The 57,671-nt window shown below is 43.2% G+C and carries 47 protein-coding genes (1 of these 47 running past the window's edge); 20 read left to right on the plus strand and 27 right to left on the minus strand.

Annotated elements, in window-relative coordinates:
* On the minus strand, positions 1–1,490 hold a 1,490-nt coding region (gene aspT / locus AB4167_RS09745), incomplete at its 3' end, for an aspartate-alanine antiporter (RefSeq protein WP_372130171.1).
* A 471-nt stretch (positions 1,491–1,961) separates the two neighbouring features.
* Between aspT and AB4167_RS09750 the strand changes: the two genes are divergently transcribed.
* The 6 genes from AB4167_RS09750 (at position 1,962) to AB4167_RS09775 (ending at position 10,340) form a co-directional block, all read left to right on the plus strand.
* On the plus strand, positions 1,962–2,174 hold the full coding sequence (locus tag AB4167_RS09750) for a DUF1656 domain-containing protein (RefSeq protein ID WP_017059802.1): 213 nt from the start codon (positions 1,962–1,964) through the stop codon (positions 2,172–2,174).
* 10 nt (positions 2,175–2,184) lie between these two features.
* The gene (locus AB4167_RS09755; RefSeq protein ID WP_017059803.1) at positions 2,185–3,051 is read left to right on the plus strand and encodes an HlyD family secretion protein; all 867 of its coding nucleotides are present in this window, start codon (positions 2,185–2,187) and stop codon (positions 3,049–3,051) included.
* Positions 3,052–3,060: 9 nt separating this feature from the next.
* Positions 3,061–4,416, plus strand: a complete 1,356-nt coding sequence (locus AB4167_RS09760; RefSeq protein WP_102319722.1) for an FUSC family protein — start codon at positions 3,061–3,063, stop codon at positions 4,414–4,416.
* A 326-nt stretch (positions 4,417–4,742) separates the two neighbouring features.
* A complete protein-coding gene (locus AB4167_RS09765; RefSeq protein WP_104216369.1) occupies positions 4,743–6,401 on the plus strand; it encodes a hypothetical protein in 1,659 nt (552 codons plus the stop codon).
* Positions 6,402–6,614: 213 nt separating this feature from the next.
* Positions 6,615–8,798, plus strand: coding sequence for a carboxylesterase family protein (locus AB4167_RS09770; protein ID WP_372136463.1), 2,184 nt, complete (start codon positions 6,615–6,617; stop codon positions 8,796–8,798).
* Between the two features lie 84 nt (positions 8,799–8,882).
* A complete protein-coding gene (locus AB4167_RS09775; protein ID WP_372136464.1) occupies positions 8,883–10,340 on the plus strand; it encodes a phospholipase D family protein in 1,458 nt (485 codons plus the stop codon).
* A 94-nt stretch (positions 10,341–10,434) separates the two neighbouring features.
* Here AB4167_RS09775 and AB4167_RS09780 read toward each other — a convergent pair whose 3' ends face one another.
* The 7 genes from AB4167_RS09780 to AB4167_RS09810 form a co-directional block, all read right to left on the minus strand.
* Positions 10,435–11,199 (minus strand): aspartate/glutamate racemase family protein, encoded by a 765-nt coding sequence (locus AB4167_RS09780; RefSeq protein ID WP_017070494.1) that lies wholly within the window; start codon positions 11,197–11,199, stop codon positions 10,435–10,437.
* Between the two features lie 228 nt (positions 11,200–11,427).
* Positions 11,428–13,146 (minus strand): autotransporter assembly complex family protein, encoded by a 1,719-nt coding sequence (locus tag AB4167_RS09785; RefSeq protein WP_029235239.1) that lies wholly within the window; start codon positions 13,144–13,146, stop codon positions 11,428–11,430.
* Positions 13,147–13,377: 231 nt separating this feature from the next.
* The gene (locus tag AB4167_RS09790) at positions 13,378–14,667 is read right to left on the minus strand and encodes a DEAD/DEAH box helicase (RefSeq protein WP_372136465.1); all 1,290 of its coding nucleotides are present in this window, start codon (positions 14,665–14,667) and stop codon (positions 13,378–13,380) included.
* Positions 14,668–14,867: 200 nt separating this feature from the next.
* Positions 14,868–15,608, minus strand: coding sequence for a DUF1223 domain-containing protein (locus AB4167_RS09795; protein ID WP_372136466.1), 741 nt, complete (start codon positions 15,606–15,608; stop codon positions 14,868–14,870).
* 175 nt (positions 15,609–15,783) lie between these two features.
* On the minus strand, positions 15,784–15,972 hold the full coding sequence (locus AB4167_RS09800; RefSeq protein ID WP_017059812.1) for a hypothetical protein: 189 nt from the start codon (positions 15,970–15,972) through the stop codon (positions 15,784–15,786).
* 312 nt (positions 15,973–16,284) lie between these two features.
* Positions 16,285–17,286: a TerC/Alx family metal homeostasis membrane protein gene (locus AB4167_RS09805; protein WP_017059813.1), complete on the minus strand. Its 1,002-nt coding sequence runs from the start codon at positions 17,284–17,286 to the stop codon at positions 16,285–16,287.
* 574 nt (positions 17,287–17,860) lie between these two features.
* Positions 17,861–19,600: a bifunctional UDP-sugar hydrolase/5'-nucleotidase gene (locus AB4167_RS09810; protein WP_017069928.1), complete on the minus strand. Its 1,740-nt coding sequence runs from the start codon at positions 19,598–19,600 to the stop codon at positions 17,861–17,863.
* A 238-nt stretch (positions 19,601–19,838) separates the two neighbouring features.
* Between AB4167_RS09810 and AB4167_RS09815 the strand changes: the two genes are divergently transcribed.
* Positions 19,839–21,602 (plus strand): ATP-dependent endonuclease, encoded by a 1,764-nt coding sequence (locus tag AB4167_RS09815; protein WP_372125097.1) that lies wholly within the window; start codon positions 19,839–19,841, stop codon positions 21,600–21,602.
* 171 nt (positions 21,603–21,773) lie between these two features.
* Here the strand turns inward: AB4167_RS09815 and AB4167_RS09820 are convergent, their stop codons facing one another.
* Entirely contained in the window at positions 21,774–22,268 is a 495-nt protein-coding gene (locus tag AB4167_RS09820; protein ID WP_017059817.1) for a DUF1097 domain-containing protein, read from the minus strand.
* Positions 22,269–22,473: 205 nt separating this feature from the next.
* Positions 22,474–23,379, minus strand: a complete 906-nt coding sequence (locus tag AB4167_RS09825; RefSeq protein ID WP_010429535.1) for a LysR substrate-binding domain-containing protein — start codon at positions 23,377–23,379, stop codon at positions 22,474–22,476.
* 273 nt (positions 23,380–23,652) lie between these two features.
* Here AB4167_RS09825 and focA point away from each other — a divergent pair, with 273 nt between their 5' ends.
* Positions 23,653–25,104: a formate transporter FocA gene (gene focA, locus AB4167_RS09830; RefSeq protein ID WP_050650436.1), complete on the plus strand. Its 1,452-nt coding sequence runs from the start codon at positions 23,653–23,655 to the stop codon at positions 25,102–25,104.
* Between the two features lie 274 nt (positions 25,105–25,378).
* Here the strand turns inward: focA and AB4167_RS09835 are convergent, their stop codons facing one another.
* From AB4167_RS09835 to AB4167_RS09845, 3 genes are all read right to left on the minus strand, one after another.
* On the minus strand, positions 25,379–25,948 hold the full coding sequence (locus AB4167_RS09835; RefSeq protein ID WP_081230019.1) for a YceI family protein: 570 nt from the start codon (positions 25,946–25,948) through the stop codon (positions 25,379–25,381).
* Positions 25,945–26,484 carry a cytochrome b gene (locus AB4167_RS09840; protein ID WP_372136467.1) on the minus strand — a complete coding sequence of 180 codons (540 nt, stop codon included), beginning with the start codon at positions 26,482–26,484 and terminating at the stop codon, positions 25,945–25,947. The genes AB4167_RS09835 and AB4167_RS09840 overlap by 4 nt, the downstream gene beginning before the upstream one ends.
* A gap of 153 nt (positions 26,485–26,637) precedes the next feature.
* Positions 26,638–26,883, minus strand: coding sequence for a DUF2164 domain-containing protein (locus tag AB4167_RS09845; protein WP_017059821.1), 246 nt, complete (start codon positions 26,881–26,883; stop codon positions 26,638–26,640).
* A gap of 252 nt (positions 26,884–27,135) precedes the next feature.
* Here AB4167_RS09845 and AB4167_RS09850 point away from each other — a divergent pair, with 252 nt between their 5' ends.
* Together AB4167_RS09850 and AB4167_RS09855 are read left to right on the plus strand one after the other, a co-directional pair.
* Complete coding sequence (locus AB4167_RS09850; protein ID WP_017067365.1) at positions 27,136–27,771, plus strand: hypothetical protein; 636 nt, start codon at positions 27,136–27,138, stop codon at positions 27,769–27,771.
* Between the two features lie 576 nt (positions 27,772–28,347).
* Positions 28,348–29,085, plus strand: coding sequence for an EAL domain-containing protein (locus AB4167_RS09855; RefSeq protein ID WP_136981862.1), 738 nt, complete (start codon positions 28,348–28,350; stop codon positions 29,083–29,085).
* A gap of 179 nt (positions 29,086–29,264) precedes the next feature.
* Here the strand turns inward: AB4167_RS09855 and AB4167_RS09860 are convergent, their stop codons facing one another.
* The 3 genes from AB4167_RS09860 to AB4167_RS09870 are packed head-to-tail and all read right to left on the minus strand — an operon-like array spanning position 29,265 to position 34,464.
* Entirely contained in the window at positions 29,265–32,324 is a 3,060-nt protein-coding gene (locus AB4167_RS09860) for an efflux RND transporter permease subunit (protein ID WP_372136468.1), read from the minus strand.
* Entirely contained in the window at positions 32,321–33,376 is a 1,056-nt protein-coding gene (locus AB4167_RS09865; RefSeq protein WP_372136469.1) for an efflux RND transporter periplasmic adaptor subunit, read from the minus strand. The genes AB4167_RS09860 and AB4167_RS09865 overlap by 4 nt, the downstream gene beginning before the upstream one ends.
* The gene (locus tag AB4167_RS09870; protein ID WP_017064636.1) at positions 33,376–34,464 is read right to left on the minus strand and encodes an efflux RND transporter periplasmic adaptor subunit; all 1,089 of its coding nucleotides are present in this window, start codon (positions 34,462–34,464) and stop codon (positions 33,376–33,378) included. The genes AB4167_RS09865 and AB4167_RS09870 overlap by 1 nt, the downstream gene beginning before the upstream one ends.
* A 150-nt stretch (positions 34,465–34,614) precedes the next feature.
* Between AB4167_RS09870 and AB4167_RS09875 the strand changes: the two genes are divergently transcribed.
* Entirely contained in the window at positions 34,615–35,358 is a 744-nt protein-coding gene (locus AB4167_RS09875; RefSeq protein WP_017064637.1) for a TetR/AcrR family transcriptional regulator, read from the plus strand.
* Between the two features lie 115 nt (positions 35,359–35,473).
* On the opposite strand, the gene AB4167_RS09880 is transcribed toward AB4167_RS09875, so the two are convergent.
* The 3 genes from AB4167_RS09880 to AB4167_RS09890 all read right to left on the minus strand — a co-directional run bounded on the left by AB4167_RS09880 (position 35,474) and on the right by AB4167_RS09890 (position 37,732).
* Positions 35,474–36,745 carry a DEAD/DEAH box helicase gene (locus tag AB4167_RS09880; RefSeq protein ID WP_017059829.1) on the minus strand — a complete coding sequence of 424 codons (1,272 nt, stop codon included), beginning with the start codon at positions 36,743–36,745 and terminating at the stop codon, positions 35,474–35,476.
* A 57-nt stretch (positions 36,746–36,802) separates the two neighbouring features.
* Complete coding sequence (locus tag AB4167_RS09885) at positions 36,803–37,414, minus strand: ACP phosphodiesterase (RefSeq protein WP_048612524.1); 612 nt, start codon at positions 37,412–37,414, stop codon at positions 36,803–36,805.
* 189 nt (positions 37,415–37,603) lie between these two features.
* Positions 37,604–37,732, minus strand: a complete 129-nt coding sequence (locus AB4167_RS09890) for a hypothetical protein (protein WP_017059831.1) — start codon at positions 37,730–37,732, stop codon at positions 37,604–37,606.
* Positions 37,733–38,178: 446 nt separating this feature from the next.
* On the opposite strand from AB4167_RS09890, the gene AB4167_RS09895 reads away from it, so the two are divergent.
* Both AB4167_RS09895 and AB4167_RS09900 read left to right on the plus strand, forming a co-directional pair.
* Positions 38,179–39,402, plus strand: a complete 1,224-nt coding sequence (locus AB4167_RS09895; protein ID WP_017059832.1) for an aromatic amino acid transport family protein — start codon at positions 38,179–38,181, stop codon at positions 39,400–39,402.
* 148 nt (positions 39,403–39,550) lie between these two features.
* The gene (locus tag AB4167_RS09900; RefSeq protein WP_017064641.1) at positions 39,551–40,975 is read left to right on the plus strand and encodes a methyl-accepting chemotaxis protein; all 1,425 of its coding nucleotides are present in this window, start codon (positions 39,551–39,553) and stop codon (positions 40,973–40,975) included.
* 408 nt (positions 40,976–41,383) lie between these two features.
* Here the strand turns inward: AB4167_RS09900 and AB4167_RS09905 are convergent, their stop codons facing one another.
* The 3 genes from AB4167_RS09905 to AB4167_RS09915 all read right to left on the minus strand — a co-directional run bounded on the left by AB4167_RS09905 (position 41,384) and on the right by AB4167_RS09915 (position 44,776).
* A complete protein-coding gene (locus AB4167_RS09905) occupies positions 41,384–42,109 on the minus strand; it encodes an HAD-IA family hydrolase (RefSeq protein WP_017059834.1) in 726 nt (241 codons plus the stop codon).
* 303 nt (positions 42,110–42,412) lie between these two features.
* Positions 42,413–44,221: an HD domain-containing phosphohydrolase gene (locus AB4167_RS09910; RefSeq protein WP_372136470.1), complete on the minus strand. Its 1,809-nt coding sequence runs from the start codon at positions 44,219–44,221 to the stop codon at positions 42,413–42,415.
* A 60-nt stretch (positions 44,222–44,281) separates the two neighbouring features.
* Positions 44,282–44,776 carry a hypothetical protein gene (locus tag AB4167_RS09915; protein ID WP_017064644.1) on the minus strand — a complete coding sequence of 165 codons (495 nt, stop codon included), beginning with the start codon at positions 44,774–44,776 and terminating at the stop codon, positions 44,282–44,284.
* Positions 44,777–45,024: 248 nt separating this feature from the next.
* Between AB4167_RS09915 and AB4167_RS09920 the strand changes: the two genes are divergently transcribed.
* From AB4167_RS09920 to AB4167_RS09935, 4 genes are all read left to right on the plus strand, one after another.
* Entirely contained in the window at positions 45,025–45,504 is a 480-nt protein-coding gene (locus AB4167_RS09920; protein ID WP_017064645.1) for a CreA family protein, read from the plus strand.
* Positions 45,505–45,633: 129 nt separating this feature from the next.
* Positions 45,634–46,938 carry an inosine/guanosine kinase gene (locus AB4167_RS09925; RefSeq protein ID WP_017064646.1) on the plus strand — a complete coding sequence of 435 codons (1,305 nt, stop codon included), beginning with the start codon at positions 45,634–45,636 and terminating at the stop codon, positions 46,936–46,938.
* A gap of 294 nt (positions 46,939–47,232) precedes the next feature.
* Positions 47,233–48,981, plus strand: coding sequence for a formate--tetrahydrofolate ligase (locus AB4167_RS09930; RefSeq protein ID WP_372136471.1), 1,749 nt, complete (start codon positions 47,233–47,235; stop codon positions 48,979–48,981).
* Positions 48,982–49,218: 237 nt separating this feature from the next.
* Positions 49,219–51,123, plus strand: a complete 1,905-nt coding sequence (locus AB4167_RS09935) for a diguanylate cyclase (RefSeq protein WP_065584255.1) — start codon at positions 49,219–49,221, stop codon at positions 51,121–51,123.
* Positions 51,124–51,186: 63 nt separating this feature from the next.
* Here AB4167_RS09935 and AB4167_RS09940 read toward each other — a convergent pair whose 3' ends face one another.
* On the minus strand, positions 51,187–51,792 hold the full coding sequence (locus tag AB4167_RS09940; RefSeq protein WP_017069882.1) for a beta-phosphoglucomutase family hydrolase: 606 nt from the start codon (positions 51,790–51,792) through the stop codon (positions 51,187–51,189).
* A gap of 87 nt (positions 51,793–51,879) precedes the next feature.
* Between AB4167_RS09940 and arfB the strand changes: the two genes are divergently transcribed.
* The gene (gene arfB / locus AB4167_RS09945) at positions 51,880–52,290 is read left to right on the plus strand and encodes an alternative ribosome rescue aminoacyl-tRNA hydrolase ArfB (protein ID WP_017059842.1); all 411 of its coding nucleotides are present in this window, start codon (positions 51,880–51,882) and stop codon (positions 52,288–52,290) included.
* Positions 52,291–52,383: 93 nt separating this feature from the next.
* Here arfB and AB4167_RS09950 read toward each other — a convergent pair whose 3' ends face one another.
* Entirely contained in the window at positions 52,384–52,701 is a 318-nt protein-coding gene (locus tag AB4167_RS09950) for a helix-turn-helix transcriptional regulator (RefSeq protein ID WP_102319706.1), read from the minus strand.
* Positions 52,702–52,901: 200 nt separating this feature from the next.
* On the opposite strand from AB4167_RS09950, the gene AB4167_RS09955 reads away from it, so the two are divergent.
* Positions 52,902–53,228, plus strand: a complete 327-nt coding sequence (locus AB4167_RS09955; RefSeq protein ID WP_029236416.1) for a hypothetical protein — start codon at positions 52,902–52,904, stop codon at positions 53,226–53,228.
* Positions 53,229–53,328: 100 nt separating this feature from the next.
* Here AB4167_RS09955 and AB4167_RS09960 read toward each other — a convergent pair whose 3' ends face one another.
* The 3 genes from AB4167_RS09960 to AB4167_RS09970 form a co-directional block, all read right to left on the minus strand.
* The gene (locus AB4167_RS09960) at positions 53,329–54,390 is read right to left on the minus strand and encodes a trypsin-like serine protease (protein ID WP_372136472.1); all 1,062 of its coding nucleotides are present in this window, start codon (positions 54,388–54,390) and stop codon (positions 53,329–53,331) included.
* Between the two features lie 279 nt (positions 54,391–54,669).
* Positions 54,670–55,803: a glycine cleavage system aminomethyltransferase GcvT gene (gene gcvT, locus AB4167_RS09965; protein WP_372136473.1), complete on the minus strand. Its 1,134-nt coding sequence runs from the start codon at positions 55,801–55,803 to the stop codon at positions 54,670–54,672.
* Between the two features lie 447 nt (positions 55,804–56,250).
* Positions 56,251–56,874, minus strand: a complete 624-nt coding sequence (locus AB4167_RS09970; protein WP_017059847.1) for a helix-turn-helix domain-containing protein — start codon at positions 56,872–56,874, stop codon at positions 56,251–56,253.
* Positions 56,875–57,314: 440 nt separating this feature from the next.
* On the opposite strand from AB4167_RS09970, the gene AB4167_RS09975 reads away from it, so the two are divergent.
* Positions 57,315–57,671, plus strand: partial view of a serine hydroxymethyltransferase gene (locus AB4167_RS09975; RefSeq protein ID WP_171732595.1) — the beginning only. The gene runs 936 nt beyond the window's last position; only the first 357 of its 1,293 coding nucleotides appear in the window; it begins with the start codon at positions 57,315–57,317; its stop codon lies off the right edge, out of view.

The raw sequence follows: 57,671 nt of genomic DNA on the forward strand, positions 1-57,671 counted from the left end.
GAAATAATCTGTGGAATGATGGTTACCGCAACACCCAAGAATAGTAGGCTCATACCGTGTTCTTTGATGGTGTCTACCGCTTGAGGGCCAGCCTCAAGACCAACGATACCCACGAATGCTGCTAGACCGAAGTCGCGAATAAAGCTTGCTGCTGATTCTGGGAATTGCGCCACATGTGGGTTACGGCTGCGTAACCAACCAACAATCAGACCTGACACTAGACAGCCTGCACCAGAGCCGATAGTGACCGGAATACCTGCAATTTTGAAGTTGATTAGGCCAATCAAAAGACCCAATACCATACCCATGCCTAGTACAATGAAGTCAGTCATTGTTGCTGAGTTCATTGGCTTACCGATTGTACCTTGAACACGATTAATATCGCTTGGTGAGCCAGTTAATTGAATAACATCATTTTTCTTAACAACAAGGTCAGCGTGAACTGGGATTGATACACCTTCGCGAAGGTAGTCAGTCACATAAACACCACGGTAAGTGCCTTTGTTCGCTTCTGATTTGATTTGACCTAGTGTACGGCCAATCAGTTGTTTGTTGTCTGCGATAAGCTGACGGTTCTCTTCAATGACTTCGTACTCTTCTGGAAGCACAACTTCAGAGCCAACAGAGTCACCTTTCAACTGACCAATGGCTTTACGAGTACCTGTGATAACCAGAACATCGCCTTGTTGAAACTTAGTAAATTTGTCTGCTTCAATCGCTTTGCCATCACGCTCGATAACTTCGATGCATGCGTCTATTGAATCTTGATTGATTTGGGCTAGTGTCAAACCATTCAGTTTGCTCTCTGCTTTGATTTCAAAAGCGCGAGTCTCAAGTTTTGTCATCGCATTGAATTCACCAGCACCAAGCTCTGCATTACCATCTGAGTTCGCTTCTGCCATTTTGATTGCTTCAGCGCGGATATCCCATTTCATTAGTGTTGGGAATACCCATGTCACCATTAGGATTGGACCTAATGAACCAAAGATGTATGTTACAGCGTAACCAACAGCAACGTTAGTTTGCATCAGATGTTTGGCTTCTTCAGACACACCACCCAAACGGGCGATCGCATCGCCTGCAGTACCAATGATCGCAGACTGAGTTAAACCACCGGCAGCTAGGCCCGCAGCAGTACCTCTATCTAAGTCAAACAACCACGCAGCGGCAAGTACACACAATAAGCCTGAAACCGTCATAACAACCGCAGACAACAGAATGTTGATGGTTCTAAAGTTAAGCGCTTTAAAGAATTGTGCGCCGCCTTGATAACCCACAGCATAAATAAAGAGCGCAAAGAAAATACTTTTTACGCCGGGATCAATCTGAACACCAAATTGCCCAATAATTACGCCCATTAATAATGTTCCGGCCACACCGCCTAAAACAAATCGGCCGATAGTAATTTTACCAACCATATAACCCAATGAGAGTGTAATAAATAGTGCGACAAATGGTGCCATGTCAAACAGATTAGAAATAATGTCCATGACAAATTTACTCTTGTTACTAAATATAAGGAGTAAATAATCTAACGAATAACTTAATAATGATATTTGTTGGATTATTCAAAATAAATAAAGCATCTCGTTGCTTCGAAGCGAATATTAAGAACAAAAGGTTTTATTATGTAATCCCATTTGATGGATCAAATCATCACTTTAACTGTTCGCATAGTTTTTGAAGTGCAATTTACACCTTAAGTGATTGGTTTAAATAGATTTATCTTAAACCGGCAAAAGTGGATGATTTTCGAAATCAATTTCAATTAAGTGTTTCCACTTCAAGAACGACAACCTACCTACCGTTGTTTTACTGGCTTACGGCTCTCAACAAAGAGGCAGTTGGCATAATCACCGAATAAAGTTGGATTTTGACGGGTACGATCCTCTATAAGCGATTATCACAATAAATCGAACTCCGTTATCGTTGCATTCATCAAACAAATAGAGAACAGAACCATGAATACCATGCCGCATGAGCTTGTGTGGGATGAAGTCTACTTCCCACCGCTGTTATTGGTTATCGCACTGGCTTACATACTGACAATGCTAACAGGGTCAATCGCGACACGGTTTGGCCTTCATAAGTACGTCGCCTTTCCTGCAATAGCAGAACTGAGCTTGATCGTGATTTTTACTGGCGCTATCGGCCATTTTATTACCATTTTTTGAGGCACTTACTGTGATCAAACGTTATCTCATCACACTTTTATTATTGGCTGCTGCGGGAACTGTGGTTTATAGCTATTACCAGTCGTACTCAAGTAACCCATGGACCAGAGACGGACAAGTCAGCGCTTATATCGTCTCGATTACACCTCGAGTCACGGGTCAAGTCATTGAAGTGCATGTCGAAGACAACTCGAAGGTAAAAAAAGGCGATCTTCTTTTTGAGATCGATCCGAGTATTTACAAGGCGACCTACAGAAAAGCACTTGCGACTCAAAAACAAGCATTTGCCCTACTCGCCAAAGCCAAAAACGAAGAGCAACGCGCGTTGAATTTAGAGAAAAGAACGCCCGGTGCCGTGCCCGTGCTGACACTAAACAACTTGAACAACGCGGTAGAAACCAGCGCCGCAAATGTCGAACTGGCAAAAGCGAACGTAGAAGAAGCACATCTCAACCTTGAGTACACCAAGGTATATGCGCCTACTAACGGCTATATCACCAATCTGAACCTACGTGTTGGCTCTCAAGTTGTCGCGAATTCACCTGTGGTTGCGCTAATTGATGAAGATAGCTTCTGGATTGAAGGTTATTTCAAAGAGACTGATTTAGTCGGTGTCGATGCTCAGGACACTGCTTATGTGACCTTAATGATGCACAACAATGTTCAGCTAGAAGGACATATCAAAAGTATTGGTTTTGGTATCGCGAAGCAAGACGGCAGCACAGGTAATGATTTATTGCCAAACGTGAATCCAAACTTCCAATGGATACGCCTAGCTCAACGCATCCCTATCAAAGTGAAGTTAGACAAAATACCAGAAGACGTACAACTGCGTGTTGGTATGACTGCCTCGATCAAAATAATCAAAAATAGCTAGGTGATTCTTATGTTCACTGCATCGACTAAAGACGCGATTAAAGTCGCACTCTCTATAGTTATCGCAATCTGCCTAGCGTTGTGGTTTGGTTGGGAAAAACCGTATTGGGCTGCGATAGCCGTCGCAGTGATGGCATTGAACGAGAGCTTCGCCCATTCAATAAACAAAGGCCATAACCGGTTAATGGGAACCTTGTTAGGGACCGGTTATGCCTTTTTCCTCATTGCGATGTTTTCACAAGATCGATTTTTGTTTCTAACATTTCTTACCGTGTTCTTGGGCACTTGTATTTTCATGTCTAGTGACGAGAAATACGGCTACATCTTTTCAATAGGATTTACCGTGTGTTCGATTGTTGCTTGTCTGGGCGGGTTTGATAACCAAACCACCTTTCACTTTGCTGTACTTAGACTTCAAGAAACACTATTAGGTGTTGTTGTGTTCTCTATTGTGTATCGCATCGTGTGGCCAGTGAATACTGAACTCAACTTTGTACAACGTTTCGAAACCAGTAAACAAGCGTTGTTAGTTGCGATGGAAAAAACAGACAACATCGACATTGCCGCACTTGAAAGCAACACCGCGAATATTGATAAGCTGTATCAACTTTTAGATCTGCCACTGACCGGAAGCTACCACCTTAAAGAGAACATCCAAACATGGCGCTTGCGTATCGATGAAATGGCACATATCCAAGATACATTACTCAAACAAAGTAACAGCGAATCAGACTTAGATATCCAATGGGCAGTTCTTACTCACAACTTGAAGACGTTCGATGTATTAACACCAGAACAATCTCTTGTTGAGGGTGAACTCAATGTCATAGGTGATCATAAAGACGTGTCTTGGCATCATGCACATCGCACGTTTGTTGAACATTTGAATGAAGATGGGCGCAAAGTGCTGCAAGGCGTGTCGATGTTTATCACATCGCTGTTGGTTTGGATTTATCTTCCAGTTCCAGGTGGTTTCATATTTCCTATGTTAGCCGGTGTATTCTCTTCTATGGTGCCGACCATGCCACCAAGCGTTATTAAGGACGCTTTTTATGGTGTGTTGGGTACAGGGTCGGTGGTTCTGTTGCAATACATCTTTGTGATGCCATTAATGACAGAACTATGGGAGCTGGGACTATTCTACTTCCTTAACATTATGGTGATATGGAAAGTGTTCGCGACACCTAAGCTCATGGTACACCGAATATTGGGTATTAACTTATTAGTTGTTCTCACATCTGGTGCGCTCAACCTCACACCTGTTTATGGAATTGAAACGCCACTTTTGATGCTCGTAAACATTTTGATTATTCTGATGATAGCGAAGTTGTTTACTGATCTATTTAGAGTGAGGGTAGCTGCTTAGAACTAAATGCGCTTAACAACTCACAACAAAACGGTCTGCCAAGTATTTTTACTTCACAGGCCGTTTTTTTATCTATTGAAAATCATTATAAATCAATTGATTAATGCTAATTATTACTAAGTGAGGATAGCGTCCATCAAAAGCGATTAACGCGATCTGCCACCTCCTATTAAAATCCTCTCATTGATTGACGCAATGCATTTTTAGTCGCGACATTCACACTAGCAATCCTAACGGATAAATACATAACAACTGAACACGACGTTCAGTATTACATCGACTGTTTGAGTCTCGAAGGTTTGAGGCCACTCAGCGTGGAAACCGTCATGAGTTTTTTTGAAATACGCACCAGCGCCTGTAAGACCCATACTCTTTCTGTGTTAGCGAGCGCCCTATTACTTACCACCCCCAATTTTGCGTCTGCGGCAGAAACCAATACTTACAGCGAAGTTATGGAAAAAGGTCGAGCACTATTTGACAAATATGGCATCAGTCATGATTTACCAAAGCTAGCAATCAGTTCGCTCGTACAGGGCGAACACCTAGTTGAACACGCACATCGAACCATACAAATTGGCGATGAGGTTCGTGACTCAAGCGTCTATCTGATAAAAAACACAGACAGCAAAGGCAACATCGACCTGCGCGTCAAATACAACCCGCAAGAGCTGGATGAAAACGAAAAACTGATCGATGAAATTGAAGAGTTTACGCGCACTGAGTATCGACTAAGAAATTATGCAGAAAGCTTCGATCCATCGTCAGTGAAAGTCAATGAAAAAGACAACGGCGACGTGACCATTAGCTTCAACTATTCGAAATACGGCTTACCACAAGACATCGCCTATTTCCGTTTCTTGAATGTTGATATTGAACTTGTAGGCGGCACACCAAAACGCATGGTAATCACCAACGACAAGCCATTTAATCTTGGTAAGTCAAAAGTCGATACCTATTACCAAGTGATTGATTTCCAAACGTTAGACTCTGGTAAAGTCGTTATTGAACGTAAGACAACTAACATCGAGGGTACGTCTAAAACGAAACCGATGACCATGAGCGCTGTAACTGAACCCGTCGCAATTTATGAAGACGACAACGGCGTTAATGTCCTGCATGAAGAGCGTCTAAAAGAAGTTTCAGATCCTCGTATGCAAGAAGCGAGTGTTAAGTTAGATCGAGTATTCCCTTTAATGGGTGACATGGTGCGTCGTCAAGGTATCGATTTGCCATTACCATTCGGTGTTTCAGTTGCTTATCGCAATCAAGACATGAACCTTCCTATGACCGATTACGTGATTGGCGGTGTGCGCTTGAATGACCTGTTCGACCCTGAAGATAGCGTTGCAACGGTTAAAGCAGAAAGTCTTTCAATACGTGGTGATGTGAATATTCTGCCGTTCTGGAATGTATTCGGATATGTAGGAAAGGTAAACGTTGACGCGAATGTTGATGCCTCTTACACCGGCGCTGCGGGAGAATATCTACAAGATAAACTCAATAACAAACTACCTGGTCTAGGTGACAAACTATGCGAGGGCGTATCAGCACTGTGTAACAGTGGGCGTTTAAATGTACCACTGCATCTCGAATATGACTTACGCGGTGCGGGTACAACACTATCTGTTGGTTACAAAGAGTTCTTTGCATCACTGACCGGCACCTATTCACAAACCCGTCTGAAAGGGATGGATGATTGGGGTGACGGCATTGTCACGATTCAGCCAATGTTGGGCTACCAATTAGTTGATTATCGCGCTCAATTCTTCGTTGGTGCTGAATACCAAGGTTTAGATTCACGTATGCAAGGTACTGTAAAGACAGACGATATTGAGTTTGATTACGACGTTGGTGTCGACATTAACCAGTGGGCATTTTTAACCGGAGTCAACAAACAGATTGGCAAGCATTACAACATGACCGTGTTGTACAACAAAGGTGAAACTCGTTCGGCTGTGACATTGAACCTTGGCTATCGATTCTAACGGTCAAACCATCGCTCTATTGTGAATATAGATTCGTTAGAGCGATATTTTCATACGAGCCTCTGAAGCTCAGTCGTCCAGCAAGATGACAACTCAAATATATGCCATGTCGATGCTCCATAGATGGAGCGCAATACCCAATGGAACTGCAGGATTGTCGATACAAGTGCGTTTGATCGTAACTATACCGAATATTATTGTGGAAAATTAAATATGAATATTGCATACCGCTCACTTATCGCATTGTCTATTGCTACTGCCCTTATAGGCTGTGGCGACGATAGCCAACCAACGGTTCCTTTCCCTGATAAACCTGAACCTTTAATTCCAGCACCTGCAGAAACCTTTACCACTCAAATCGGCGACGCAAGTATCAAAGCGACCAAAGAAGAGCTGGTTATTACGTCGAATACCGAAGACGACAAACTGGCTTCAGTTGAGTCTTTTAAAGGCATTAAATTTGCCGATGCAGAGCGTTTTGAGCACAGTGAAATGGTTGATCTTGGGAGTGACATTGATGCCACTTCGTTTGGTGATGCATGTCCTCAATTGAAGACCGTTTCACAGACACAATCTGAAGACTGTTTGAACCTGAACATTTGGCGCCCAGTAGGCGTAGATGCTGACGCAGAACTACCGGTTTATGTATTCATTCACGGTGGTGATTTCGAATACGGTTCTGGTGCAGAGCCGCTCATCCAAGGTGATACCGTGGTTGCTCAAGGAAGCGACGATGGTAAGCCTTTCATCTATGTAAGCTTTAACTACCGTCTTGGTCAGTTAGGTACTCAATGGGTTAAAGGCGCTTACAAAGATGGCAACTATGGCCTAGGTGACCAGAAGCGTGCCTTGGAGTGGGTACACAATAATATTACCGACTTCGGTGGTAACGCTCAAAACGTAACCGTTATGGGTCAAGGCTCTGGTGCTATGTCTATTGGTTTCTTACAGCAAGATCATGATATCGCAGGTCAATATTTCCAACGTGCAATCATGCAAAGCAACCCTTATGGGTTTGAGTATCCAAGCTATGAAGTTGCAAAAGATCGCAGTAAGGGTTTTACAGCAGACACTTCGCTTGACAAGATCATGGCGTCGCAAGAAACAGCTTTGGATGGTATTGAACAACTGAAAAACTGGTTACTTAGTTCTCTGTCACTCTCACTGAATTACAAACTCAAGTTTAATGATACAGACGAACAAGGAAATATAAAATTGGGTTCCAACTCTGATAAGACACCAATGTCTACCCTTATGCCATTTGCTCCCTATATTCTTTGTAAAGAGCTAGAGACAGACTCAGACGCTGATGAAATTTGTGTAAGTTCTATTGAAACACCTATAAAAAAAGATTTCGCTGTGTCTACAGTACTTGGAAATAACGCTAGTGAATCTAACAGCTTCGGCATGTTATTCAATGTGACCTTTTTAGTTCCTACCATAATTGAGTATATAAAGCCCGAGATCAACGAAGATACAAACTCAGAAGAACTTGCATTAAGTATGTTGGATTGGTTGAGTGATGAAGATAACGTAGCCATGCTTGAAACTAAAATTGGGGGGATGAGTACTGAAGAGTTGACCCAAAACATGACGCTTTCCCTTACGGCATATAAGTCTGTAACACAGCTATTTTTTGGTTTAGATACAGACATCAACATTGACGTAAATTTTTTAAATTCGATTGCATTTGGTATATGCCTAGCAAGTGCATCTAATGGTGAGGATAGTTACTTAAGTTGCTTATCAATTATTGGAGACATAGAACTTGCTAGTCATGATGAGGTAAAAGCTGCTCTAGATCTAACAGACTTCTACCCTAACTCAGAATCTAGCTTTGGTGGCGCTCTTGACAACATGAAGCAATTTAAAACCTTGCTAAATGACACCTTGTTCAATGGTCCAGCTCGTCACATGGCAGCAAACAGCGGAGTAGAAGCAACGCTATACCACTTTGAGCACAAACCAAGCTTTAACATGTGGAACTATAAAACAGGTCTAAATGAAGAAACGGGCGAATACGACCAACTGTCAATCATTGATCTATTCAAAACGATTGGTTGCATCAGCGGTGCATGTAACGGTTCAGAACTGCCATTTATGTTCAACAAAGCTGTACGTTTTGATGGAAGCGAAGTAAATCCATCAAGCAAAGATAAAGCCCTTATGAACGAAATGTCGCGTATTTGGTTTAGCGATGAATTGTTCCAGAGCTACCAGTACAGCGATGCTACCGACAATGTGCTTGTCATTGATGGTGCAGGATTCAGCGACAACAGCACTACCTTCGACTGGGACTATGTCACAAACCCAGGTGTTGATCCTAAGCTTCGTGAAGGTCGCTTAACGGGTCTAGCAGAGCAAGGTCTTATGCCTTGGGACTGGTACCTAAACTAAACATATTCAACACCCTTCCTACTTTAACGGCCAGCTCGCTGGCCGTTTCTATATCCAAATTTTATGTTTAAACGCAGGTTAGTTATGACACTTAGCAAACTAAAAACAGCATGCACAATAATGTTGATTGCTTTGGTCACAGGATGTGCCCAACCTTACCCCGATGTTGAACCTGACTTCGAAGCTAACTGGCAAAGCACAGAACATCAAGCCGAAGTCTATTTGATCCCGAGTGCGCCTGAAGCCTTTGCGCGCCGCATTGATCTGGTTCGCCAAGCAAAACACTCGATTGATATGACTTACTTCTCTTGGGGAAACGACACTCTAGGGCTGATGCTGTTAAACGAGCTGAAACACGCCGCTGACCGCGATGTGGCCGTGCGCCTCACACTGGATGACTTGTTGGTATTCAATGACAAATGGCTTGCGGAGTTGGACTCACACGCCAATATTGAGATTCGACTGTTCAACCCTTTTGAGTCACGTAAAGCTGGCTGGATTGGTCGTGCGCTCAACTTCTCTACTCATCAAAAACAGTTAGATAATCGACTGCATGAGAAATACTTTAACGTTGATCACCAATCGATGATCCTCGGTGGGCGCAACATCGGTGATGACTACTTTGGCTACAGCGAAAGTGCCAACTTCTTTGATATGGATGTGCTGTTTAAAGGCGACGTGATTGCTGCTTTCGACCGAAACTACCAAGCGTTGTGGAACAGTGAGCATGTAGTGCCAATTCAAGAACGCATTAAAATCAAAGAGAAAGAGCAATACCAAGCGTTCACCAAAGCGTTGAACAAAGGTGAAAAGAATCAAGCATTGATCACGTCTGAAGTCGAAAGGCAGATAAAGAGCTTAAACCAACCGAAGTTCATTTCAGCCTCTGTCACGCCGGTATTTGACTCACTGGAGAAACTCAATGACAACAAGCCCTACTTTCGCCAACGTATTGAACACTTGATGAAGCAAAAAGTACCGACACCTTCTAAGGTTATTATTTCTACGCCTTATATGGTGCCAAGCGATAACAAGTTTGTATTCGTCGATGCACTTAGAGAGAGCGAAGCCGAAGTCACCTTACTGACGAATTCATCGGCTTCTAATGATTCGGGCTTTGTGCCTGCGTATTACGAAAAACACCGTGAGACTCTACTCGACAAGGGCGTAAGTATCTATGAGTACAAAAGCCAAGCGATCAATGATGATCACTACTTTCATGTTGATACCTACTACCACAACAAGACAGTAATTTTAGATGAGCGTGTCACCTATATTGGCTCTTCTAACTTCGATCCAAGATCAGACTTTCTCAACGTTGAGTTTGGGGTGTTGGTTGACAGTGAAGAGTTTGCGAAGCAAGTGACACACTACTTAACACGTCAGAAAGAGGAGTTGTTCTGGGCTGTGTCGCGAGAACAATCAGGTGACACCATCTGGGCTTCAGAGGAACAAATCCATACTAAGAACCCGAACTACAGTTCATGGAACAAGGTACCTGATTGGTTATTTCGAAAAATGAATGGCGAGTTCGAGCTTTAAGTGTTCAGCTTCGAATCTTAATTTTCTCCAGTCCAAATGTAAAAAAGCCGCGTAATTCGCGGCTTTTTCATGTTTCAAATACACGTATCTGAGCTTATAGACGGTAGGTCATCGCTCTTTGGGCTACGTAGTTCACCATATCAAGCGTTGTGAAGATCGAATTAACATCATTAATGTTGTAATCCACATGTCCACGCTCCACATATTGCTCAGCGAGACGGTAAATATCAACGACACGCTCAGCTACCGCTTCCATAGGATCAATAAAAGTGACTGTTGGAAATGCCGTTTCAAGTTGCTTTCTAACCAAAGGAAGTTCCGTGCATCCCCAAATAACCGTATCAACGCCCTTCTCTACGATGGATTGAATCGCTACAGCAAGCAGTGCGGCATTACGCTCAAACTCGCCCGCTTTGATCCCGTTGGTTTCTCGGATTGCTTGTCCACACTCTGTCATCTCACCGGTTACTTCACCATAGATAGCACTATGCACGTTATGCTCTTGCTCAAAGGAATCTGGCTTAACGAACACCAGATTCGCGTCCGTTAGGTAACGATCATAGATTCCCGAATTGTATGTGCCGTTGGTACATAAAATACCAACAACAGATTCAGAGTTCTGCTCTTTGATTTGATCAACGGTGGTTTGAAGCATGTCGACGATATAAACGTTGGTGTGCTTTTGAACCTCAGGTCTAAAGTAATGAGCGGTGTTACAGGTCATTACGCCAAACTGAACATTGGCATGTTCTAAAATGCACGCTGACTCAATCAGTTCAGGCACAGGATCGGTACCGCCTTCGTTAATCACTTCAGATCGATCGGGGATATCTGAGTTTTTCACCACTATCATGGCCATGTGGTCTTAGTCTTTAAGTGCGCCGTGTTCAATTTCTTTCTTGGCGACGATATCTTGGAACAGAGCATCTGCTTCAGGGCCCATATTACCAAATACACCGAATCGTAGCTTTTTCATTGTTTTTACCTTTGTGTTTGCTAAAGCACAAAGGTTATTACGCTCTTTCGATTTACTTGAATCCTATTAGATGGTTCGCATCCTCACGAGTGCATAAACAGCGTACAAAAATCAGAATTGAGTACCAAAGGAAAAATGAATACGAAATTCGTCGCCTTCAGGCGCATCTAAGCCGTAAGCAAAATCGAGCTTAACTGGCATTAACTGTGAGTTCCAAATCAAACTCACGCCCGTCCCACGCTTCCAATCCGCTTGTTGATCAAATGCATCACCCACATCAAGAAATGCGCCCAACCAAATTGAACGATAGACTTGATGCTGATATTCGAGCCCAGCAGTTAACATATAACGTGCCCCCGTTAGTTCACCATTCTCGTCTCTAGGGGAGATAGATTCGTAACCATAACCTCGCAGGTTTCCATCGCCACCAGCAAAATACCGCAGCGACGACGGCACATCAGATAATGATTTGGCAATGTTGATGCCTACGTTGGAGCGGAAATGGAGCTTCTGCCTGTCACTAATATCCCATGAAAGGACACTGTTTCCTTCCAACCGCAACAGCCTTGAGTCAGAGAACAGACTAGGGTCAGAATACTCGACAGAATAGATGTGTCGATGATTGAGCTCCAACTGATCATTTTTACGATCAACCTGAGAAAAACTGATGCCAGGTAACAGTAATTGCGATTGCTCTTCCTCAGACGCCTGACGGTACTGTTCGTGCAAGTATTTGACATAAATGGTGCTTTGCCAATCACTGTCTAATTGCCAGTAACGTTCGAACTTAAGATCGTTTGTAAAGCTATTGGTGTCTCGATGATCAATTCGTTTCGATTCAAACTGAATACCAAAGTAATCCGTTGTGACTTTCTCTGTGGGGATTTTGTACCCCAACTGAAGTGATTGCTCCTGTTCAGACAAATATGTCTGTGTTTCAAAGCTGTGGCCTCTCCGGTTATACCAAGGCTTTGACCAACTGAGAGAGGCGCGTAAACCGAGATCTGTAGAATAGCCGCCACCGACCTGCACGATATTTCGAGAACTTGGCTCGGCAATGATTTCAATTGGAACTTCTAGGTTGTCATCAAGTTTGTCAAAGTCACCATGTACGATGACACTTCGAAACCATTGAGTGTCTGACAAATCAGATTGCAGTTCACCTAACTTGATGGTGTCAAAGTCATCACCTTTTTTAAAGGTGGGTATTTTCTCGATACGAGTAGGGTCAACCCCATCATCAGGAATACTTATAGAACCGAACTTGTAGCGTGGACCACTTGCAAAATACAAGTGTATATTCGCGATGTTCTCGCTAGGAATAACTTCAATCTTTGACTCGATAAACCTGCCGTCAAAATAACCTTTCCGCTTTGCTAAAGAGAAAATCGCACGCTTAGTTTGGTCATATTCTTGGTGAGACAAAGTTAAACCTGAGCCTAACTTGCTTTGATTGAGTATATTGATGAACTCCGCATCTAGGCTAGCTTCACCTGTTATTTTTACTATCGATTCTGCGATGCGCATGACAGGACCAGAATCGATGTTAATGATCACGTTATCAGAATCATTGAGGTCGATATCGAGCTGTGGGTGATAATAACCATAAGGGTTGAGTGCATCTTGAATACGTTTAGATAGCTTCGTTTTCGATAGCTGTGATGCAGGAACATCGGCTAAAGGTTCTAAATATAATTCTACATTTTCGGTGAGAGTTTTATTAACCCCTTTAACCTCAAATTCAGCAGCACTAGAAGAGTGTTGGGTAAACAGGAAAAATGAAGTGGCCAGCACTAATTGTTTAATCGAGGTCTTCACGCGGTTACCCAATTGCTCAAAACCCGAACAGGTTATGAGCAAAGCGTTAAATCGCCGAATCTCTTATGGAGGACGCTATCCTTCGAACGGCTTATCGGGTTGTTTAACACTGCAACAGTCGTTTATTAACGACTCAAATCCCAGCCCTACAGACACAAAAAAGGCGCAATTAAGCACCTTTTGAATGTCTATTACTTATTGATTTATATGGCTTGCTGATTTATATGGCTTGCTGACTCAAGATCAGTTGTTGTTCAGCCACACATCTTGGTTTTTTGGAGCTTTCTTCTTCTTTTTCTTCTTGCCAGTACCGGCCGGTGGCGCAACAGGTTTTAGTGCTGCGATCAGTTCAGCTGTCGCTTCTTCATCCACTTCAAAGCCTTCAATTTGCTCACGCTCAAGACGAATCTTGTTCTTCTTCTCGATGATTTTGAAGTGGTGGTAATCTTCGTGATCGATCAGAGATAACGCAAGACCAACTTCACCTGCACGACCACTTCGGCCGATACGGTGCATGTAGTCTGACGGGCTACGCGGTAAGTCAAAGTTGATTACCACTGGAAGCTTCTCAATATCCAGACCACGTGCCGCGATGTCTGTCGCGATCAGAACGTCAATCTCGCCAGATTTGAAATCTTCTAGGATACGAGTACGTGAACCTTGCCCTTTATCGCCGTGGAATACTTCTGCGATGATACCGCGCTTGTAAAGCTTGTCTGCTAGGTGCTCACAGCTGTTCTTCGCATTAACGAAGATCAGAGCTTGGCGCCATTCATGTTGTTGAATTAGGTGTGCGAGTAACGCTGTCTTGCAACCTTTTTCTACTTCGAATACACGTTGAACCAGTGTGCTCGCATTGGCACTTTGAAGTTGAACTTCAATTGGATCGCTTAGAAGTTCGTGAGTCAGCGTTTTAACTTGCTCTGGGAAAGTTGCAGAGAACAACAAGGTTTGTTTTTTGCTCGGCAAGAGCTTCAAGATTGCATCAAGTTCTTCGGTAAAACCTAGGCTTAGCATTCGGTCAGCTTCATCAAGCACTAACGTTTTCACTTTATCTAGTTTGATAGCGTTGCTCGAAATAAGGTCAAGCAGACGACCCGGTGTTGCCACCAATATATCAGTGCCGCCACGTAGCGCCTGCATTTGAGTGTTTACCGATACACCACCAAACACACAAACCGTTTTAATCGCGCCATTGAAATGCACAGCGTAAGATTTAACGCTGTCAGCCACTTGCTTAGCAAGTTCACGAGTAGGAACCAAGATAAGGCCAGAAACAAAGTTACCTTTGCCTGAACGACGGTCCAGAGGGGCATCTTCATGAATCTTTTGTAACAGTGGAAGTGCAAATGCTGCGGTTTTACCTGAACCGGTATTTGCGCCTGCAATTAAATCGCGTCCTGCTAACACACTTGGAATAACTTGCGCTTGGATAGGCGTTGGCTGTTGGTATTCAAGCTCAGATAAACGAGCCATCAAAGGAGAGATTAAGCCAAGATCAGAGAAGTTGGTTGGTGTAGTGGTGTTAGTCATTAATTGCAGGAACTCAAAGCTAAAATAATAGCGCGCTATATTAACGTATTTCAGCAGTATTACGTAACTAAATCGCCCTTCGCTTCTATTTCACTGATTAATATCCGTCAGAAGCGAAGTTATCGATGTGAGAACCTCGATACTCGCCGTACCAACTTCGTCTAAGAGTATTCCAGCTACACAATTGTCGTGGGTTGCAGTTAGTTCAGCCAACCTGCTACCGTTTGTTCCGGTGCATACGAATTCGGCTCGGTTAACCAGACAGCGACTGCGTCTGGCGAAGCGACTAGCGGATCAAAGTCCACATTGAATTGCCACTCAGATTCACCACGTTGGTAGCCATCGTACACTACGACAAAATCATGCTCTAACTTCTTACCTCTGTTTTCACCAGCTTTTACACTTGTGACTTCGTTCATCGCCAGCAAAGCTATATGAGCAACATAATCCCCTTTGCCTTCGTAACTTACGCTGAACGTATCGCCTTTATGGTTGACCGTTAGCTTAGGGTTATTTTGTTGTTTAAGAGAAGGTAACGTTCTGTCTAACCAGTTAAAGTAACCGCGCCACTCTTTTCCATCGACAACAAAGCCGGGTGTGTAAACCCCACTTGTTACTCCATAAGCTTTGTACAAGCGTTGCTTCTGACTAAACGCCTTACTCGCGAACTTGTCGCCCCAACCTAAGTAATCCCAATAATCGACGTGATAGGCAAGCGGAATAACTTGTGTCCAAAGTTTTGGATGGTCTTCAAAAGTACTGAGGTACTGATCAGCAGGTGGACAACTTGAACAACCTTCAGAGGTGAAGAGCTCGATAACCTGTGCGGGCTGGCCTTCATTACTCCAGGTTTGTGCAAGCGACACTGAGGAATAGAAGCCGATCGGTAAGGCAAATAAACAAAGTTTAATCAATGATGAATTGCGTTTGGCGTGTGACATACCGAGATCCTTGTACAAAGCGAATTGAATGACGCTCAAATACAGACCGTTATGCCTAGGTTTTTCTTTCAGGTGCTTAGTTTACGAAGAGATTGAGTTTATTTCAGATACAAAAACGCCAGCTTTAGAGGCTGGCGTTTTCTTAAAATTCTATATTTACATGTTAACGCTGAGATTAACGGTTAATACCGATATCGCGTTGCATGTGACCAGATAGGTCGCTTGCGTAGTAACTACGTGGAGAGTTGTCTACGAAAAGAATATCGAAAATGTGTGCAATCAATCCTTTGAAGTTAACCGAGTAGGTTTTCTTATCCATAGAGTTAGGAACAGCGATAGTATTCATTTGTACTGCTTGAGCCATGATTGCCTCTCTATAAATTTATTAATGTGTTTCGTTCTGATGACAAGAATAATAGGTGATCTTTTGCAGGTTAAAAAATGACTAAAATTAGATTTTGGGATTAGTTTTTCTAATAAAACAAACCATTAACAATGCCACAAAATAGATATGCAGATTATGTGAGTACAAATTCAATATAGTGTTTAAATCATGCTTTAGTACAAATACCCCGCAAACAACAGTGGCCAATGTCACAGAAAATTTACATAAATAAATTTTCCACTTCATCAGCCACGTGTTCATTATCGACTTTTCGATAAGTTATATTTGTTTTTAATTTACTTGTTCAATGCCTGGCTTCTTCGCATAAACCGACGCTATAACCGCAATCGTCATCGTAGAAACCAATACCGCCAATGACCAGTAAGTTGGGATAGCCCACTCGCTATCAACCAGAAGCATTTTCACACCAATGAACACCATGATGAATGAAAGCGCGGGTTTCAAATAGATGAACTTGTCCATCATACCTTGCAGTACAAAATACAACGAGCGAAGACCAAGTAACGCAAACACGTTAGCCGCAAGTACCAAGAACGGTTCTTGTGTTACCGCAAAGATCGCAGGGATAGAGTCTAATGCAAACATCACGTCCATGACTGCGATCGCACCGATGACCAACATCATTGGAGTGAATGCCCATTTAGCACCCTGTTTAACCATTAATGCAGGGCCATGGAAGTCCTCTGTTACCGGCATCACTTTACGAAGTAGCTTTTCAGGCAGAGTATTCACACTCTCCTCTTCGCCCTTGTCTAATGCCAGCTTAATACCTGTACCAATCAAGAACGCAGCGAACACGTAAAGCACCCAGTGGTATTCCGCCAATAGCTGTGCGCCTAGTGCGATCATAATTGCACGAAGCACCAATGCACCAATTACGCCCCAAAGAAGCGCACGAGGTCTTAGATGCTCAGGAACTTGGTATTGAGCAAAGATCATCGCAAAAACAAACAAGTTGTCTACGCTAAGGGATTTTTCTAACAAGTAACCCGTAATGAATGACACGGTTGCTTTTTGCGCTGTGTAGTCACTGTTCGGCGCATAAATGTCCCAAAATAGGTAAATCGAGCCAGCAAACAAAAACGCAAGTACAAACCAGAAAACACTCCAGATTGCCGCTTTCTTGATAGTAACGTTACCGCCACGAGTCTGATAGATATCAATAGAGACGAGAATAACCGTTAGCAGGAAAAAGCCCGCATAAGTCGTCATGATTGGCGATGAAAAAAAGGATTCACTATTTGTAGATAATAGAGATTGAGTTGAGTTCATTATTCCTCCGGGCGGAAGAACTGTACAAAGACCTTCCGCAAACAAAGCATATCAAGCTCCATTACGGATCTTGACTGTGATTGCGTTGGTCTCGTTGAAGTGAAATATGGGATTTCACTTTTACATACCGGATAGACTCTTGGCCTAACGAGATGACGATATGTAAACTTGCGCTAACTACTCCCCAAACGCGTGGATAATAATCCTCTGGTTGTGTTTCGTCTATATAAATTTGCACGGAAAAAGCAAAAAAGGAGCAAACGCTCCTTTCTGATTGATGCCACTTTGTCAAATAGACACGCGAATTGATTCTAAGAATAAATTCGCAAGTCAAACACACTATTGCACTGCGTAATGAAGTTGCAAAAAGAGCAATTTACAGCCCTGCGGCAGGTATTAAATACACTAACGCTGACCAAACTGATACCCAACCGACAACCGCTACCGCATCTAACCAATCTTTCTTATCCATGCATATCTCCACAAGAAGGCGACCTGCAGAGATAAAGCATAAACAATGCCAATTTTATAAATAACCCAAAGTAATAGTGTTAAATATCAGTATCAGCTTTAGTTATCTAAAACACTCCATGCAATTCAACGGTTCATTGAGTTGAAGCGACTCTGGGTGGTCTTGCAGAAACTCGATGAAGCAGTCTGCCATAGAGTCAGTGGTGACCGTGCCATCACCGATCATATCCAACACAGCGTTATAGCCCTCTTTGCCTTTCATTGTATAGGCTGACGACGCGCCCCGGTAAATACGGTTGCGAGAAACAGCTTGCCAACCTGAATCATCAGAGTGAATTTCTAGATGGTGAATCCTGTGTCCTATAGGCGCTTCTTTGTGGTAACAAAACCTCAAATTATGTGTATAAGGAAAGCTACCTGAACCTGTGCCCACGACACCATTATCAATCGCGTTATTGATTGCACCTTCAAGCATGCCAGCGATCGTTTCACCTTTTACTTCATACACACCAATAGGTACGGCAAACGGTAGTAGTTTTCCGGCAATATCGGCAACAGAGACATCGCCGCTGTTCAGTGAATTTCTTACACCACCGGCGTTGTGAATGGCAAAGTCAACCTGATGCCCTTTCTTGTTCATTAGATGGTGAAATGATTGAGCAACCAAGGGGGCTAGTTGACTCGGGCCTTTAGCATCTGGAATACGTACATGGCGAAGTTTAGTGTCTGCATGAGCAATCACTTGTTGCTGAAGCCTTCGAACTCGCGGCTGGTATTTATCCGTCAGAATGCTCTGCAGCTCAGGATCTTTCTTACACACTGCAATATTAGGGTGATTGTTTAAAAACTCACACGCCATATCGTGGGCATCGTCTTGCCCTACTTCACTCAGTTTCGCGTCTATAAAGAGTCGACGGCCTAATAACAGTTCGTTTTTACCATTGAAGTGCGTCACTTTGCCTTGAGAATCGAACTCGATTTCGCAGTGTCCTAAGCTCATGGCGTGGAAACCCGCTTGCACAACATAGGTATCGCCAATTTTCACACCGTATTCATCATCTTTAACTAAGCCGATATCAGAGAAGTCACCTTGTAAGCGATGACTATGACCACCAACGATGACACCAATACCTGTTACGTTGGCTGCTAACTCTAAATCAGCTTCGTAACCAAGATGGCTAAGTAACACAATCTTGTTGATACCTGCTTGATGGATTTGCTCAATGGTCCCTTTTGCTGTTTCCAAAGCATTTTCAAACGGTGTATCGATATCTGGGTTAGCGATGCCTGCCATCTTGTCGATGCTTAAGCCGAATATTGCGACCTTCTCGCCATCAAACTCTTTCGTTATAAAAGAAGCACTTCGTGTTTCAGGCAGATAAGGCTTAACAATGTCGTTGTCCGCTAGCGTATGAGTTTTATTGATATCCTCATTCGATAGATTCCAGTTACCGGCCAACAGCGGGAATTTGATTCTTTTCGCGAAAATCGCAACGGGCTCATTACCCATGTCTAACTCGTGATTACCGAGCGTCATGGCATCTATATTAAGGGCATTCAACAAATCGGCATTGGCTTTTCCCTTGAATAAGGAAAAGTACAACGTGCCCTGGAAGCAGTCACCAGCGTGCAAGAACAAGGTTCCAACCTTCTGACGCTGGGCATCTTGTTCTATTTGTTTGAAGCGTGTTGAAATTCGAGCAAAGCCACCAGCACTGACATAAGGTTCAATGATGTGGTTGTTCATTTTAAGTGATAGCTGTAACGAGGTTGGTTCAAAGTATGAGTGGGTGTCGTTGATGTGTGCCAACACTATTTTTGTCGGCTTATTCTTTTTAGTCATATTTTCTTCTCTCTTTGTCCCTTCATACTAGGTCGAGAATCATGACAGAATCGTGAATTTTATGAAACTGCACTGCAAAAAAATACTCGAGATAGATCAAAAATCTCATTTTGCACCGTATTAATAAACAACGGGTTTTGTGACAGGTGAGCATACCGGATTTGGATTTTTCGATTATGATTAAAGATATCTGTTAGCTTTCAAATAATTAGCAGAGCCTTCCGTTAGGAGTAAGCCTATGCAACTAGAAAGAATCGAGATTTCTGGCTTTCGAGGTATCAAGCGCATGTCACTCGCGTTTGACGAGCTAACCACGCTTATTGGTGAAAATACTTGGGGTAAGTCTTCATTATTGGATGCCCTTTCCGTCATTCTGCCCTCAGACGGTGTGCCATATCACTTTGAAATGACCGATTTTCATGTCGATTACTCTGTTTCACACCCGCAGTCTCAACATCTTCAAATTGTTCTCGCTTTGAAAGCTAACGATAAGAGCGAACTTAACGCAGGTCGTTATCGCAAACTCAAACCTATTTGGGTTCAAGATGAATTTGGCGTATTTCGCATCTACTATCGCATCAGCGCGACGTTAGAACAGTATGAGACAACAACACACTATGCATTTCTTGGTTTGGACGGTAATCCGCTCAAGCTTCATCATTCTGAAAAGCTTGCTCAAGAATTGATGACCTTACATCCCGTCATCCGTTTGCGTGATGCAAGGCACTTTGATCGTCCTTTTAACGGCAAGTCCCTTAACCACAATGCTCACCTGCCGACTAATGTTCACGCTAATAACGGTCACGCTAATAATACAAATTCAAACGGGAATCATCACGCTAGCAATGGAAATGGCACAAACGGAAACGGCGCCAATAACGGTAATGGTCGCCAAGCAAGAATAGAAAAACGAATCGACAACACATGCCGTCGTTTAATGGCGATTCCCGGTCACGTTAATAAAGGGGAAATGCGCAGTAGCCTAGAGTCGATGCAAAGTTTGATTGAGCACTATTTTTCTTTCAAAAGTACTTCTCGTCGTAACCCTAGAAAACAACGAGACGGATTGCTTTATTCCGCGGGCGCCAATGATCAGAGTATTCATCAACTCGTCGAAGAGACCAAAAATAAACAAACCCGCTTATTATTCATGGGATTACTTAACGCTTATCTACAAGCTAAAGGGCCAAACGACTTAAGACGATGTGCGCGCCCTCTTTTGATCCTTGAAGATCCAGAAGGTCGATTGCACCCAACACACTTGGCAAGGGCTTGGAGCTTAATGCAGAAATTGCCCATGCAGAAAATCCTCACCACCAACAGTGGCGACCTACTTGCAGCGGTTCCACTTCAATCGATTCGTCGCTTGGTTCGTCAGTCTGACAAAACCATCGCCAATCAACTCAACATGAACCACTTCAGTAAAGACGAACTTCGACGAATTGGTTTTCATATCCGTTTCCACCGCTCAGGGGCACTGTTTGCTCGCTGTTGGCTATTAGTAGAAGGTGAAACCGAGGTTTGGTTGTTCAATGAGCTTGCCAACCAATGTGGCTATAACCTAGCAGCCGAAGGTGTGCAGATTATTGAGTTCGCTCAGTCAGGACTTAAGGCACTGATTAAGGTCGCGCAAGAGTTTGGCATTGATTGGCATGTGGTAACTGACGGCGATGCGGCGGGTAAAAAATACGCAGCAACGGTGCTATCGAAGCTTGGTAATGATCAGGAAAGACATCGACTCACGGAACTGCCAGATAAAGATATCGAGCATTACCTATATATGAATGGGTTTGAGAGCTTTTTCCGTGACATGGTTAAGATTCCCTACGATCACCCTATCCCTCCAAAGAAAGTGGTTGCCAAGGTATTGAAGAAACATGCAAAACCCGACCTTGCACTCGCCATTGTTTCTCATTGCGAGAATCAAGGACAAGAATGCATTCCACTTTTGTTAAGGTGGACATTAAAACGCGTGATCACCATGGCGAATGGAAATACCTAAGCATAATTTGTCTTATAGATGCTATCAGTTGCTCTACTGATGAAATATTTAGCTAGTCGCCTCAACCAAAAAAGGCACACCAAACGGTGTGCCTGTATAAATCGATATACAAATTAATTGGGGGTTATCTTGCAAGAGTTCACAGTGACTAACTAAGGTTAGGTTAACGAATTAAGCCTTTGCCTGTTTAGCGTGTTGTTCAACAACTTCCGAAGATTGAGTCGATTTCTCGTGAAGCCATAGCCCCGTTGCTTTCATCAAGTACCCAAATACACCACCAAGCAGTAAAGATGGTACTACAAGTTGCCAATCGCCACCTGCAGCAAACGTCGCACAGCAACCAATGAAGGTTCCTGGGATATAACCTAGCCACGCTTGTTTCGCTTGAATACACATAAAGAAAGCCACAATAGCAGTAATCATGTAGCCTAAAATCTCTAACCCTGCGAAGGTTGAGCTTTCGATAATTACCATTGCCCAGAATACGCCAGTCATGTTGGTCAATAGGCTACCTGCAAGTCCTTTAACGCCGCCTGTTGGCGAAGCAAAGTAACTGGTGCAACCTAAGAAACCTGCCCATGACAATAAGCCGAAAGAGATAGCAATCCATCCCCATAGACCTGACAAAATACCTGTTGTTAATGAAATCGCGACTAATGTACTCATACTATTTCTAAAGCCTAATTACGTAATTGAACGCAACCGGATTTAGCCTCACTTAAAATCAAGTAAGCATACTATGGGAAGATAGCCCTTATTTAGCCGATCACGATCACATTAATAATGTACGTAGTTGTTCATTTATCACTAGATAGAGACCGGAATCGCTTATTCAACACATTTAGTTATTAGCATTGGTGTTGAATAGCGGCTAAAGAACCGACCGTTTGCCTTTCATCATGCGCTTACCTTCACGCTTGATACATTCAGCAAGTGGGTTCTCTGCCATGTCAGCACGCCAAATAAAGGACAAGGTTCTTTCCATTTCAAGCTCAGGGACATTTAATGTGACCAGTTGACCAGACTCAACAAACTGTTCGACATCGAGATAAGGTAAACACGTTAAATATGGGCCGTTTGCAACCAAACTTCTTAAAACAGGAACGTGTTCATACTCTCGCCAAACATCAAGATCACCAATTAAATGGTGAATAGAGCTATCAAAAACTTTGCGAGTACCCGAACCATGTTCACGTAATACCCATTTTGCTTGTTCTAATTGCGCCAAGCTTACTCGTTCACGCTTCGCAAACGGGTGATGAGCCGATGCAACCACCGTTAAATGGTCCGTACACCACACTTCTTGGTGAACTCGGTTGTCATCACAACGACCTTCGATAACACCCAAGTCATATTGATAATCTAATACGCCATCAATAACCGCATCGGTACTTTGTACGCCGAGCGAGATTCGCATCTCAGGAAAGTCGTTATCAATAATACTGATGAGGTCAGGAACTAGGTGTTCCGCTGGTGTTTGGCTTGCACCGAGTTTGAGCTCTCCACTTAGTAAATGCTGCTCGTAAAAACCCATCTCAATTTGCTGCGCATCTTGCAGTAAACGCTTCGCTTTTGGTCTTAACCACATGCCCCAATGAGTCAGGGCCATTTGCTTGCCCTGCCTTTCAAACAAAGGCCTGCCGAGCATTTTTTCCAACTGTGCAAGAGACATACTTGTTGCTGACTGAGTCAACGCCAATTTGTCTGCTGCCTGACTAACGCTCCCGGAGTCTGCTACTGCATCAAATACCGCGAGTTGCTTTAATGAATAACGCAAAATTCATCCTTAATGCTTTTAATTATTTGTGTCCTGATGCTCGTTTTTTATAAAGCCAATGAGCAATCAATTTCATTCTACGCGTAACCAAATCTATATCAATAAATTTGATGTGGTTTCTAAAAATTATCAATTTTACCTCTACCCCTCAACGCCCTAATCTGGAATGGCAGGACACAACGAGCCCTGCAAAACATTACTGATTAACCATTACGGATTAACCAGGTCATTAACACTAGGAATTACACATGACGGATTGTTCAAGGGGGGGATATGGCAACCAGCACTTCTGAAAATCATCAACTGTTCTCACCAACAGAAATGATGGCGGAAGCAGAGAAGTTTGCATTAAGTAAAGCAAATAAAACCAGCAGCATGACATTGAGTTTGGCAATCATGGCTGGCGCATTCATCGGGCTTGCTTTTTTGTTCTACATCACGGTAACCACGGGCAGCGCTGATGCTGGATGGGGACTGAGTCGCTTAGCCGGCGGTCTTGCCTTCAGTATGGGTTTGATCTTGATTGTGATTTGCGGTGGTGAGCTATTTACCAGCTCAGTGTTATCAAGCATCTCATGGGCTAACAAGCAAATCACCTTCACGAAGATGCTGTCTATCTGGGGCAAGGTGTATGTCGGCAACTTTATCGGTGCCATGTTCCTATTGGCTTTGGTAAGCGCAGCAGGCTTGTATCAACTGGATGGCGGGCAATGGGGCTTAAACGCTTTAAACATTGCTCAACACAAGCTACACCACACCCCAGTTCAAGCGTTTGCTTTGGGTGTGCTTTGTAACTTGTTGGTGTGTTTAGCGATTTGGTTAACGTTCAGCTCTGCTAACGCAATGACCAAAGCAATGATGACCGTGTTACCCGTTGCAATGTTCGTAAGCTCAGGCTTTGAACACTGTGTGGCGAATATGTTCATGGTTCCGCTAGGCATCACGATTCAAGCATTCGCACCAGAAAGCTTCTGGATGCAAATCGGCGCAACACCAGCCCAGTATGCAGACCTAAACGTCATGCAATTTGTCACCGCAAACTTAATACCAGTGACAATCGGCAACATCGTAGGTGGTTCAGTATTGGTCGGCTTAGCGAACTGGAGCATCTACCGTCGCCCACAACTTAAAGCAGCAAAAATTACCGCTATTACACAAACAACAGAAATTACGTCAGTTAAGGAAATTACTATGAACACAGCAACTACTATCAAGCAAATCATGAACACTCAACCAATTACACTGAGCGTAGAAATGCCAACATCAGTCGCGATTGATACACTTTTAGACGCGCAACTTGTTAGCGCTCCTGTTTGCGATGTTGAAGGTCGTCTAGTGGGTATCTTCTCTGTTCATGACGTAATGGTTGACCTTTGGTGCCAAGATTACATCCCAACTAAAGGCCAAAAAGTTGTAGACCTAATGAGCCGTGACGTTGTGGCAATCGACGCAAACGACAAGCTAGTGGACGTTGCTGAGTTCCTATGCATCGACAAAGAGCAACTGTACCCGACGACAAGCATGGGCTTCGCAACTCGCCTGACATCTCTTTCTCTAGAAGAGCGTGCAAAAGCGATGAAAGTAAGCCAACCACATATGCTTCCAGTGTTAGAAAACGGCGTAATGGTGGGTGTGTTGACTCGCATTGAAGTGATGCAAGCACTACGTCCAATCTACGGTGACCGACTAAACGTGGTTCCACAAGCTGAACTAGAAACGGCTTAACTAATCTTAAGTTGAACTATTAGGGATTAGTAGTTCAATTAGATAACTCAGTCATGGCAACGTTGACTGGCTAGAGGTAAACGGTGGCTTTTAACGTACTAAACGGTTTGACACAAAACAGACCTAAACGCGTTGCCATTTATCTCAATAAAAAAGGCGCAAAGTGAAAACTTTGCGCCTTTCTCTATTTCTAAATACTGACCTATTTAGTATCGACCAAACTTTTGATGTCTCTAAAAAATGTTGATACCTGTCAGAGAGCTAGAAAGCTAGATTACTTCTTTACACCTTCAACGTGTAGATCCATATCTACATAGCTTGAAGCGCCCATTACTGGAATGTTGAAGTCAGCAAGTTCTAGACGAGTTGTACCAACGAAACCTGCACGCTCACCGCCCCATGGGTCTTGACCAGCACCGATGAATTCAGCTTCGATAACGATAGGCTTAGTTACACCGTGAAGTTTAAGGTCACCCATAACTTCAAGTTTGCCGTCACCTTTATCAACCACTTTTGTGCTGTTGAATGTCGCATCAGAGAACTTAGCAGCATCGATGAAATCACCGCTACGGATATGCTTATCACGTTCTGCGTGGTTTGAATCAAGGCTTGTAGTATCAACCGTTACGTTTACTGTAGACGCTTCAACGTTGCTTTCATCAAATGAGAAGTCACCTGAGAATGTGTTAAAACGACCTTGGATAAAGCTGTAACCTAGGTGGCTAACTTTAAAGTTAACTGAAGCATGCGCACCTTTTGTATCAATCACGTAATCAGCGGCGTTCGCAGCGAAAGGCATTGCCATTGCAAATGCTAATCCTGTAGCGATAATTGACTTTTTCATTTTGAAGCTCCTATCATTTTTCGTAGCGTATCGTCTTTGTCGATAACGTGGTGTTTTATCGCCGCTAAGGCGTGTACTGATGCCATGATGATCAGTCCCCATGCAGCATAGTAGTGAATCGTTCCTGCGAGATCAGATTGGTTTGCAAACAGTTCACCCATACTTGGTACAGTGAACCAATTGAATACCTCTATCCCGCGGCCATCTGATGTTGAAATCAAATAACCTGAAATAAATAAAACCGCTAAGTTAATGTACATAAAGCCGTGAGCGATCTTCGCTGCTGCAACTTCATAGCTTTTACCTTCTACTTTAGGTGACGCGGTAACTAGTTTCCAAACCAAGCGGATAACAGTAACAGTAGCCAAAAGAATGCCTACCGAGCGGTGATAGTCTGGCGCTGTTTTGTACCACTCGCTGTAATATGAAAGATCAACCATCCACAGGCCTACACCAAATAAGCCAAATACTGCGAGAGCTGAAATCCAATGCATCGCTCTAGCTAAAGGGTTGTAATTTCTAACGTTGTTGTCCATGCATCTCTTCCGAATGTTAACGAATCGTGTAGTTTTGAAAAGCGTACCCTACACTAAGTTTGTGTAACATATTATTTACCAAGCTTTACAATAGTTACATCATTTCAAATTAAACGAGTTATTCAAATTATTTGAACAAGTTTGGGCTAAACGTTAGATTTCAACGATTTGTTCGATCTCGTAAAGCTCATCTGAGATATCTAACATTTTACGTTCCATGACTTTTTGAGCGTCTTCTATCCCTTTGTTGTAGTAAACCGCCCCAAACTTTTTACTTATGAAATCGACCAAGAATTCTGTGTCGAACTGACCAAGCTCCACATCGAGTTCATCCTGCAGGTACTTTTGGAGCGTATGAGTAAGCTCAGACTTTTGTTTCGAATCTAATTGAATGGTCATGAATGTTTCCAAATAAAGAGTAAGTAGATCAATTGTGATTTGCTGACTAGACTATAGTCGAGGTAACTAGCTAGAATTCCTCATAATTTAGAATACAGACCTGTAGAGCGCCAGTGCTATCCATAAAATCACTCAGCAATGGTTAATTTTGATAGAGAGATCAAGAACTCGCACTTTGACGATAGGTAACGGAACCGCAATTACCGTACTATTGCCCATCAATAAGATAGTAGCTGTGTATAAGGGACTTCATTGTTATTAGATCTAGTGATTAAAAGCGTTAATCAATTTCAAGACGATTGCCTAAAGCTCTGTGAACGCCACTACCCTACTGTACACAATCAAGGGATCAGTGAGCACCATATAGGTAAGGCATTTGCCCGCCGAATGGAGCACACCTTCGTTAGCTTTAATCATGCAAGCAACATCAGCCCACTTGAAATGCTTTCCTCTAGAGAAACGCCTCGACACTTCCGAATATCTTCCGAAATCGGTACCGTTTGGATGATCAGTCATCATATGGTGAGCGCCGGGAAAACATGTCGTAGAAAGTTGATGTTGGACATCCATAATTGGCAACAAGAGTATGGATTTTCCATTCAACCCAATGACGTTTTGATCATTGTCTCCGACCATTGGATTAGCCGAAGTAAAAACAGTGGCGAATTATTGCATTGGTGGATGGGTGAACTCCCAGATGAGATCACCGAATACAGCCAACAAGGCATCACCCTAAGAGAGAGTGATTCTCAATTTGCTACTGACTTAAATAATAATTTTAAAATCAGCCCTTGCTTCATTAAATTTGGACACCCTTTAAAGCGGTCAGGAAATCAACAACTGGTTCGTAAATATCTGCAACTTTACGCAGTACTTCAATGGCAGTAAGAATACGGGTCAACTTTTTTAATCAGTCTTGAAAGTAAATAGTTAGACCTCCATCCCAACATTTTATAAAACCTAACTCAAGCCCTACCCAATAATCAATCAAAGTTTATCTTCGATAAAATAATAACTTATCAGCTCATCGTTCATATTTTGAGAAGTAGATATCATTTATATGCAAACAGAGTTGTTTGTTAATAATGTAACTTTGACATTCCCCCATAACCTGAGGCTTTATCCTTACTTTCACCTGGTGTATTGGCGTTGAAAGCTTATATTGATTGGTGTTGATATGAGATAGATTACTCAGAGATTAAATTCACAATAGTCATTATTAATGGTGAATGATAAGTAATTTTAATGACTAATATCAATTATCATGCTGTTTTTTCGTTAATTATATTTATTTAAATATTGACTCTACAAAAGAGTTTTTATTAATTGACAATTTACTTACACCTGTCAATATTGTGACAGCCGCGACATGTACGTCCGCCATTGAATAAGCCCTCTTTACTAGCGACTATGATTTTATCAGACAGAAGTGAATTTATTAGCTGTATATCCGTAGATGCTGATATGCAGTTTATTGCGAAATACCAAGACCTGACGCTTAGAAGCGTCTATCAACCTATATTCGACTCTTCTATGACTCAAATAGGTGTTGAGGCTTTGGTGCGCATTTCAAATAACAAAGGTGATATTGTTCGTCCTGATCACTTCTTCCATTCCGACGAAACCTCAAGCACAGACAAAATCAATGTAGAGAGGTTGAGTCGAGCGATTCATATCCGTAACTTCGCACAATCGACAATCCGTCATTTACATCTATTTTTGAACGTTCTTCCAAACGTTGGTGAGTTGTTTGCTGCAGAAAAGGTCAGCGATAGCTTGTTAGCTAAGCGCCTGCATGAGCTTAACTTATCGTGCGAACAAATTGTGATGGAGTTGGTCGAGCTTAATGTAGAGAGTGAAGAACGTTTGAAAGACGCAGCCCATTCATTGGCGGAAAATGGTTTTCAAATCGCTGTTGATGATTTCGGAACACAAGCATCAACCGAACAACGCGTTCGTCACATTAACCCTCATATCATCAAGATAGACCGCTCGGTTATGTTGGACTTTGAACAAGGCGACACTCGAGAAATGGAGTTAGTGCTTGATCTTGCAAACCAAATTGGCGCAAAGACAGTGATTGAAGGCATAGAAACCCAACAACAACTCCAAGCGATGCAGAGCTTAGGCTTCAATATGTATCAAGGCTATCACTTAGCCATGCCAAAGCCGATTGAATTAGACATACGCCTAGCAATCTAGAATTGCCCTATCCTTCTCAAAGCCGCTTGACCATTGAGTAGCGGATTTTTTAATGCTTGCCTATTCGTACCCTCATACCGCTCTCACGTGTCAACACATTTCAGGACGGGACAACACGCATAAAAAACCCAGTCAAATTTGACTGGGCTGGCTTAAAAGAATCTGTTTTATATCATTCCCTAATAACCCGCAGTGGACGGTTTGATTCTATATAAAATAGCGAACATCACCGGTACTACTATTAGCGTTAGTACGGTAGCAAAGCCTAAGCCTGCCATGATGGTAATCGCCATCGAGCCGAAAAATGCATCGAATACCAAAGGAATCATACCCAAGATAGTCGTTAATGCTGCCATAGATACCGGTCGTACACGACTAATCGCACTGTCGACAACCGCTAAATATGGGTCTTTACCTGTTGATAGCTCACTGTTGATCTGGTCAAGCAGTACAATGCCGTTCTTCAAAATCATGCCGCTTAGACTCAATAAGCCAAGGAACGCTGTGAAGCTGAATGGCATATTGGTACCTAACAGACCAATTGAAACACCAATGATAGAGAGTGGAACCGTAAACCAAATCACAACCGGCTTACGAACCGAGTTAAACAGAAGCATCGTGATGATAAACATCAGCAAGTAACCCATTGGCAGTGAGCCAAACAGAGATTCTTGCGCATCTTTAGAGCTTTCGTACTCACCACCCCAGCTAATGCTGTAGCCTTCTGGTAAATCTAATGCTTCTACCTTTGGTTTCACACGAGCAAACAGACTCGCTGGCGTTTCATCACCAAGAACATCGTGGTCAGCCAATACTGTTAGCGTACGTTTTCTGTCGCGACGCTGAATCAGTGGCTCAGACCATTGAAGCTCTACGCCATCAATCACTTGCTCAACTGGGATGTAAGTTTGTAGTGATGGGCTCCAAATCTTCACATTGTTTAGCGATTCGAAATCAAAACGCTCTTCTTCCGGTAAACGCGCCACGATAGGTAACATATGAGTACCATCACGCAGTAGGCCGATGTTGTAACCGCCAAACGCCATCTGTAATGTCTCAGACAAGTCAGTTTTTGAAATGCCTAGGCGACGAGCCTTAGATTCGTTGAACAGTGGTACAAGTTCTTTAGTGCGTTCACGCCAGTCATGACGAACATTTCGAGAGCCTGGATCGGCAAGCAAGATGTCTTCGACTTCAACTGCAATGTTACGCAGTACTTGTGGAGCGGCACCGATAATACGCGCTTCAATTTTTGAAGCGGGTGACGGACCAAACTCAATCAACTTGAACTGGAACGTTGGTTGCTCAAATTCGTTCGCTAAGTCTTTGTCTAGCGCCGCTAGAGCCTTAAACATAGTGTCGCGGTCAGTCGTTCTAACTTGTAGCTGACTGTAGGCTTCGTAACTTTTCTCTGGTTGATATGTCAGCGCAAAACGTTGCATACCCTGCCCAACCGTTGTTGTCACAAACTCCACGTCATCTTGTTGACGAATGTAGCTCTCAACTTTTTCTGTCTGCTTGATCGTTTCACGAACATCGGTGCCTTCTGGCATCCACATGTCTACGTAAAACATTGGGGTATTTGACGGCGGGAAGAACTGCTGCTTCACCATACCAAAACCGACGACAGAAACTGCTAATAGAGCGACCATACTAACTACAGTAAGCCATCTAAATCGAAGTGCTACTTTCAGACACGCACCGAATACCACAAACAGAATGCCTTTGTATGGGTCTTCGTTCGCATCAACCTTGTCTTCTGCTTTCAGCATCATTTCTGCAAGGAACGGAGTCAGTGTGAGTGCCGTAACCCAGCTTAAGAACAATGAGAAACACAGTACCCAGAACAGTGAACCCATGAACTCGCCTGTTGCGTCTTTCGACAAACCAATCGGTGCAAACGCTGTGATAGCGATAATGGTCGCACCTAACAGTGGCCATTGTGTTTGCTTGACGATGTCTTTCGCTGCTTGAAGCTTGGTTTTGCCTTTCTTCAAGCCCACCAAAATACCTTCAACGACAACAATCGCATTATCCACCAGCATACCCAGCGCGATGATCAGTGCCCCCAGAGAGATGCGGTGCAGTTCAACATCGTTGTAATCCATCAGGATGAAGGTACCGAATACCGTCAATAGAAGAACCAAACCGATGATCAAACCACTGCGTAAGCCCATTGCGAACAACAATACAATGATAACGATGGCTACCGCTTCAACTAGGCTGATTAAGAAGTCAGCCACAGATTTGTCTACTTCTTGCGCTTGGTTGTAGAAGTAATTCAGTTCTACACCCGCTGGCTTAATGCTTTCTAGGCGATCCAGTTCCGCATCCAGTGCTTTACCAATCTCAACCACGTTTACACCAGAAGAGAACGCAATACCCAAGTTGATTGCTGGTTTACCGTTGTACGTTAATACATTGCCCGGTTTTTCTTGAATACCACGAGTCACTTCAGCAACGTCTTTTAGACGAATTAGATTGCCAGTGTCACGACCATGAATGATTAGGTTTTCTAGTTCTTCAACCGTGCTTAATGTGCCGTTTGGCTTAATCGTTAGGCTTTGACCATTCAGCATCACCTCGCCTGCCGATACCACACTGTTTTGTTGTGCTAGCAATGCTGTCACCGTCGACATATCTAGGTTCAATGCGGCTAAGCGTTCCAGTGACATCTCAACAAACAGTTGTTCTTGTTGGTCACCTGCAATGCTAACTTTACCGACACCGTCAACCAGTTCGATTTCACGCGTTAGGTAATCTGCGTACTGTTTGAGCTCAACGTAATCGTAACCATCACCGGTCAGCATGATCATCACACCAAACACATCACCAAAATCATCGATGATCTGAACGGAATTTACACCACTTGGCAGTGTTGGTTGTAGATCGTTGATCTTACGGCGCATTTCATCCCAGATCTGAGGCAGCTCGTCTGGACCGTAGTCCATCTTCATACTGACCATAATTTGGGACATACCGTTCGATGATGTCGAGGTAATCTTGTCGATGTACGGAAGCTGTCTTATCTCTTTTTCTAGTGGGTAAGTCAGCTCTTCTTCAACTTCCATTGACGTAGCGCCAGGGTAAGTTGAAATAATCATTGCATCTTTAATGGTAAAAGCTGGGTCTTCTAAACGGGATAGATTACCAAAAGACGTCACACCGCCAATGGCCAAAATGACTAGAAACAGCCAGCTGATTACTTTGTTCTTTATTGAATATTCTGCGATGTTCATTCTGCTTTTCCTGACAATTGGATTCCGTCACGGAGTTTTCTTAAATTCGAATTTACGAGTAGCTCACCTTGCTCAACACCATGAGCGATGAGTGCGCCTTGGCCACTGATCTTGTCGACTTCTACTTCGCTTTTGAATGCTTGTCCGTCTTCCATTTTCCACACATAGAACTGATTCGCTTCAGAGCCCGCTTCTAGCGTTGTCATTGGTAATTGGTAGCCTTGAACATCGCTCAGGCCCGCTTTCGCCATATCTACATTGACCGTAACGCTCGTGCCCGGCAGAATTTCACTTTCAGGCTGCTGCATCTGCATCCAAAATTCGTAGGTACGGGATTGTGGGTGCAGTTCACTGGTGTGTTCTAGATACGTCAGTGGATATTGGCCTGTGTGACCGCCAAAGGTCGCCTCAGGACGATAGCTATTTGAAAGTATGTCTGGGCTAATTGACGCCAAGATCGAATCTGATACTTGAATTCGCACATACACCTTGTCGTTCTGGTACACACTCAGTAGTGTTTCTCCAGGCGTCGTATTTTCGAATCGTTGCTTATCGACAGTTGAAACTGTTCCTGAGAACGGCGCTAAAAGTTCTGTGTAACTCAGCTTGCGTTTCGCCGCCGCCAAATTCGCCGATGCGAGCTTATAGTTAGCCGTCAGTTGGTCGTGTTCTGATTGCGATAACATTTCGCTGCCAAACATCTCCGTTCCACGGGCCAACTGTTTGCTTGCCAGTTTGAATTGAGATTGAGCATCAGTCAGATCTTGTACGTACGTTGCGTTATCTAAGGTGGCTAATAACTGCCCTTTTTCGACATTGTCGCCCGCTTCTACTAATACTTGTTGAATCTCGCCTGCTAGCTTAAATGCCAAGGGAGTCAATTCAGCTGGCATCACCTGTCCATTAAAACTTCTGAACTGATTAGTAAGCGGTGCGCCAACTTCAAAGGTAGAAACCAACAAAGGTGGTTGTTCACGGTGTACAGCTTCATTGTTACAGGCTTGAAGTAACAGAACCGACGCGACAAAAACTGATAATTTTGAAAGGTTCATTAAATACCGCCCTCACGAAGCCAAGCTTTTACTTGTTGTCCGTCTGATAACACATCCACACCCGCTTCAACGATAAGGTCACCAGACGACAATCCGTCGATAACCTTGCCTTGCTCATCAAGAAGGACTTGTACTTTAGAAATCAGTTGAGAGTCAGGGTTATAACGCCATAGTTCACCATGGCCTACGTCTTTGTTTAACCAAGCTGAATCCACAATACCAATGCCGTAGTCAGATTTACTTTTCTGAACTTCAACTTGCGCTGTCATACCAGAAAGTAGATTGATGCCTTCTGGCTTTTCGATAGACACAACCGCTTGGTAGCTGTTGGTATCTTCATCTGGTTGCGTTGAGATTTCTTTAAAGCGAGTCGGGATACGAATGCCGCGGTGGCTGTCCATCACAACCCACATGTTTGAGCTCGTTAGGTCTTGAATAGAACGGTCTTCAAGCTTTGATACTGGAATTGAAAACGTCACATCCATTTCACTGTGATTCAAAATATTCAGTACAGGCTGCTTTTCTGCGATCAATTGATATTGCTTTCCAAACACCATCGATACCACGCCATCGAATGGAGCAACTAAGGTAGTGTAGCCAAGGTTTGTTTTTGCTTGGTCCAACTCAACTTCAGCGGCAGTAAAGGTGTTTACGGCTTGGTCGTAGTAATCGGTACTGACCAGTTTTTTCGCATACAACTCAGAAGCTTGTTTGTATTGGCTGTTCGCCAGATCAAATTTAGCTTGGGCTGCGTCAACGGCAATACGGTAATCCGTCGCGTCTAATACGGCTAACACCTGACCTTTCTTCACTTCTTGTCCCATACGAACATCGAAGGTTTCTATATCTCCACCCACTTGGAAAGAAAGTGCCGCACGGTCGGTTGCATCAACCTTTGCAATGAAGCTATCGAGATCAATATCAGTCTGTTGTGGGATTTCGAACAGCTTGACTGGCTTGATTACCTGCACATTTTCCTCTGACTGAACTTTGTCACATCCAGTTAGAGAGCCTGCGAGCAATAGTGCTGCAATAACAGCTCCCATGCGCTTGCTCGATATGGCATTGATAGACAAATTGAACTGCATGATGCCTCTCCGTTTAATTATTATGATTTATTACACAGGTGGGCAGTATATTTAGTATTAAATAATTCTCAAGCTTTACTTTCCACTTGTGCAGTATTTTTTATTTCAGTAAAAACAGTGTAGAATGTTGTAATCAGGTAATTATGTGAAATGAAGATGACCGAAAAGAAGCAAGGTAGAAGAAGTGCAAAAGACGCCGAAGAGACGCGTTTTTTGATCATGAGCGTTGCCGCAGACATGTTCTGTGACTTTGGCTACGATCGTGTATCACTGCGAAACATCAGTGAAAAGGCAGGCGTCTCGCATAGCCTTATCCGCCACCACTTTGGTAGCAAAGAAAAGATTTGGCATGCAATAAGTGATTGTTTACACGATTATTTTCAGTCTTACATCAGTAAGATTATGGAAGAGCTGCCAAAAGATGTTGCGCCAAATATCGCTATCTACCTGTTTAGCATGCGTCTGTTCACCAACATGATTCACTCACGTAGGCCAATGCAGCTTATTTCAGACTCTGTTCGCCAAGAAGACAACCTAGTTGATTACTTCATCGACAATGTCGGCGATGTTGAAAAAGAGATTAACGGGCTTGCCGCTGAGTACAATGCAGCTAACCCAGACAAAATGATCAACATTTACGAAGTTAAATGGCAAATGATCATGTACGCAAACGGCGCTGTATGCCTCACTCCCTTTATGGAAAGCACTTGGAATGAAGGTGATATGGTCACCTCACCCGAAGACGCCCTACTTAAGCATTGGCAGCTTTTCAACACGCAGATGGTCAGCAAGTTCAATATTGATGAAGAGTGGGCTCTAAATCCAACCTCGATTGAAGAGCTGATTTATGAAGTGCCATGTGAATGGAAGTGTAACCAGGAACATAAAGCTTAATCGGGTTCATAACCATTATGAGCTTATAAGATACAAAAACGCGCCGTTACAGAAGTCACTGTAACGGCGCGTTTTTATATGTATAGATCTTTAAACTGGAGCTTTGTACAGCTTATTAGCGACGTGCTTTACCGCGGTTTTGGTGAATCTTAAGCTTCGCTTTCATCTTACGTTTTTCTGATGAACGGCTTTTGCTGCGACCACCACGATCGGGCGCTAGATCTTTTTCAAGGCTTGGTTCAAAGCCCTCTAGCCACTCTTGAGGCAAGCGAGTATCAAGTAATCGCTCAATATCACCCAATAGGTAAGCTTCATCCTGACTCATCAAAGAGATCGCTAAGCCGCTGTTACCCGCACGGCCAGTACGTCCGATGCGGTGAACATAATCTTCTGCTTTGAATGGCATGTCATAGTTCACAACTTGTTCTAGCTGCTGGATATCAATACCACGAGCTGCCACGTCGGTTGCGATCAACGCACGAACTTTGCCTGACTTGAAATCGTCCAGGGCTTTTTGACGCGCACCCTGGCTCTTATCGCCATTGATTGATGCCGCTTTAATGCCGTCTAACTTTAGCTCTTTAACGAGAGCATCAGTACCCTGCTTGGTCTTTGTGAACACCAACACTTGTTGCCAGTTTTTTGAGCCAATCAAATACGCTAACAATTCACTTTTACGCGACTTATCTACCGGGTAAACCATCTGTGTTACGGTTTCAGCGGTGCTGTTTTTTGGCGTAACTTGAATTTCACTTGGCTTTTGCATCATACGGTGTGCAATCGCTTTGATTTTGTTATCAAACGTTGCAGAGAAGAACAGGGTTTGACGCACTTCATTCATGCGAGAAAGAATACGTTTGATGTCAGGCATGAAACCCATATCTAACATACGGTCAGCTTCATCCAGTACCAGTACTTCCGTTTGGCTCAACATGATGTTTCTAGTGAACATGTGATCAATAAGACGACCAGGCGTCGCGACCAGGATATCTGCACCACCGCGTAGGTTATCAGTTTGAACCTTCATGCTAACGCCGCCGTAAGCCACCACGACTTTAATGTCGGTGCCCTTTGCGTAGCTAGTTAAGTTATCGAAAACCTGTTGTGCCAATTCACGAGTTGGTACTAACACAAGCGCACGAACGAGCTTAGGGTTCGGAATAACATTGTCTTTTGTCTCGATTAATCTTTGAATAATCGGTAAACCAAACGCGGCCGTTTTACCTGTACCCGTTTGAGCACCAGCAAGTACATCTTTGCCTTCTAATACCAATGGAATCGCTTGTTCTTGAACACTGGTAGGAGCCGTAAAATTAAGCTCAGACAGCGTGGCAAGAAGATGCTCAGATAATCCTAGTTGGTTAAAAGATTTTGTAGATTCAGACATAGTATGATGCTCAAAGATTAAATAGGCGCGGATTGTAGCAAACCTGCATTACGCTGTTTACCTTTCCTTTTGATTTTTCTTCATTTGAAGCGCATTAAACTGCTTCGCTTCTTCTAAAACGTTGGGATAAAGCTCATTAAAGTGACACTGCAACGTATCGTAGTGACGTTCGAGGTCATCGTAACATGCCTCGAGCATACCGAGCTTAGGCCTTCTCAACGCCATTCGCTGCAATACCACCTCTATAGACGACATGTCTTGATAGCTCTCTAACCATCGATGCTCAGCCATTTTCTGATGAACCATAACGAAATTTTCTGGCCAGTGTGGCTCTTGATGTTCAAAGATCTGCTCATGGCTATCTAAACAAAAACGTTCTAATGTCTGCTGTGAAAACTGAGCCCAATGATTGGCTAAGCAGTGATCCCAAAACACATCGAGTGCGATAGGCGCAAAGCGTCGTGTTTGGTCTGAGAAAAGTGATTTTGCAGAACGAGATACATCATGACGATCAGTATAGCTATCAACAAATCGATGAAGCCTAATACCGTCAGAAAGGGAATCAGAATAGTGTTTATTAGGGTCGCCTTTAACAAAATCACCTAACAGGTTACCTGCTAAGTTGCTGTTACAGTGCTTGGCGATGTGAAGGTGTGCGAGAAAGTTCATTGAACCTCATTAAAGTATCGAGAACTAAGTAACATGGTAAACGTACTCGTTTATCTTCGCGAACTTTAATGAGGATAGTTTTGGTATGACGTGTGAGCGAATACGATTTGCTCAGTTTAGAATTGTTTGCTTTGAGAAGCTTTAGCTTTAAAACGTTTCAGTTGAAACTGAATTAAAGATCTTAAAAGCTTAGTTCGAAGACTTGAAAAGCTCTTCTGCTAACTGTTTCACTGTCTGCTCATAGTCAGACAAATCAATGCCAATTTCCATAGCATCTAACAACTCTAGACTTTCGTCATTATAAGATTGGTCACTCATTGTGCCCCCTCTATTCCTTGATGTGGACATGATGTCCGATTAACTAGTGCACCATCTTGGACTTATATTATGTCACTTTGATGAACGCACTCTACTCTACCCATTCCATATTCATAGCTTAAAGCTACTCGCGATCATTAACGCTTTTTTGCGCTAAAGGGGTATACGCGAACGACATATGTACTGCCACCTTACACCAAGTACAACAAATTACTCTATAAATTTTGAAACCGATCATGGTCAAACGTTTGCTTTGCTCATTTGAATGCTGACACGCCCCTTTGTGTAAATATTAATTTACAGTGGATGTTTTTAATTACAATAAGAATTGCATTTGGAATTAAACTCAATCAGAATACTTCAAAATCGAGATATTCTTTGGGTTTATGCGCTTAAGCTAGAAGAATTACAATGAAAACACACCCTAACGTAAAGAATTATATACAATGAATAAATCAAAGGTTTTTGGTAGTACTTTGATCATTGCAGGCACAACCATTGGTGCTGGCATGCTCGCTCTTCCACTTGCTTCTGCAGGTATTGGCTTTTCAACTTCACTTTTCTTGATGCTGGGTTTATGGGCGTTAATGGCTTTTACTGCGCTATTAATGGTAGAGCTTCACCAATTCGCAGAATCTGACGCTACCCTACACACGTTAGCTCATACCATTTTGGGGACAAAAGGAAAGTGGATTGCGAGCTTCGCGGTGATGTTTCTTTTCTACGCTCTGTGTGCGGCATACATAGCTGGCGGCGGTGCGCAATTTAACCAACGAATTTCGGATATCGCGGGTATCGAACTTAATGCTCAAATCACCACGCTTCTATTTACCCTATTAGTTGCCGGCGTTGTTACGATTGGTACACACAGTGTTGATAAAGTTAACCGCGTTTTGTTTGGCTTAAAGCTTATCGCGATGGTTTTGGTACTCAGCTTCCTAGCGCCAAACATTACCTCTCAATACTTAATGAGCATGCCTTTACAGCAAGGCCTGATTGTTGCGGCTATTCCGGTTGTGTTTACCTCTTTTGGTTTCCACGGCAGCATCCCATCAATTGTTCGATACCTAGATGGTGACGTTCGTTCTTTACGTAAGGTAATGATTATTGGCTCGGCACTGCCTCTGGTTATCTACGTTTTCTGGCAAAGTGTTACTTTGGGCGTGATTAGCCAAGAGCAGTTGTTGTCTGACACAAGCTTGGGCGCGCTATTAGTCTCGCTATCGCAAACGGTTCATCAATCCAACCTAAGCGTGATCGTCGGTGTGTTTGCAGACCTTGCACTGCTGACATCTTTTATTGGTGTGAGCTTGGGCTTATTTGAATTCATGGGCGACTCACTGAGCAAGAAACTAGGTAACGCAAAACGTGTTAAGACAGCTGCTATCACCTTCTTACCGCCACTGGGGTTTGCCTTATTTTACCCACAAGGCTTCATCATGGCTTTAGGCTACGCAGCCATTGCACTTTCAGTGCTCGCGATTCTGTTACCAACAGTGATGGTCTACAAGGTTCGTTACACTGATTTCTCTGTCAAACCACAATCTTCAGAAGCCAGTTACCAAGTGTTAGGCGGTAGCAAAGCGTTGTTTTTAGCAGGTAGCGTTGGCGTATTTATCATTGCGATTCAAGTTCTTATTTCAGTAGGGTTACTGCCTTCTTTAGGCTAATAAACCTATACAGAACTAATTTACTTGATTCAGATCTCATAAATGACATATCACTATCATTAATTTTCACAATTAGTTGATTGAAGTCACATTTTTATTGAGGTCGGTTATTTAGAGTCCACGGTAAAGGATTTACCGTGGAGTTTTTATGAAAGAAGTACAATTTCGAACGATAGACAAACTGTTTATTAAGATGTCGATCAACGACAAGTTTTGGGTCATTTTCTTAATCTTTTTTGCCGCTCTGGCAAGCCTAGCTGGACTGAACTACGTCAACAAAATGGAACACATTGACGTAACTGCAAAACAGCAGGTCGAGTATCAACTGCAAGGCATTTTATCAGCATCAGATTCCCCGGCATCTGTTCGCTCTGTTAGCCAGCAAACTCGCGCTCAACAAACCACTATTTCAAACAATGGTTCTGTGACTGCCACAGCACTCGCACAAGATGGCAACTACTACTCACTTACCGTTTCAACTAACGATATACAGAATCAAAAGCAGCAAGCACTGTACACTTTATTACTGAGCTTCTTGTGGTGTGTGCCTTTTGGTCTTTTCTGTTACTGGGTAGCGACTTTCCTAGGCGGCGCACTTTGGGTTCTTTATTCAACGACTCAAAAGATTGGTGATGGTGACTTAACATCACGCCTTGGCTTCCACCCTGGCCGTGATGAGTTCGGCACGATTGGTTGTGCGCTTGACCGTTCAATGGACACGCTTAGTGAGTTAGTCAACAACGTAAACCACAGTGCAGCAACGCTAAGCGAAACATCGGCTTCTTTCGAAACTGAGATGAAGCGCAGCGAAACACAAATCATGAGCCAAAATGCCTCTCTAGACTCTGTAGCGACAGCAATGGATCAGATGACAGCTTCGGCAAATGAAGTCTCTAACATCTCTGCACGCTCAACTGAACAAACAGAACAAGACGCGCAGCAAATCAACGATAGCCACGCGAAGGTTCAACAGGCAATCTCGGAAATCACCACCCTTTCTTCTTTGATTGAGCAAACCTCATCTTCTGTTACTAGCTTGAATGTGAATACGAGCCAAATTAACGAGGTCATCACGACGATCAATGCTATTTCAGAGCAAACTAACTTACTTGCTTTAAATGCCGCGATTGAAGCCGCTCGTGCGGGCGAGCAAGGCCGAGGTTTCGCTGTTGTTGCTGATGAAGTAAGAACACTGGCAAGCCGCACTCAGTCGGCTACTGTAGAAATCCAAGCGATGATTGAACGCTTACAGCAAGAGAGCCAAAATATCGCGAAGATCACCGAACAGACGGTTGACCAAGCGCAAACCAGTAGCCAGTTGATTTCAAATATTGGTCACGACGTAAACTCGATTGCAGATTCAGCTCAAGCACTAATGGACATGAGTATCCAAATCGCAACATCAGCCGATGAGCAAAGTAACGTTGCCAATACGATTGCAGCAGAGCTTAACGATATTCGAAGCCAATCCGATGTGATTAAAGACGTGGCTCAGAATTCTTCAAATGGCGTATCTAGGCTAACAGAAGCGTCGGTTTCTCTATCTCAGACATTGGCACGCTACCGAACTTAAGGATCAACTGGTGAACTAGCGGCGTGAATTGAAAACAAACTAATGAGGACTCGTAATGGGTCCTTTCTTTTTGGCTTTTGTTTAATAACATTACAAGAACCATGGTCAATAACGATGACATTATCAATTACCATGAAGCAAGTCGCAAAGGAGAGATTAAGAAGTGTCAGAACTGTCTAATATTCGAGCTTAGGAGTAATCTAATTGAACGGGTCTTTTTTCGCTTACCCCCTTGCTGCAGGTGACACATAATGAATAAAACAGAAACACCAAACACCGACGACATTACATGCCCTTTATGCCAACACGACGAGTATCTGCTTTCAGAAAGTGGAGAAAAGTTTACTTGTGCATCTTGCGGTTTCCACACCAAACAATTTAGTAAGGTAGTCAGCCTTCAACTAAGCTCTACCCCACCAAAGCTGCAGAATTCGATATACCACCATTTGAGCAGTGCTTGCCATTAATCCAAACTGAAATTTCTTCTAAACTGTAGATATCCTGAGCCGCGAGTTCTGCTGAGTCGGCTTCGGGATCTACGATTGCTTCATCAATACTCGGGCGTAATCGAAACGATTGGATACCCGCGCGAACACCAGCCTCAATCCCTTTCAACGTATCATCCACGTAGATGCACTCATTTGGCAGAAAGCCCATGTTCATGGCCGTGTACATGATTAGATCAGGCTCTGGCTTCCAGCTGTTAGCATCAAAAGCTGAGAACACTTTGCCTTTGAAGTCGTCTAGCATGCCTGTCATCGCCAATGAAGATTCAACCCTAGATTTCGGTGCATTGGAAGCAATACAAAACTCGATGTCTTGTTGTTTGAGGAATTCAATAAGTTCGATAGCGCCATCCATCGGTTTTAAATGACGCTGGAACAGTGCTTGTAATTCATTGCGATATAACGGCTCAAGTGTATCAATCGAGATAGATAACCCAAGACGTTCTTGTGTATCCATTAAGATGTCGGCTAGCTTCCCGCCTTGAAAGTGCGCATAGCAGTCGTTGACGTTTAGCTCCGCTCCAAAGCCAGTGAAAACGTTCACCAAAGCTTGGCAGCACAGCTTTTCACTATCGATAAGTGTTCCGTCACAATCGAAAATCACACATTTAGTCTGTTCTAACCGCATAGGTATCTCACTCAGATTGAATCCAAGTTTTATCCTATAGTGTTCTTTCAATGCGCGAGATGATTGAGGTAACAGTTTGCAGATACAGGCTTATTTCTCTTCGCGAAATATGGAGTTGATCACTTTATCGCTCAGCATAAGCAACAGTTTTCATTAAATTAACCCAGATTCTACGAAACCAAATACTGCGAGGTTTACATAAGCTACTCAATTTCAGGAGAAAATATAAATCACTACTTCCTAGCCGGATCGTGGTGAATCGATAAAAAAAATGGCTTATAGGCTACTCAGATAGAGCGACAATTAGCTAACAACCGACTCTTCTAAGACCTTAGCTTCAAGCGAAGGTGAAGACGCATATTCTACAGTTCCAGTATCGGGGTACGAATCTCGGATAGCGACAAACTCGGATAAGTGTTTCAGTAGCAATTTAGTTAGCTGAGGATCAAACTGGTAGCCACACTCTCGCTCAAACAAATCGACCACCATATCTAACGGCCACGGTTCTTTGTAGCAACGTGCACTAAGCAGCGCATCAAACACATCGGCTACGGCAGTGATACGAGCAAACAGGTGTATTTCATCACCCACTTTTCCATTCGGGTATCCAGCACCATCCCAACGCTCGTGATGTTCGTTAGCAATGATTGCCGCGAGGTTGGTAATATCACCCGCTCCGCTCTTTAGTAAGTTATAGCCAGCCGTAGTATGAAGCTTCATCACCTCCCACTCTTGGTCGGTTAATTTCCCAGGTTTATCCAAGATTGATTCAGGGACTGAAATCTTACCCACATCGTGCATTGGGCTGATGATCTCAATCATCTCGACCTCGCGATGGCTCAAGCCACGATACTTAGCAAGCAGTGCAGACAACTTGGCTACACGCTTAACATGATTACCAGTTTCGCCAGAGCGGGTTTCAATTGCCTCTCCGAGAACATGAATCATATCCTTTTGGATATTCAAGGTCTGTTTCTGAAGCTTTAAGATTCGTTTGTTCTTATTCGCCAACTCTTTCTTTTGGCGCAGAGTAACGAATTGCATCAAGATGATCAGGCTCAAACCCGCAATCACCATCGACAGCCCCAATAACAACTGGAAGTTTTTGCGAATAAAGGACGAAGGCTCATTAATGAAAACCGCTTCATCAGGTAACGCGTTTGCACTAATCCCGTATCGCTTCATTGCAGGGTAATTGAATACAAAACGTTTGTTGTCTCCGGGAGTTAACGGTGTCGTAAACCCAAGAGGAAGGTATTTATCCAACGCATCGACAGCCTCTTCACCCATGCTTTGTGAGTGATTAACGTAGCCACCGAGTACATCACCCGAAATATAGAACTGCCACAAAGCAAACACCGGAGCAGCACTCGCTTTTGACAACGTATCCGCAATCTCTTGGTAAGTGTGATAAACCCCTTGCTTTAACTCGGTGTTGTAATGACTGAGCAATACCGCATCGTCCGCAGAGATCCCTTCCAAAAATTGGCTCGTATGCTCCAGCGACAAGTCGCGAATTTCTACGAGATTGATATTTGAAAATTCAGCCATCATTTTGTTCATTTCTTTATGAATCAATTCAGACGTGACACTGTAATCATTTACAAAATAGAGATTCTTTAGATTAGGTCTTAATTTGGAGATCAGCTTAATATTAACGTCTATCTGATCGTTCTCGTAAAGCACAGTTGCTCTGTCAGACACCGCGTACATGTCGGTGCTGAAATCATTGATGCCGGCTGCAACGACAGGTGTGGAGCGATCAATCAAATTAGGCAGAGATTCAAGAAAATTGGCTGCGTTATCGTCCGTCGCAATTACGCCATCAAATTTATAACCTGCATACTTCGCACGTAAGTAGTTCGCGAGAGAGTCGTAATACTCTGGGCTGTGGATACGCTTTGAATCCAAATACTCTATTGAGAGTTTAACTTCGGTTTGAGACTGACTGAACGCACTGTCTATCCCTTTTTGGAAGTCAGCAGTCCATTGATAAGAAGGTTCGTATGAGTGTAAAACTAGGATGCGTTTTATATCCCAGTCGTTAGCAAAACTGAGTGAAGAATAAGCGCTAACACATAATACAGCGATTGATATCAATAGCTTGTACATACAATACCCTTTAAATAAGACGGGGTATTGTACTTAGATTAACGCTTTGTCAAAGAATCTTTAGTTCTCGATCCATACTTTATCGCAAGAAGCATGATCTTGTGCCCAAAAATCGTGTAACTGCTTAGCAAAGTTGTTGATACTTTGACCATTTTCAGCAACGACATCCGAGATCAATAGGGAACCATCCGCTTCTGTGACGATAGCGCTCGCCACAACTTCACCGTTTTGAGTACCAATATATAATACATGATCGTCAGAAAGCATAATTTGGCTCAAGAACTCAAGCATGTGTGCCCTTTCGATTTCATCTTGGTAAACGCTTGCTTGGTTGAGTGAAAATAGCACGGTCAATTTATGGAAATCGACTTTATGCAGTTCATCAATTTGGGAAGGAGTTTGATCTTGTGCTAGGAGTTGGTATGTCTTGGATGGAAGTTTGCTTTGATAAAGTTCACGGCCGAGGAGGCTCTCTTTTGCGGGGTAAGCAATATCGAGCTGACTAAATAGCCATTGGTTTTTCTTGTGTGCAATTTCAGGTATTTCGTTATTCATTCTTTTAGTACCTACGGTTAGTATCCCCAAATATCGCAGTTATTTGGAAGACATACGGTCGGCTGAGGTGCCGAGCTACAAGCAGAGAGCATACAGAGCATGACCAAGGCCAACAAGTACTTTAAATGCTTCATATTTTTCATTATCCAACAACATCCTTTAAGAACTTAACGAAAAGCTCTACACTCGTATCCAAGCTTTCAATATCCTTATAGTAAACAGAACTATATAAATAAAAAGGACTTCTTATGAAAAAAGCCTTAATAGCAGCAGGTATCGTGACAATGTTAGCTGGCTGTTCGGACAACGAGGTTGGCGACGTCTCACTGGGTTTCTTCACAATGAAGGATATCAAGATGTCTTCATTAGATGACGATAAGATCGCGGGTGTTACCTGTCATATCGCATCAATCGAAGCAAACCTTAGCCTTTCTGATCCAAGTGATAGCTCTATATCTTGTCGTCAAACAGGTGAAATTACACCAGAAATGATTGCTCAAATAGACAAGAGTAAGTCTGGCGAAGTGGTATTCAAGCAATCGAAAAGTATCTTCTTTAAAACAATGAAGGTTCGTCGTATCTACGATGCAGAGAATCAGTCGCTGCTCTACTTGTCTTACACCACCAAAGAAACAGAAGGTAGCTTCAAACACAGCCTTTCAACTGTTCCACTATGGGGTACAGAGGCTTACGTTGATCCAGCGACGTTAGTACAGCCAACCGAGTAGTTTCAAACATATAGTTAGTTGAATCACCTGTACAGACATTGTGCAGGTGATTCAAAATGTAATAAAAATGAAAGAAACAGAAACAAAATGTGATATCATGCGGCAAAATTTTTTCACTGTATTTTTCATATGAAGTTTCCTGGACAGCGTAAATCTAAGCACTACTTTCCAACTCACGCACGTGATCCGTTGGTCAACCAAATTCAACAAACGCCTAAGCTTCACCGCGCAACGATTGTGGGTGTTGGCCAAACGATTGTTGATATCGAAGCCCGTGTTGACAACGAGTTCCTAGAAAAATACGAGCTGAGTAAAGGTCACTCACTGGTATTGGAAGAAAGTAAAGCAGATGCGCTGTATGAAGAGTTAGTAGAGCGCGGTTTGATCACGCATCAATACCCTGGCGATACTATTGGCAACACACTGCACAACTATTCCGTACTTGCAGACAGCAAATCTGTCCTGCTTGGCGTAATGTCTAAGAAGATCGAAGTTGGCTCATTTGGTTATCGTTACCTTTGCCGCACTTCTTCTCGTATGAATCTAAACCACCTTCAAACTGTTGATGGTCCAATCGGTCGTTGCTACACGCTTATTTCTGAAGATGGCGAACGTACGTTTGCAATCAATGAAGGCCACATGAACCAACTTCTTCCAGAAAGCATTCCTGAAAAAGTGTTCGAGAAAGCGTCTGCATTGGTTGTGTCGTCATACCTAATGCGTGGCAAACCTGAAGATCCGATGCCAAAAGCGGTACAAAAAGCGATTGAATACGCGAAAGCGCACAATGTGCCTGTTGTACTAACACTTGGTACTAAGTATGTGATCGAAGGCAACGCTGAATGGTGGCAAGAATACCTGAAAGAAAACGTAACCATCGTCGCGATGAACGAAGATGAAGGTGAAGCACTAACGGGTGAAAAAGATCCTCTATTGGCTGCTAACAAGGCACTTGAGTGGGTTGACCTAGTTCTATGTACTGCAGGCCCTATTGGTCTATACATGGCAGGTTACACTGACGAACCAGCGAAACGCGAAACCACACTGCCATTGTTACCGGGTAACATCCCTGAGTTCAATAAATACGAATTCAGCCGTGCGATGCGTAAGCAAGACTGTAAAGACCCAGTAAAAGTGTACTCTCACATTGGCCCTTACCTAGGCGGCCCACTTGAGATTAAGAATACCAATGGCGCTGGCGATGGTGCACTTTCAGCACTACTTCACGACATGGCAGCAAACAGCTACCACCACGTGAATGTACCAAACTCAGAGAAACACGAGCACGCTTGTCTGACGTACTCTTCACTGTCTCAAATTTGTAAGTACGCAAACCGTGTAAGCTACGAAGTGTTGACTCAGCACTCTCCTCGCCTTTCTCGTGCACTGCCTGAACGCGAAGATAGCTTAGAAGAAACATACTGGGATCGTTAATCGGCCATATTAGGTAGTTACCTCTTAAAGGTTAACGCCAAGTGAGATTACCCATTCCTTGAAGGGCTGCTATATGCAGCCCTTTTTGTATTCAACACAAATATAACGGCAGCTGAAGTTAATCATATCGAATATTTTGCTCGTTTAAGATTTGATCTCGCGCAATGACTCTTTAGATCTGTTATCTTCCAGCACATAATTCGTGTGGTTTGCCTTTACTTGGCAAATTTATACAGTACTATCGCCACGCAAACGTTTACGTACCACCTTTCGGTTCTGATATAAGGATCAAATATGCTGTCTGATATTGATATTTGTCGCTCTACTCCCCTTAAAAACATCAGTGAGGTTGCCAAGCAAGCTGGCCTGCACCACAACGAACATCAGCCATTAGGGCAATTCAAATCTAAAGTGTCTCTCACATCACTTGAACGCCTCGCCAACCAACAAGATGGTAAGTTAGTCGTAATCACGGCGATCACACCGACACCTCTTGGTGAAGGCAAAACCGTCACTACTATCGGATTAGCACAAGGCCTCGCAAAGATTAACCAATCTGCAATGGCCTGCATTCGTCAGCCTTCAATGGGCCCGGTATTTGGTGTAAAAGGCGGCGCAGCGGGCGGTGGTTACTCTCAAGTTGCCCCTATGGAACAATTAAACCTGCATCTGACAGGCGATATTCATGCTGTTACGGCCGCTCACAACCTCGCCTCTGCCGCCATTGACGCACGTTTGTATCATGAGCAGCGTGAAGGGTTAGAAGCCTTTGAAGCGCGCTCAGGCTTAAAAGCACTGGATATCGACCCAAGCAGAATCGTTTGGCGACGTGTACTTGACCACAATGATCGCGCATTACGCATGATCACGGTTGGCAAAAACGAAGCAGATAAAACAATTAACGGCTTTGAACGCGAAGATGGATTTGATATCTCAGCCGCTTCAGAGCTAATGGCCATTCTTGCTCTAGCCAATAACCTTCAAGATTTGAGAAAGCGTATCGGACGAGTGGTACTTGCTTACAACAAACAAGGCTTGCCGCTAATCGCAGATGACTTCAACGTTGCAGGCGCAATGACCGTAACCATGAAGGATTCTATTGAACCAACATTGATGCAAACCCTTGAAGGCGTCCCTACCCTAATTCACGCCGGGCCTTTCGCGAACATCGCACATGGTAACTCTTCAATTATTGCCGATAAGATAGCGTTAAAACTGAGTGACTTTGTTGTGACCGAAGGTGGTTTTGGCTCAGACATGGGTTTTGAGAAAGCATGCAACATAAAAGCGAAAGCGTCGAACAAAAAGCCCGATTGCGCTGTGGTTGTTGCAACATTACGTGGATTAAAGGCCAACTCTGGTTTATACGATTTGAGACCGGGCACTCCATTACCAGATTCAATTTTTAATGATGACCAAGACGCGCTAATTGCAGGCTTTGAGAACCTAAAATGGCACATCAACAACGTTAAGCAATACCAAGTGCCTACAGTTGTTGCGATTAACCGATTCCCACAAGACTCAGCGCAAGAGCTCGATGTTTTGAAGCAGATGATCACCGACTTCGATCCAAGCGTTAGCGTTGAAGTAAGCGAAGCATTTGGTCAAGGTGGCGAAGGGGCAACTCAACTGGCTCACGCTGTAGTAAAAGCTTGCCAAAAACAGAGTGAATTTAAGCCTTTGTATCACTCAGAGCAAAGCCTAGAAGAAAAGCTGATGGCAGTTGCTGAAGTTGGCTATGGCGCGGCAAGTATTTCGCTATCTCCACTGGCTAAAAAACAGCTGGCTGAATTCAAACTTCATGGCTATAGCGACCTATCGGTTTGTTTGGCAAAAACACCACTATCAATCTCGACAGAAGCACACATTAAAGGTGCACCAACCCAATTTGACGTGCCTGTTAGAGAACTAAAATTGTGTGCTGGTGCTGGCTTTATTTACGCGTTGTGCGGCAATCTGATGACCATGCCAGGCTTGCCTGACAAACCGGCATTCATGTCGTTAGATATTGATAGTAATGGAAATATCGTTGGCCTAAGCTAGCTGCCCTTAGTTAGATAATCGGCAATTAATCGCGATTAATTTAGCTTAGGTTTCGGAGCAGTGTTCTATATTGAGTAATCATTTACTAACGAAGTGATTGCTCAACAATCAAGCTTAAATGCAAAAAGTTGCACTTAAATCGTAGTTATATGCGAATCTTGTCTTAACTTCTCGGTCAAGATCACATTAAAAACCCTATAAAATATATAGTATTGCGCTGATTCTTTGAGGACAGTGATGAATACAAGTATAAAAAAACTAGTCAGCCAATTTCTATGTACCATCTTTGCCCTAGGACTAGTCCCTGCCCTCTACATCAATTCTGAACTTGACAGAATTGATGCTCAGCACACTCTAAATATTAAGCAGTCTAGCCAAAATCAAATCGAATACAGCTTTCATGAACTCGCTGTTATTGTTGAGCAAATCTCTAACTCTGTTCCTTCAATCGCCGACTCTCAAACACTACTCCGAGCGATTCGAGAACCTTCTATTATCCATAAAGAAACCCTGCAAGATCTTTGGGTGATGTTAGCTCGTGGCCAAAAATACTATTCTCAGCTTCGTTACCTCGATCTAGCTGGCAACGAAGTGTTTCGCGTTAATTATAAAGACAATCAAGCAATCGTGGTTCCAGATAGTGAACTGCAGAACAAGTCTTCGCGTGATTACTATGAGGTACTACAGCAATTAAAGATTGGTGAGATTAGCTCTCGCGGTATTGATCTTGAAGTCGAAAACGGAGAGATCGTTCGCCCTTTGATTCCAGCGCTACGCATTATGACGCCAGTCGCTGAAAACAACCGCATTATTGGTTACTTCATCGCAAACCTGAACATGCTTGAGATTTATAAGCGCCTTCACTATCAAATTGGTGCATCTTCTGCTGTTCCTATTATTCTCAACAAAACCGGACACATAATCATGGGGCCGGATCCTACGGAATCTTTCGGACATGTAATTGAATCACGTTCAGAGCAGACTTACGCAAAGTTATACCCTGAGCTTTGGACTGCGATTCAAGACAAGACATCTTCGAGCTATTTCGATGGTGAGAACTGGTATTTTCATTCCGACATCAGCCCTAAAATCAAACAGTTTGAAGGCCCTATTTACATGGTTCTTCACATTGAAAATCAGCAGTTCAGCAGTCAATACCGACAAGAAAAACAAGCGATCGTCGTTCAGATCATCACCTTGTCTTTCTTGATTTCGATGATCTCCGCTGGCTTCGTATTGTGGAACAGCAACCACAAGAAGAACAGTATCGAGAGCCAACTTGCTAAGGCCGCAATGAATGGCATGTCTGCCTTGGTGATTACCGACAGAAACAACCGAATCATCAAAGTAAACCAAGAGTTCACCCGTGTGAGTGGCTACGAGTTAGAAGACGTAAAAGGCCGCCAACCGTCCATGTTTGCCTCTGGTCGCTACAACGAAGAGTTCTACATCAAGATGTGGAGCATCATCAAAGAGAAAGGCATGTGGGAAGGCGAAGTGGTTAATCGTCGTAAAGACGGGTCTTTGATCACGGAAATATTGCGAATCCAAACCATTAAAGACTCGAAAGACGTGATTCAGTTTTATGTCGCTTCATTTGTGGATATAAGTAAACACAAAGAGCTAGAAAACAAACTGAGAAACCTGAGTGAAAAAGATGCCTTAGCTGGGTGTTGGAACCGCCGTAAATTCGATCTTGAGCTGCGAGATGAGTGCTCTCGTGTTAATCGTTACCCTACTCGCGAACAGTCTTGTTTAGCGATTTTGGACATAGACCACTTCAAACGCATCAACGACAGATTTGGTCACGATTATGGAGATCGCGTCATTCAAACCGTTGCTCAAGTATTACAACGAGAGTGCCGAGAAACTGATTTTGTGGCTCGTATTGGTGGCGAAGAGTTTGGCGTTATTCTGCCTCATACCACAACAGAAGAAGCTGAGTATGTACTTAACAGATTGAGAATCGCAGTCAGTATTGAGCTCGATAACGTGGTGACGGTCAGTGGTGGAATTACCAACCTGACCAACGACCCTGCTCTTAACTACAAGTGCGCCGATTTAGCACTTTATGAAGCCAAAGCAGCAGGTCGAAACAGTGTGTGCCTGTTCCTAGACAGCGAAATGAGCGAAATCGCCTAACAGAAAATCAGTATTGTTCCGCTAGGCTATTAGTTTGGCGGTTTAACAACCCAATCCTTGCAATCAGCTTGGTGCAGGATAGAACTCTAGTTTGTTCCCCTCTACCACTAGAATACAATCCATGTTCGCAGCATGAGCAGCCTGCTTACCTAGGTTCGTATCTTCAAACACAACACACTGCTTTGGCTGCAAACCCATACCAAAACACGCATCTAAGAAAGTATCCGGATTTGGTTTGTGATTCTTAACGTCTGTTGCTGTCACGAGAATATCGAGCTTACTCAAGATCTCTGTCTTATCCAGTAACTGTTCGGCACTTTTACGTTGACTGCCCGTTCCGACTGCAATCTTCTTGTTACCCAGATGCTCTAACAACAGAGAGTGAGTACAAGGGATAACGTCTCCTTTGTCTTCGATAGCCGCAAACGACGCCATTTTAAACGTAGAAACCGCTTGTGGGTCGAGCGATAAACCGTATTTGCTGTTCACCTCACCGGCTATCTTATAACTCGGCATGCCACCTAAGCTATGCAGCCAAGACGCTTCAAAATGAAAGCCAAACTCTTCAGCCGTTCGCTCCCACGCCTTTACATGTGCAGGCATTGTATCGATCAACGTACCGTCCATATCAAAGATTAATCCTTCATATGCCGTTAAATCTATTTTCATCACTACTACCACTCTTAAATAAAGTTACTGATACCATAACCAATATTCAGTATCATGGCGCCATATTACCGTTCAAAATGGATGTTTATGTTACAAATATCTAACTCTGTTTCGATTCAAGACTGGGAACTCCAGTTAACAGCGATCAGAGCACAAGGAGCCGGCGGTCAGAACGTCAATAAAGTATCGAGCGCGATACATTTACGTTTTGATATCAAGCACTCTACCCTACCTGACTTCTATAAAGAAAAGCTCCTCGCACACAAAGATAGCCGCATCACCAAAGACGGTGTGATTATCATTAAAGCGCAACAGTATAGAACTCAGGAACAAAACCGAGATGATGCTTTAGTGCGCTTGAAAGAATTGATCTTGGAAGCGACAAAGGTTCAAAAAGTAAGACGAGCAACTAAGCCGACGCGTGGCTCTCAGAAAAGACGTTTAGAAAGCAAAAAACAAAGAAGCACCACCAAACAGCTGCGTGGAAGAGTGAGCTGATGGCTTCATGCCCTCAGAGAACACATTACCCTAGAAGTATCTGTCAATTTGACTAACGAATCGATCTATTACGCTGTTTATTTGAAAGAAAGACTACTGCTTCTTTTTGACCGACAAAATCAGCTTGATAAACAACAGGCGCTCTTCGCTGGTCAGCAGACGACTGACCGCAGCTACATCTTCCGCTGTTACTTGTGATGCGCCAACAATATCAAGCACCACATCCAAATCCGTCACTTTTAAGGTTCTAGTGATTGAACGATACTGAGACATCTTGATGTCCGCCTCTCCGCGTTCAATCCTTTGATAGGTTTTTAAGCTCATTCCTGCACTCGAGGCTAACTTTTCTTGAGACAAGTTGGCTTGTTTCCTACGCTCAATCAGCGCCAATATTATGGGTTCTTGTGACATAAGCTCATCCTCAAAAGACAGTTATGTCCTAAATTCAGCAAGAAGCAGACCATATTGACTTGTGATGGTTTACATAAGCCATCAAAGGCATATTATTCGCTTGATAAAACCGTTACGTTTCATAAACCTTCACACTGATATCAGTTGTGAACGTACAGGCTAGGTAACTTGAGTATTCAAGTGTTGGGAAATAATAAAAATTGCATATTGCGAATAAGAAAGACGTCAAATTGGAAATTGCGAATCGCTATACATTGGCATTTCCTTGCATTAGTCACGCATTAGAATCAGACAATCCCCGCCCAGAAATTATTGCAATACAACATAAGCTACTCACGTACAAAGAGGTGTTGCTGCACGGGAACATGTTGGAAGGTAAGGAATTAAAGCAAGCTTTTTCTGCATTGAACGAAAATGAAAAAGGTGTGGCTCAAGGTGGGATTAAAAGCATCAATGCTGCGATAAAAGAGATGGATGAGATTCTAGAAAGATACAGCCGTAAAGCGGTTATCGAGCTGAGTAACTAGTTCTACAAGCAACTAACCAACTGCACACCTGCAAAAGTAAAAAATAAAAAGTCGACGCTATCTTTAAATAAAGCGTCGACTTGTTCAAAACATTGAAGATCTAACGTTTAACTGCTTTTCTAACACCAGCAATCAACATCAGCATCCCTAGCAAACCAAATGAAATACCTCCGCCACTGCTACCAGAGCCAGTTGACGCACTTGTCCCAGCAACAGCAACTCGTTTTGCCTCTGTCGCGGTAAACTGGACAGTTTCCGTGCTATCATTTACCCCTTTAGTTACATCCGTAATCCAATCTTTATAATCATATACCTCTGTAAATACAGATGTTACGCCGATGTCATCACCGCAAGTAGTCGGCCCAAAACTCGTTATACCGACCTGTTCATATGTAGAGCCATTTTTCCAAAACACCGGACCACCAGAATCGCCTTGGCATGTACCCCCGTATAAGCCATTATTCGGTCCGTTACCGTTGAAACAAATTTGTTTATCAGTGACTAACGGACCGAAAACAGCTTTACAATTAAGAGTATCAACATATGTCAGGTCAACTTGTTGTAGCAATGTCGTACCATCAACATCAGTCTCGATGTCACCATGGCCAACTGCAACGAAATCATTCGCAGCATTAAGGTATGTATCAAATTGAGGGATAACAGTTTCAGCTGAGGATTGAAGGTTAAGAGAAGCTTCTAACTTTAAAATCGCAATATCATTTCTTAATAGTTGATTGATACTGTTTGAATAATCCGTTCGATAATACACCTCAGATACTCGTACTTTCTGGATGCTACCGTTAGGGAATAGAGAAGTATCTTCCAATTGAGGAACAACTACCGTGAAAAGTTGAGCATTCTCATCACCATAAATACAGTGTGCAGCAGTCAGTACATGATAGTTATCTAAAATTGTCGCACCACAGTAAGGGCCTGTTGAGTAAACACCGTCATAATCAATACGATCAATGAACAAGCTTGCCATCGAAGGAAATTCCGTGACTGAAGCGTCGCTACCATTCACAATATAGGGTGTTACACCCAAATCAGGAGTACTTTCGTCCGTGTTTTCTGTCGCCATAACACTTGATGTGTAAATCATTGGCGCTAAAAGCCCTAAAACGGCTTTACGAACCGGACTCATTGTATGGTTTACGTTCATAGTTAACTCCTTGTAACCCCTACTACTTATTTACAAAAATGATGAATCGTCACCATAACACGTCACAATCGTGATTATAGTAAGTATTTGTAACGATATCGCCACATATCTCATTTTATAAACGAATTTTAAGTAACCGTTGTTAGTGGGTAACGTTAAAAGCAATACGTTACCAAAGACATACGCTACCAAAATCAAAAAAGCCTACCGTTAGGCTTCCCAATAAAGAGAAGCAAACAATAGGCTTTCATTTAGCTTAGTGGTTTCTCTTAAAAGAGATTAGCCACGATAGTAACGCTGAGGTACGAATGGCATTTTTTCTACTGTCATTGGTAGCTTCTTGCCACGAACTTCAGCGAATACTTTAGTGCCAATAACCGCTAGGTCAGTACGAACGTAAGCCATAGAAACAGGCTTGCCCGCGTTAGGACCCGCAGTACCACTTGTTACAACGCCAATCTTGTTGTCTTCAGCATCGAACAGCTCAGCGCCTTCACGTACTGGTGCTTTAGTCTGACCAACAAGACCAACACGCTTGCGTTGAACGTCTTTAGTCGCGATTTGCTCAAGGATGATATCAGCGCCAGGGAAACCGCCTGCACGTTCACCGTCAGTACGACGCACTTTTTGGATACCCCATAAAAGGCTAGCTTCTACCGGCGTTGTTGTTGTATCTAGATCGTGACCGTACAGACATAGACCACACTCAAGACGAAGTGAGTCACGAGCACCAAGGCCAATCCACTCAACTTCAGCTTCTGAAGTTAACTTACGTGCTAGTGCTTCAGCGTGGTCGTTCGGTACTGAGATTTCGTAGCCATCTTCACCGGTATAACCACTGCGGCTTACGATGCACTCTACGCCGTCGATCTCGACTTTTTGAACATCCATGAACAGCATGTCTGCAACGCTTGGTTGGAAACGAGCCAGAACTTCAGACGCTTTCGGACCTTGAAGTGCTAATAGAGCGCGGTCATCAATCACTTCCATTTTTACGTCTGCAGGAAGGTGAGCCGTTAGGTGGTCGATATCTTGTGTTTTACACGCCGCGTTCACAACAACAAATAGGTGATCGCCAAGGTTAGCGACCATAAGATCATCCATGATGCCGCCCTGTTCATTAGTAAAGAAGGCGTAGCGCTGCTTACCAGAAGGCAGGTCGATAATATCTACTGGAACCAGAGATTCTAAAACAGCGGCTGCATTTTCACCGTGTAGACGCAGTTGCCCCATGTGAGAAACATCAAAAAGACCAGCAGCGTCACGAGTGTGTAAGTGCTCTTTCTTTACACCTAGTGGATACTGAACTGGCATGTCGTAGCCAGCAAAAGGAACCATTTTTGCGCCGACTTCAACGTGAAGTGCATGCAGAGGTGTTTTTAGTAGGTCTTGATTAGCGTGTTCTTGAGTCATTTTATTCTCCATGAAGCGTTGCAGGCTTTCCAAATCGAATCTGCCGCTTATATCTCTATTTAGAGTCGCCTCTAACGATATGGGTTAACGTTAGAAACAGTAGATAGTAAAAAGTGATGTCTTCTATATAGGCTTTTATTACTAGCGATATAAAAAGAGGCTTTTGTATAAAAGCTATACGACTCACTTTCTAAGAATTCACTTCAGTAAACTTCAATCAACATGAGTAAACCGTGTTCACTATAGTAAACAAGCCTGAGTCAGTTTTACACCCTTAACAAGATTAAAACAGCTCAAAATGTGATATTTAACAATTTAAAAACAACTTTCAGTCGCATACAAAAACGCGATATTGATGCTTTTCACACCAACATCGCGTCTTTTGGCAAACGTTAGAAACAAAAGCAAACGTTTGCATTCACTATAAGAAATTCTAACTTTGTTAACTTATTTTGCAGTCACCCACAAAATCAGTGCATCTTCTGTACTAGTAGAAATCAACATATGCCCCATGTTGGCGTCGTAATACATGCTGTCACCTTCGCTCATGGGTACCGGCTCATAGAATTCTGAGTAGAACATCACATCACCAGAGATCACCATCAAGAACTCCTCACCATCGTGGCGAACCCAATCGTTATACTCTTCAAAGGTGCGTGCTCTCACTCGGCTCTTGAACGGCATCATCTTCTTATTCGAAAGTTCTGTCGCGAGCAGTTCATGCTCGTAAGTCGGAGTTGGGTGAGGTTTGCCCTGACCTGCTTTAGTTAAGTCACGACGTCCTGTGGCAACCTTTTTTCTTGGTGGCTCAAAGAGTTGCGGCATATCAATTTGCAAACCCATAGCCAATTTCTGCATCGCTTGGAACGTCGGTGAGATTTGTTCGTTCTCGATTTTACTCAGCGTAGAGCGCGCCAAACCAGTACGTTGGCTCGCCTCTTCTAACGTAATGCCCAGCTTGCTGCGGATATCTTTAATACGCTGGCCGAGCCTAAGTGGTTCGATATTCTGATCTAACGTCTCTTTCGCCAACGTTAAAGATGGGTACTCATCATAAATGTCTTCTGACATAGGTCCCTCATTCATTTCTTACTTCCTGTCTATTGATTTCATTGTTGCATGAAGCGCTTTGTTGATTAAAGAGCACACAGGGAAATAAAGCGTGCTCCCTGTAGCAAAACGAGAAAATCTGTTTCCTATTGGAAATTTTTGTTGAAAATTGATTTTATCGGAGCTATGTTATCGACTTGTTAGATGAAGAGATGCTACTTCAGCTTGCAGCAAGTGATAGATTTAACATTTGTAAGAGCTGTTTTTTACCCGAAATTTTTGGGAACCAATTCGTGCTGCATTGACCCTACAACGATCGCTTTGACGCTATGGTCGTATAAATAAGAAGCAACGCACTATTTATACACCTATATAACGCAAACGATACCGATGCAGAAATCAACGTAAGACCTAATGGACTATAAAAACAATCACCATTAGCTTAATGAAAGGTCTCGACAATGAACGCTTATCAAAACCATAGCTTAGACAGTTTTTTCTCTACGAACCTATCTGCGACTGACGACGCAGTATTTGCTGGAATCCAAGCAGAGAACACTCGTCAAAACGAACAAATCGAACTTATTGCTTCTGAGAACATCGTTTCTAAAGCAGTAATGCAAGCTCAAGGCACTTGCCTTACCAACAAATACGCAGAAGGCTACCCAGGTCGTCGTTACTACGGTGGTTGTGAGCACGTAGATACAGTAGAAGCTATTGCGATTGAACGTGCTAAACAGCTATTCAAGTGTGAATACGCGAACGTACAACCTCACTCAGGTGCTCAAGCGAACGGCGCAGTTAAACTTGCCCTACTT

This window comes from Vibrio sp. 10N.286.49.E11 (genome assembly GCF_041469505.1).
In the GTDB taxonomy this organism is placed as follows: domain Bacteria; phylum Pseudomonadota; class Gammaproteobacteria; order Enterobacterales; family Vibrionaceae; genus Vibrio; species Vibrio crassostreae_C.

Excerpts from the sequence above, each read along its gene's own strand:
- AB4167_RS09750 (WP_017059802.1), top strand. The coding sequence starts at position 1,962 with ATGAATACCATGCCGCATGAGCTTGTGTGGGATGAAGTCTACTTCCCA.
- AB4167_RS09760 (WP_102319722.1), top strand. The coding sequence starts at position 3,061 with ATGTTCACTGCATCGACTAAAGACGCGATTAAAGTCGCACTCTCTATA.
- AB4167_RS09765 (WP_104216369.1), top strand. The coding sequence starts at position 4,743 with ATGAGTTTTTTTGAAATACGCACCAGCGCCTGTAAGACCCATACTCTT.
- AB4167_RS09770 (WP_372136463.1), top strand. The coding sequence starts at position 6,615 with ATGAATATTGCATACCGCTCACTTATCGCATTGTCTATTGCTACTGCC.
- AB4167_RS09775 (WP_372136464.1), top strand. The coding sequence starts at position 8,883 with ATGACACTTAGCAAACTAAAAACAGCATGCACAATAATGTTGATTGCT.
- AB4167_RS09780 (WP_017070494.1), bottom strand. The coding sequence starts at position 11,199 with ATGGCCATGATAGTGGTGAAAAACTCAGATATCCCCGATCGATCTGAA.
- AB4167_RS09790 (WP_372136465.1), bottom strand. The coding sequence starts at position 14,667 with ATGACTAACACCACTACACCAACCAACTTCTCTGATCTTGGCTTAATC.
- AB4167_RS09795 (WP_372136466.1), bottom strand. The coding sequence starts at position 15,608 with ATGTCACACGCCAAACGCAATTCATCATTGATTAAACTTTGTTTATTT.
- AB4167_RS09800 (WP_017059812.1), bottom strand. The coding sequence starts at position 15,972 with ATGGCTCAAGCAGTACAAATGAATACTATCGCTGTTCCTAACTCTATG.
- AB4167_RS09805 (WP_017059813.1), bottom strand. The coding sequence starts at position 17,286 with ATGAACTCAACTCAATCTCTATTATCTACAAATAGTGAATCCTTTTTT.
- AB4167_RS09810 (WP_017069928.1), bottom strand. The coding sequence starts at position 19,600 with ATGACTAAAAAGAATAAGCCGACAAAAATAGTGTTGGCACACATCAAC.
- AB4167_RS09815 (WP_372125097.1), top strand. The coding sequence starts at position 19,839 with ATGCAACTAGAAAGAATCGAGATTTCTGGCTTTCGAGGTATCAAGCGC.
- AB4167_RS09820 (WP_017059817.1), bottom strand. The coding sequence starts at position 22,268 with ATGAGTACATTAGTCGCGATTTCATTAACAACAGGTATTTTGTCAGGT.
- focA (WP_050650436.1), top strand. The coding sequence starts at position 23,653 with ATGGCAACCAGCACTTCTGAAAATCATCAACTGTTCTCACCAACAGAA.
- AB4167_RS09835 (WP_081230019.1), bottom strand. The coding sequence starts at position 25,948 with ATGAAAAAGTCAATTATCGCTACAGGATTAGCATTTGCAATGGCAATG.
- AB4167_RS09840 (WP_372136467.1), bottom strand. The coding sequence starts at position 26,484 with ATGGACAACAACGTTAGAAATTACAACCCTTTAGCTAGAGCGATGCAT.
- AB4167_RS09845 (WP_017059821.1), bottom strand. The coding sequence starts at position 26,883 with ATGACCATTCAATTAGATTCGAAACAAAAGTCTGAGCTTACTCATACG.
- AB4167_RS09855 (WP_136981862.1), top strand. The coding sequence starts at position 28,348 with ATGCAGTTTATTGCGAAATACCAAGACCTGACGCTTAGAAGCGTCTAT.
- AB4167_RS09860 (WP_372136468.1), bottom strand. The coding sequence starts at position 32,324 with ATGAACATCGCAGAATATTCAATAAAGAACAAAGTAATCAGCTGGCTG.
- AB4167_RS09865 (WP_372136469.1), bottom strand. The coding sequence starts at position 33,376 with ATGAACCTTTCAAAATTATCAGTTTTTGTCGCGTCGGTTCTGTTACTT.
- AB4167_RS09870 (WP_017064636.1), bottom strand. The coding sequence starts at position 34,464 with ATGCAGTTCAATTTGTCTATCAATGCCATATCGAGCAAGCGCATGGGA.
- AB4167_RS09875 (WP_017064637.1), top strand. The coding sequence starts at position 34,615 with ATGAAGATGACCGAAAAGAAGCAAGGTAGAAGAAGTGCAAAAGACGCC.
- AB4167_RS09880 (WP_017059829.1), bottom strand. The coding sequence starts at position 36,745 with ATGTCTGAATCTACAAAATCTTTTAACCAACTAGGATTATCTGAGCAT.
- AB4167_RS09885 (WP_048612524.1), bottom strand. The coding sequence starts at position 37,414 with ATGAACTTTCTCGCACACCTTCACATCGCCAAGCACTGTAACAGCAAC.
- AB4167_RS09890 (WP_017059831.1), bottom strand. The coding sequence starts at position 37,732 with ATGAGTGACCAATCTTATAATGACGAAAGTCTAGAGTTGTTAGATGCT.
- AB4167_RS09895 (WP_017059832.1), top strand. The coding sequence starts at position 38,179 with ATGAATAAATCAAAGGTTTTTGGTAGTACTTTGATCATTGCAGGCACA.
- AB4167_RS09900 (WP_017064641.1), top strand. The coding sequence starts at position 39,551 with ATGAAAGAAGTACAATTTCGAACGATAGACAAACTGTTTATTAAGATG.
- AB4167_RS09905 (WP_017059834.1), bottom strand. The coding sequence starts at position 42,109 with ATGCGGTTAGAACAGACTAAATGTGTGATTTTCGATTGTGACGGAACA.
- AB4167_RS09910 (WP_372136470.1), bottom strand. The coding sequence starts at position 44,221 with ATGTACAAGCTATTGATATCAATCGCTGTATTATGTGTTAGCGCTTAT.
- AB4167_RS09915 (WP_017064644.1), bottom strand. The coding sequence starts at position 44,776 with ATGAATAACGAAATACCTGAAATTGCACACAAGAAAAACCAATGGCTA.
- AB4167_RS09920 (WP_017064645.1), top strand. The coding sequence starts at position 45,025 with ATGAAAAAAGCCTTAATAGCAGCAGGTATCGTGACAATGTTAGCTGGC.
- AB4167_RS09925 (WP_017064646.1), top strand. The coding sequence starts at position 45,634 with ATGAAGTTTCCTGGACAGCGTAAATCTAAGCACTACTTTCCAACTCAC.
- AB4167_RS09930 (WP_372136471.1), top strand. The coding sequence starts at position 47,233 with ATGCTGTCTGATATTGATATTTGTCGCTCTACTCCCCTTAAAAACATC.
- AB4167_RS09935 (WP_065584255.1), top strand. The coding sequence starts at position 49,219 with ATGAATACAAGTATAAAAAAACTAGTCAGCCAATTTCTATGTACCATC.
- AB4167_RS09940 (WP_017069882.1), bottom strand. The coding sequence starts at position 51,792 with ATGAAAATAGATTTAACGGCATATGAAGGATTAATCTTTGATATGGAC.
- arfB (WP_017059842.1), top strand. The coding sequence starts at position 51,880 with ATGTTACAAATATCTAACTCTGTTTCGATTCAAGACTGGGAACTCCAG.
- AB4167_RS09950 (WP_102319706.1), bottom strand. The coding sequence starts at position 52,701 with ATGTCACAAGAACCCATAATATTGGCGCTGATTGAGCGTAGGAAACAA.
- AB4167_RS09960 (WP_372136472.1), bottom strand. The coding sequence starts at position 54,390 with ATGAACGTAAACCATACAATGAGTCCGGTTCGTAAAGCCGTTTTAGGG.
- gcvT (WP_372136473.1), bottom strand. The coding sequence starts at position 55,803 with ATGACTCAAGAACACGCTAATCAAGACCTACTAAAAACACCTCTGCAT.
- AB4167_RS09970 (WP_017059847.1), bottom strand. The coding sequence starts at position 56,874 with ATGTCAGAAGACATTTATGATGAGTACCCATCTTTAACGTTGGCGAAA.